Source organism: Porphyromonas crevioricanis, assembly GCF_900476255.1.
Classification (GTDB): domain Bacteria; phylum Bacteroidota; class Bacteroidia; order Bacteroidales; family Porphyromonadaceae; genus Porphyromonas; species Porphyromonas crevioricanis.
Genome location: NZ_LS483447.1, coordinates 1,557,672 through 1,615,342 on the forward strand (window position 1 = coordinate 1,557,672; position 57,671 = coordinate 1,615,342).

48 protein-coding genes, 1 tRNA gene and 1 pseudogene (2 of these 50 cut by a window edge) are annotated in these 57,671 nt (G+C 45.5%); 23 read left to right on the forward strand and 27 right to left on the reverse strand.

Annotation, left to right across the window (positions count from 1 at the left end):
* The 3 genes in view from DQN70_RS06790 to DQN70_RS06800 are tightly spaced (at most 4 nt apart) and all read left to right on the forward strand, a layout consistent with a single transcriptional unit that may run on beyond the window.
* Positions 1-583, forward strand: partial view of a lipopolysaccharide biosynthesis protein gene (locus DQN70_RS06790; protein WP_231968803.1) — the end only. It extends 770 nt beyond the left edge of the window; only the last 583 of its 1,353 coding nucleotides appear in the window; the start codon falls outside the window, past its left edge; it ends in the stop codon at positions 581-583.
* Entirely contained in the window at positions 570-1,883 is a 1,314-nt protein-coding gene (locus DQN70_RS06795; protein WP_023936713.1) for a hypothetical protein, read from the forward strand. The genes DQN70_RS06790 and DQN70_RS06795 overlap by 14 nt, the downstream gene beginning before the upstream one ends.
* A gap of 4 nt (positions 1,884-1,887) precedes the next feature.
* Positions 1,888-3,015 (forward strand): glycosyltransferase family 4 protein, encoded by a 1,128-nt coding sequence (locus DQN70_RS06800; RefSeq protein ID WP_042225639.1) that lies wholly within the window; start codon positions 1,888-1,890, stop codon positions 3,013-3,015.
* Between the two features lie 35 nt (positions 3,016-3,050).
* Here DQN70_RS06800 and DQN70_RS06805 read toward each other — a convergent pair whose 3' ends face one another.
* From DQN70_RS06805 to DQN70_RS09640, 6 genes are all read right to left on the reverse strand, one after another.
* On the reverse strand, positions 3,051-3,758 hold the full coding sequence (locus DQN70_RS06805) for a phosphatase PAP2 family protein (protein ID WP_023936709.1): 708 nt from the start codon (positions 3,756-3,758) through the stop codon (positions 3,051-3,053).
* 344 nt (positions 3,759-4,102) lie between these two features.
* Positions 4,103-7,648, reverse strand: a complete 3,546-nt coding sequence (nifJ, locus tag DQN70_RS06810) for a pyruvate:ferredoxin (flavodoxin) oxidoreductase (protein WP_111759383.1) — start codon at positions 7,646-7,648, stop codon at positions 4,103-4,105.
* 76 nt (positions 7,649-7,724) lie between these two features.
* Complete coding sequence (locus tag DQN70_RS06815; RefSeq protein ID WP_036888784.1) at positions 7,725-8,912, reverse strand: ATP-binding protein; 1,188 nt, start codon at positions 8,910-8,912, stop codon at positions 7,725-7,727.
* Positions 8,913-9,202: 290 nt separating this feature from the next.
* Positions 9,203-9,502 carry an integrase core domain-containing protein gene (locus tag DQN70_RS06820; protein WP_023938428.1) on the reverse strand — a complete coding sequence of 100 codons (300 nt, stop codon included), beginning with the start codon at positions 9,500-9,502 and terminating at the stop codon, positions 9,203-9,205.
* 753 nt (positions 9,503-10,255) lie between these two features.
* Positions 10,256-10,471, reverse strand: a complete 216-nt coding sequence (locus tag DQN70_RS06825; protein ID WP_023938703.1) for a hypothetical protein — start codon at positions 10,469-10,471, stop codon at positions 10,256-10,258.
* Between the two features lie 332 nt (positions 10,472-10,803).
* Positions 10,804-10,923 (reverse strand): DUF4372 domain-containing protein, encoded by a 120-nt coding sequence (locus tag DQN70_RS09640; protein ID WP_317047085.1) that lies wholly within the window; start codon positions 10,921-10,923, stop codon positions 10,804-10,806.
* A 302-nt stretch (positions 10,924-11,225) separates the two neighbouring features.
* Between DQN70_RS09640 and DQN70_RS06835 the strand changes: the two genes are divergently transcribed.
* The 9 genes from DQN70_RS06835 (at position 11,226) to DQN70_RS06875 (ending at position 18,971) form a co-directional block, all read left to right on the forward strand.
* A tRNA-Pro gene (locus DQN70_RS06835) sits at positions 11,226-11,300 on the forward strand.
* Positions 11,301-11,422: 122 nt separating this feature from the next.
* A complete protein-coding gene (aroC, locus tag DQN70_RS06840) occupies positions 11,423-12,532 on the forward strand; it encodes a chorismate synthase (RefSeq protein ID WP_023939483.1) in 1,110 nt (369 codons plus the stop codon).
* A 22-nt stretch (positions 12,533-12,554) separates the two neighbouring features.
* Entirely contained in the window at positions 12,555-13,265 is a 711-nt protein-coding gene (locus DQN70_RS09715; protein WP_023938701.1) for a DUF4271 domain-containing protein, read from the forward strand.
* On the forward strand, positions 13,250-14,011 hold the full coding sequence (locus DQN70_RS06850; RefSeq protein ID WP_023938699.1) for a uroporphyrinogen-III synthase: 762 nt from the start codon (positions 13,250-13,252) through the stop codon (positions 14,009-14,011). The genes DQN70_RS09715 and DQN70_RS06850 overlap by 16 nt, the downstream gene beginning before the upstream one ends.
* Positions 14,012-14,096: 85 nt before the next feature.
* Positions 14,097-14,489: a ribonuclease P protein component gene (locus DQN70_RS06855; RefSeq protein ID WP_036888783.1), complete on the forward strand. Its 393-nt coding sequence runs from the start codon at positions 14,097-14,099 to the stop codon at positions 14,487-14,489.
* A 3-nt stretch (positions 14,490-14,492) separates the two neighbouring features.
* Complete coding sequence (yidD, locus tag DQN70_RS06860; RefSeq protein ID WP_023938696.1) at positions 14,493-14,753, forward strand: membrane protein insertion efficiency factor YidD; 261 nt, start codon at positions 14,493-14,495, stop codon at positions 14,751-14,753.
* 18 nt (positions 14,754-14,771) lie between these two features.
* Positions 14,772-15,431, forward strand: coding sequence for a TatD family hydrolase (locus DQN70_RS06865; protein ID WP_023938694.1), 660 nt, complete (start codon positions 14,772-14,774; stop codon positions 15,429-15,431).
* Positions 15,432-15,546: 115 nt separating this feature from the next.
* Positions 15,547-17,601 carry an acetate--CoA ligase family protein gene (locus tag DQN70_RS06870; RefSeq protein WP_023939484.1) on the forward strand — a complete coding sequence of 685 codons (2,055 nt, stop codon included), beginning with the start codon at positions 15,547-15,549 and terminating at the stop codon, positions 17,599-17,601.
* A gap of 56 nt (positions 17,602-17,657) precedes the next feature.
* Complete coding sequence (locus DQN70_RS06875) at positions 17,658-18,971, forward strand: pyridoxal phosphate-dependent aminotransferase (protein WP_023939485.1); 1,314 nt, start codon at positions 17,658-17,660, stop codon at positions 18,969-18,971.
* Positions 18,972-19,095: 124 nt separating this feature from the next.
* On the opposite strand, the gene DQN70_RS06880 is transcribed toward DQN70_RS06875, so the two are convergent.
* From DQN70_RS06880 to DQN70_RS06950, 17 genes and pseudogenes are all read right to left on the reverse strand, one after another.
* Positions 19,096-20,325, reverse strand: a complete 1,230-nt coding sequence (locus DQN70_RS06880; protein ID WP_052521760.1) for a THUMP-like domain-containing protein — start codon at positions 20,323-20,325, stop codon at positions 19,096-19,098.
* Positions 20,318-20,845 carry a gamma carbonic anhydrase family protein gene (locus DQN70_RS06885; protein ID WP_023938690.1) on the reverse strand — a complete coding sequence of 176 codons (528 nt, stop codon included), beginning with the start codon at positions 20,843-20,845 and terminating at the stop codon, positions 20,318-20,320. The genes DQN70_RS06880 and DQN70_RS06885 overlap by 8 nt, the downstream gene beginning before the upstream one ends.
* An 11-nt stretch (positions 20,846-20,856) precedes the next feature.
* A complete protein-coding gene (locus DQN70_RS06890) occupies positions 20,857-22,644 on the reverse strand; it encodes an aminopeptidase P family protein (RefSeq protein ID WP_023939487.1) in 1,788 nt (595 codons plus the stop codon).
* A gap of 48 nt (positions 22,645-22,692) precedes the next feature.
* Positions 22,693-24,246, reverse strand: a complete 1,554-nt coding sequence (locus DQN70_RS06895) for a DUF4301 family protein (RefSeq protein WP_023938688.1) — start codon at positions 24,244-24,246, stop codon at positions 22,693-22,695.
* A 65-nt stretch (positions 24,247-24,311) separates the two neighbouring features.
* Complete coding sequence (locus DQN70_RS06900) at positions 24,312-24,761, reverse strand: GatB/YqeY domain-containing protein (RefSeq protein WP_036888775.1); 450 nt, start codon at positions 24,759-24,761, stop codon at positions 24,312-24,314.
* A gap of 254 nt (positions 24,762-25,015) precedes the next feature.
* Positions 25,016-25,798, reverse strand: a complete 783-nt coding sequence (locus DQN70_RS06905; protein WP_023939489.1) for an alpha/beta fold hydrolase — start codon at positions 25,796-25,798, stop codon at positions 25,016-25,018.
* 30 nt (positions 25,799-25,828) lie between these two features.
* A complete protein-coding gene (locus DQN70_RS06910; protein WP_023939490.1) occupies positions 25,829-26,542 on the reverse strand; it encodes an MgtC/SapB family protein in 714 nt (237 codons plus the stop codon).
* A gap of 20 nt (positions 26,543-26,562) precedes the next feature.
* The gene (locus DQN70_RS06915) at positions 26,563-27,474 is read right to left on the reverse strand and encodes a dihydroorotate dehydrogenase (protein ID WP_036888773.1); all 912 of its coding nucleotides are present in this window, start codon (positions 27,472-27,474) and stop codon (positions 26,563-26,565) included.
* Entirely contained in the window at positions 27,456-28,247 is a 792-nt protein-coding gene (locus DQN70_RS06920) for a dihydroorotate dehydrogenase electron transfer subunit (RefSeq protein WP_231968806.1), read from the reverse strand. Before DQN70_RS06920 ends, DQN70_RS06915 begins: the two co-directional genes overlap by 19 nt.
* A gap of 175 nt (positions 28,248-28,422) precedes the next feature.
* A complete protein-coding gene (locus DQN70_RS06925; RefSeq protein WP_036888772.1) occupies positions 28,423-28,950 on the reverse strand; it encodes a helix-turn-helix domain-containing protein in 528 nt (175 codons plus the stop codon).
* A gap of 1,006 nt (positions 28,951-29,956) precedes the next feature.
* Positions 29,957-31,090, reverse strand: a complete 1,134-nt coding sequence (locus DQN70_RS06930) for a universal stress protein (RefSeq protein WP_023939493.1) — start codon at positions 31,088-31,090, stop codon at positions 29,957-29,959.
* Between the two features lie 200 nt (positions 31,091-31,290).
* On the reverse strand, positions 31,291-31,569 hold the full coding sequence (locus tag DQN70_RS06935; protein WP_023938407.1) for a hypothetical protein: 279 nt from the start codon (positions 31,567-31,569) through the stop codon (positions 31,291-31,293).
* Between the two features lie 663 nt (positions 31,570-32,232).
* Positions 32,233-33,692 (reverse strand): annotated as a pseudogene (locus tag DQN70_RS06940) (DNA topoisomerase); the annotation flags it as partial.
* 66 nt (positions 33,693-33,758) lie between these two features.
* Positions 33,759-33,899 (reverse strand): hypothetical protein, encoded by a 141-nt coding sequence (locus DQN70_RS09520; protein WP_023938410.1) that lies wholly within the window; start codon positions 33,897-33,899, stop codon positions 33,759-33,761.
* Between the two features lie 201 nt (positions 33,900-34,100).
* Positions 34,101-34,850, reverse strand: coding sequence for a response regulator (locus tag DQN70_RS09615; protein WP_231968809.1), 750 nt, complete (start codon positions 34,848-34,850; stop codon positions 34,101-34,103).
* Between the two features lie 59 nt (positions 34,851-34,909).
* Complete coding sequence (locus DQN70_RS06945; protein WP_231968810.1) at positions 34,910-37,006, reverse strand: tetratricopeptide repeat-containing sensor histidine kinase; 2,097 nt, start codon at positions 37,004-37,006, stop codon at positions 34,910-34,912.
* 8 nt (positions 37,007-37,014) lie between these two features.
* Positions 37,015-38,283: an ATP-binding protein gene (locus DQN70_RS06950; protein ID WP_023939499.1), complete on the reverse strand. Its 1,269-nt coding sequence runs from the start codon at positions 38,281-38,283 to the stop codon at positions 37,015-37,017.
* A gap of 391 nt (positions 38,284-38,674) precedes the next feature.
* Between DQN70_RS06950 and DQN70_RS06960 the strand changes: the two genes are divergently transcribed.
* The 4 genes from DQN70_RS06960 (at position 38,675) to DQN70_RS06975 (ending at position 42,710) form a co-directional block, all read left to right on the forward strand.
* Entirely contained in the window at positions 38,675-38,887 is a 213-nt protein-coding gene (locus DQN70_RS06960) for a hypothetical protein (RefSeq protein ID WP_023938416.1), read from the forward strand.
* A 35-nt stretch (positions 38,888-38,922) separates the two neighbouring features.
* Complete coding sequence (locus DQN70_RS06965; protein WP_023939502.1) at positions 38,923-40,257, forward strand: OmpA family protein; 1,335 nt, start codon at positions 38,923-38,925, stop codon at positions 40,255-40,257.
* 158 nt (positions 40,258-40,415) lie between these two features.
* Complete coding sequence (locus DQN70_RS06970) at positions 40,416-40,874, forward strand: HU family DNA-binding protein (protein WP_023938418.1); 459 nt, start codon at positions 40,416-40,418, stop codon at positions 40,872-40,874.
* 54 nt (positions 40,875-40,928) lie between these two features.
* On the forward strand, positions 40,929-42,710 hold the full coding sequence (locus DQN70_RS06975; RefSeq protein WP_023939503.1) for a coiled-coil domain-containing protein: 1,782 nt from the start codon (positions 40,929-40,931) through the stop codon (positions 42,708-42,710).
* 500 nt (positions 42,711-43,210) lie between these two features.
* Here the strand turns inward: DQN70_RS06975 and scpA are convergent, their stop codons facing one another.
* From scpA to gyrB, 4 genes are read right to left on the reverse strand one after another with little or no spacing between them, the layout of a single operon-like run.
* The gene (scpA, locus tag DQN70_RS06980) at positions 43,211-45,358 is read right to left on the reverse strand and encodes a methylmalonyl-CoA mutase (protein WP_023939504.1); all 2,148 of its coding nucleotides are present in this window, start codon (positions 45,356-45,358) and stop codon (positions 43,211-43,213) included.
* A gap of 12 nt (positions 45,359-45,370) precedes the next feature.
* Positions 45,371-47,248: a methylmalonyl-CoA mutase small subunit gene (gene mutA, locus DQN70_RS06985; RefSeq protein WP_023938626.1), complete on the reverse strand. Its 1,878-nt coding sequence runs from the start codon at positions 47,246-47,248 to the stop codon at positions 45,371-45,373.
* A 48-nt stretch (positions 47,249-47,296) separates the two neighbouring features.
* A complete protein-coding gene (locus DQN70_RS06990; RefSeq protein WP_023938628.1) occupies positions 47,297-49,123 on the reverse strand; it encodes a gamma-glutamyl-gamma-aminobutyrate hydrolase family protein in 1,827 nt (608 codons plus the stop codon).
* The gene (gene gyrB / locus DQN70_RS06995) at positions 49,104-51,065 is read right to left on the reverse strand and encodes a DNA topoisomerase (ATP-hydrolyzing) subunit B (protein WP_023939505.1); all 1,962 of its coding nucleotides are present in this window, start codon (positions 51,063-51,065) and stop codon (positions 49,104-49,106) included. Before gyrB ends, DQN70_RS06990 begins: the two co-directional genes overlap by 20 nt.
* Before the next feature lie 682 nt (positions 51,066-51,747).
* Between gyrB and DQN70_RS07005 the strand changes: the two genes are divergently transcribed.
* The 7 genes from DQN70_RS07005 to DQN70_RS07035 form a co-directional block, all read left to right on the forward strand.
* Positions 51,748-51,975, forward strand: coding sequence for a 4Fe-4S dicluster domain-containing protein (locus DQN70_RS07005; RefSeq protein ID WP_023939507.1), 228 nt, complete (start codon positions 51,748-51,750; stop codon positions 51,973-51,975).
* A gap of 28 nt (positions 51,976-52,003) precedes the next feature.
* Complete coding sequence (locus DQN70_RS07010) at positions 52,004-53,086, forward strand: 3-methyl-2-oxobutanoate dehydrogenase subunit VorB (protein WP_023938636.1); 1,083 nt, start codon at positions 52,004-52,006, stop codon at positions 53,084-53,086.
* A 47-nt stretch (positions 53,087-53,133) separates the two neighbouring features.
* Positions 53,134-53,316, forward strand: a complete 183-nt coding sequence (locus DQN70_RS07015) for a hypothetical protein (protein ID WP_023938638.1) — start codon at positions 53,134-53,136, stop codon at positions 53,314-53,316.
* Positions 53,317-53,337: 21 nt separating this feature from the next.
* Complete coding sequence (locus tag DQN70_RS07020) at positions 53,338-54,102, forward strand: thiamine pyrophosphate-dependent enzyme (protein ID WP_023938640.1); 765 nt, start codon at positions 53,338-53,340, stop codon at positions 54,100-54,102.
* A gap of 22 nt (positions 54,103-54,124) precedes the next feature.
* Positions 54,125-54,670 (forward strand): 2-oxoacid:acceptor oxidoreductase family protein, encoded by a 546-nt coding sequence (locus DQN70_RS07025; RefSeq protein ID WP_023938641.1) that lies wholly within the window; start codon positions 54,125-54,127, stop codon positions 54,668-54,670.
* Between the two features lie 556 nt (positions 54,671-55,226).
* Complete coding sequence (locus tag DQN70_RS07030) at positions 55,227-55,787, forward strand: hypothetical protein (RefSeq protein ID WP_036888769.1); 561 nt, start codon at positions 55,227-55,229, stop codon at positions 55,785-55,787.
* A 217-nt stretch (positions 55,788-56,004) separates the two neighbouring features.
* On the forward strand, positions 56,005-57,671 hold the 5' portion of the coding sequence (locus tag DQN70_RS07035; RefSeq protein ID WP_023940463.1) for a DNA translocase FtsK. 823 nt of this gene lie beyond the right edge of the window; only the first 1,667 of its 2,490 coding nucleotides appear in the window; its start codon is at positions 56,005-56,007; the stop codon falls past the right edge of the window.

The window sequence follows — 57,671 nt, forward strand, 5'->3', positions numbered from 1 at the left end:
TTTGCATCAGGTACTAGCCGGTGGTTTTATTTTTCTCTTAGTCCTATTCAATATTGATAGTATCTACGCGATTCTGCCCAATGGAGCAAAATATATTTCTGGTAAATCGGTCTTTCTGTTTTTGGGTCTGGCCAAAATGCTGGAGATTACATTTAACTATGGCAATTCGTTATTGAGTTGTTCGAAATATTACCACTGGAACCTATACTATACACTCGGGGTTACCCTTCTGGGTGTCCTCTGGCAAGTGTTACTAATCCCAATATTGGGGATATCAGGTGCCGCAATTGCCACTCTTATCACCACGGCCCTGAGCTACTTTGTACAACAATTGATGATTTCTCTGAAGATGAAATGCAGTCCTTTTTCTAAGGACTTATTTGTTTCTCTTTGCATCTTTACGGCAATGTGTGCAATCAACTATGTTGTTCCCTGCATGTCTAATCCTTGGATTGACATACTGGTACGCTCTTTGCCAATAGGATTTTTCGGTTTGTGTGCGATCTATTTTAGTGGGATTAGTCCGGAAGCTAAGTCTGTAGTAGATCGTCTCCTTAAATGTAAAAATCATGGCAGGACTTAGCCATTTTACCTCTTTCCTCTATAAGATCTCCCCTCCAAGGGTACAGTATGTGATAACTCAGACGAAAGCCTGGCTTAGGGAGCGATTAGTCGATCCCAGACATTTTAGACAAGTTCGGCGGGATGTTGATCTTTTATACAGACAATTAAAAGGAAAGAGCCACTACCGGGTCCTATTTATTGTTTCCGTAGCAGCTCAGTGGAAGCAAGGGATATTGTTTCGCTTGTTAGAGCAAAATGCTCATTTTGAACCTGCTATTTTGCTCACTCCATATTCTGAAGAGCTAACCCCGGCAGTAATAGACAACTATCAAACCTCTTTGGCCAAGCTAAAAGAGAAGGGCTATACTCCTATCGAAGCTCTATCTCCTGATGGGCAGTTACTCAATATAGCCAAGCAATGTCCGCCTGATTTGATCTACTACATCACTCCCTACGATGTGTTACTGCCCAAGCAGTACCGCATGTCATCCACCTATAAGCACAGCTTGATTTGTTATTCCCGTTATGGCTATGTGCTTGATACAAGGGCAGAGTGGCACAAAATTCGCAATTTTGGTTACTGCTGGCAATTATTTCTCAGCTCCAAGATAGACTCCGATCTCTATCAAAGGCACTCTCTTTTCGGAGTGGAAAATGGATATGCTTCCGGTCCTCTGATTTATGACGAAATAAGAGAAGCTCTCCCTAAAAAAGAAAACCACGAAGATTTACCTCTGGTAATTCTAGCTCCTCACCATTCTATTGAATCATGGGGCTTTGCCTTGTCAAACTTCTTACGTCTGTCTGATTACTACTTATCGCTACCGCATCGCTTTGCTGGCCGTTTGCGATTTGCATTTAAGCCACATCCTCACCTGAAAGCAAAGTTGTATCGCCATTCTCAATGGGGTAGAGAACGCACGGATGAATACTACAAATTTTGGGATGAATCTGAAGGATGCTATCTGGAATTAGGACCCTATGCCGATTTGTTTGCTCATTCGGCTGCTATGGTGCACGATTGCGCAGCCTTTTCTGTGGAATACCTCCTAACCCAACATCCCGTGCTGTTCATTCGTCGTAACCATCGCCTTCCTCCAAAGCTCAATGAGATAGGTAAGCTCGCATACCAACTACACCAATTGGCAGATTCAGAAGAACAGATCGATCGCTTTTTGGAATCCGTGGCCGAAAAGAGAGAAGTAGAAAGCTCCGAATTATGGGACTCGTTTCGTCACTTAGTATTGCCTCATACAGAAATATCCATAGCTCAATCAATTATGTCTCGTCTAAATGAGCTATTAAATCCGGCTTCGTAAATCCATGAAACCACGACTATTGATCATACATCGAGCCTTGGCTCCCTACCGAATAGAGCTTTTCAACGAACTATACAACCGCTTTGATGCACATATTTATTTTGAATATCCATCTCCTTTTGAACAGCAATTTAATGATGCTGAGCTGCAAAAACGAATACATTTCTCTTACAGAATTCTCTCTTGTCCACGCCATGCTCCGGCAAATTTCAGATCTCAACTTTTTTCTTTAATAAAAGACCTTCGTCCACAATTGATCTTGTGTAGCGAGATCAACCTGATCACAGCTATTCTGTTTGTCTGTAAGAGTTTATATACCAAAGCACCGCTGATTAGTTTGGTGGATGACAATCTGACTCTATCCGATAAACGAAAGCAAAATATTCTCAAGAATTTTTCTATCCACCTCGCTGACGGTTTGATCTGTTGTGACCCACGTGTAACGAATGTCTATACTCAGCAGTATCGGTTACCTTGTCACTATCTGCCTATTGTTCAGGATGAACAATTTATTCATACCCAATTGCTCCAAGCATTGCCTCAAGCCAAGCAAATACGAGCACAGTACACCTTGTCCGAGAAAGATCGAATACTGCTCTTTGTAGGTCGCCTGGCTGAAGAAAAAAACTTACCGGCATTGATCTCTGCGTTTTCTCAATTAGCACAAAGCTATCCTCGTTGGCATTTGCTTTTGGTCGGGGATGGGCCACAAGTCAAGGATTTGTCGACTTTGGTAGAAAAAGAGAAATTATCGAAAAGGATACATATCGTTGGGAAGAAAGAAGGCACAGACCTATATGCTCATTATGCAGCGGCAGACTGCTTTGTATTGCCAAGCAGTAGAGAGCTATTCGGAGCAGTCACCTGTGAGGCTCTCATGTCTGGTCTCCCTTCGTTGGTGTCTACTGTTGCAGGAAGCGTGGGGCTAATCAATCAGAATAATGGAGAAGTTTTTTCTCCATTTGAGACAAATGATCTCACCCGATCCTTGAGCCGGATGTTGAGTTGGATAGAGGCCACTTCTCTCTGGCAGGCTGAAATAAAACCATCGCTTATGCCCAAAACATTCTCTCGTTATATGGAAGAGCTGGAGGAATATCTGTTGAGCTTCTTACAGAAGGAAGAAGGGTAGATACAAGAGGAACAAAGTTAGTTGATCTCGAGATTTTATGAAGCAATACGCATAGCCATCTTCATTACTGCATACGATGCAGATGCTGTAAAGAGTAGAAAAAAAAGCAGCACAAAAACCCATGAACGAAGGATTGGAGCAAAGACCCGGCTCGGAGGGGTTGTTCGTGCTCCTGGGATCCACCTAAATCGTAGTTTGGAATAAAGCCAATAGGTAAACCAACCGATTAGAAGTCCAATGGCAGCACCGGGTAGTACATCTGTGATAAAGTGAACTCCTATGTATATGCGACTGTAAGCTATGAGAGTAGCCAAGAAGAAAATAAGTACACTATACCTTTTGTCTCTGAAGAGTAGAGACGTGAACATGGCTAGAGAAAAATAATTCGCTGAATGTCCCGAAACAAAGCCATATAAAGCACCACGATATTCATAAACGATCTTGACCAATTCTTTGATTTCCGGAAAATGCGTCGGCCTCGGACGCATAAAGTATGGCTTGATGATATGAGAGGTAAGTTGATCGCAAACAAGGAGAGAAAAAAGCAAGGCAATAAGTACTAACACAGCCTCTTTTGCCGGTTGCTTGTAGAACAAAAGCATCACCAACAATACCCAAACCCCTATCCATGTATGTGTCGAAGTAAATAGATAGAAGAATGCATCGGTGTAGGGAGTATGCATACTATTTAGCCAAAGAAAAACCTCTCGCTCCATTTCTACAAGCTGATTCAGTACAGACATTTTATTTCAGAGTAGAGTAGTTATTGAAAAAAGTCCCCATCATAGCTACCCGGTGAAAGAGGGTGGGGATTTTCCCTCTGTACGGTGGTCTGCAATGACAAGACAAAGGTAAAAAAGCCTCCTGAATCTTCCGATTGTAAGAGTTATATTTTGAAATACTAAATTCTGCTACCAAACACTCCAGAATCTGACTACCATAAAAAAACTGATAACTGTGGAGAGAGAAGGGATCTTCTCTTAGGTAGATAAAAAAAGCAGAAGGCTACTCCTTTTCGGAGTAGCCTTCTGCTTTTTTGAAGAGAAAGAGGGGAGAGCCTCCTTCTCTCTGGAGGTATTTACATAGATCAGTTTTCTTCCTTCTGCCAATTGGAGGCTTCCAAGCGTTTGTAGTTACGATATCTCCATTGTGCATTCTCAAGTGCTGCTTGGAATAGCTCATCGGCCTCTTGTGGATACACCTTGGCAACAGAAGCGTAGCGAACCTCTCCTTTGAGATAATCCTTAAACAGTTCCCACTTAGGTTCTGCACTATCCAGCTGGAAGGGGTTCTTACCTTCGGATTCCAGTTGAGGATTGTATCTCCACAGATGCCAGTAGCCACATTCGACGGCATTCTTTCCTTCTGCCTGAGTCTTACCCATGCCGGCTTTTATACCATGTGATATACAAGGCGAATAGGCGATAACGAGTGACGGTCCATCATAAGCCTCTGCTTCTCTGATTGCTTTGAGAGTCTGAGCCTGATTCGCCCCAATTGCAATCTGAGCTACATAGACATAACCATAGGTAGCAGCAATCATACCAAGGTCTTTCTTTCTCACACGTTTACCACCGGAGGCAAACTTGGCAATGGCTCCGATAGGAGTACTCTTTGAGCTTTGTCCTCCAGTATTAGAATACACTTCAGTATCGAGTACTAATACATTGACATTCTTACCCGAAGCCAATACATGATCCAGACCGCCGAAACCGATGTCGTAAGCCCAACCATCACCACCAATAATCCATTGAGAATGCTTGATGAAGTGGTCTTTGAGAGACAATAATTTCTCCACAAGATCATTATCCTTGGCTGCTTCCAATTCGGGTACGATAGCATCGTACAAAGCTTTGCAGCGAGATGCATCGGAGATGTTTTCAATCCACTCGGAGAGCAAACATTTGATGTTTTGTCCTATCATCTCATCTTGCAAAGCCTCATTGGCTACGTTTAGCAGACGGCTACGGAGGGTTTCTTTTGCCATATGCATACCGAGACCAAACTCAGCATTGTCTTCAAACAGAGAGTTAGCCCAAGCCGGTCCTTCCCCTTTCTCATTTGTGGTGTATGGAGTAGAAGGAGCACTAGCAGAGTATATAGAAGAACAACCGGTTGCATTGGCAATCATCTGGCGACTTCCGAAGAGCTGAGAGAGCAACTTAACATAAGGAGTTTCGCCACAGCCGGCGCAGGCTCCACTATATTCGAAAAGAGGTTGTGAGAACTGAGAGTTTTTGACATTGGCAGCGATATCTACCAAATGAGCTTTGCTACTTACCTGAAGGAAAGCCTTATCCCAATTCTTTTGTTCCTCAAGTTGGGTCTGGATAGGCACCATCTCTAATGCCTTTTCTCCCTTACGGCCCGGACAAACGTCTACACAGTTGCCACAGCCCATACAGTCAAGTACATTGACCTGAATGCGGAAGTCCAAGCCATCAAATTGCTTACCGATAGCTTTGATTGTAGGTATGCCGGTCTTCTGTCGCTCTTCGTCATTGAGCAAGAATGGACGAATCGTAGCGTGAGGGCAAACGTAAGCACACTGGTTACATTGGATACAGTTGTCACTGTTCCACACTGGAACGAAAGGAGCTACTCCTCGTTTTTCAGAGGCTGCCGTACCGCTGTCCCAAGTACCGTCTTCACGACCACAGAAAGCCGATACGGGGAGCTCATCTCCTGCTTGAGCATTGACTACACGTACTACATTGTGCACAAAGTCAGTGTCATGCTCGTGACGTATTTCGAGTTCATCCGGAAGGTTGATCCATTCGGGATCAACTTTGACCTCCACCACTTCTGCACCGCGATCTATAGCTGCATAGTTTTTATTGACCACTTCTTCTCCCTTACGTCCATAACTCTTGACGATGAATTTCTTCATTTGTTCTACAGCCAAGTCATATGGGATTACTCCGGAGATTTTAAAGAAGGCAGATTGCAGAATAGTGTTGGTACGATTGCCCAAACCGATTTCCATGGCGATTTTTGTTGCATCAATGATGAAGAAGCGTATCTTATGCTTAGCCATGTATTTCTTCACTTTCACTGGAATGTTGTCAGCCACATGTTCTGCATCCCAAGGTGAGTTTAGCAAGAACGTACCATTGTCTCTTAAGCCTTTGAGTACTTTATACATTCTCAAATAAGCCGGTACATGGCAAGCTACGAAGTTAGGGGTCACCACAAGGTAGGTCGACCGGATTGGTTTATCTCCAAAGCGCAGGTGAGAGCAGGTGAATCCTCCGGATTTTTTGGAGTCGTAAGCGAAGTATGCTTGGCAATACTTATCCGTATTGTCCCCAATAATCTTTACAGAGTTCTTGTTGGCTCCTACTGTACCATCCGCTCCAAGACCAAAGAATTTAGCTTCGAAATAGTCACTCCCTAATTGAATATCTTCTCCCATTGGTAGAGAGGTGAAAGTCACATCATCTACAATCCCTATGGTGAAGCGATTTTTTGGTTCGTTAAGTTTCAGGTTGTCAAATACGGACATAATCTGAACCGGAGTCGTGTCTTTGGATGACAAACCATAGCGTCCACCTACGATCAGAGGAGCATTTGGTTGGTTGTAGTAGCAGTCTTTAACATCAAGGTAGAGGGGCTCTCCATTGGCTCCCGGCTCTTTCGTACGATCAAGTACAGCAATGCGCTTCACGGTCTCGGGCATAGCAGCAAGGAAGTGCTTAGCACTGAAAGGACGATAGAGATGTACAGACAGCAGCCCCACTTTCTCCCCCTGAGACATTCTCAAGTCTACCACTTCACGGATAGCCTCGGTTACAGATCCCATGGCGATGATCACGTGTTCGGCATCTTTATCTCCATAGTAGTCAAAGAGGTGGTACTTACGCCCCGTTACTTTAGCTACCTCATCCATATAATGCTGTACAATCTCTGGAACAGCATCGTAGAAACGATTGGAAGCTTCGCGTGACTGGAAATAAATATCAGGATTTTGGGCTGTACCTCGAACTACTGGATGCAAAGGAGAGAGGCCACGATTACGGAACTCGTTTAAAGCATCCCAGTCTATGAATTGAGCTAAATCCTCATTGTCGAGGGCTTCAATTTTCTGTATCTCATGCGAGGTGCGGAAGCCATCGAAGAAATGGATGAAAGGAATTCTTGAACGAATCGTAGACAGGTGAGCTACTCCAGCCAAGTCCATAACTTCCTGCACGGACCCTGTACACAATTGAGCAAAACCTGTAGATCTGGCAGACATCACGTCTTGGTGGTCTCCGAAAATAGATAGAGCTTGTGCTGCCAATGCACGTGCAGATACGTGGAATACACAAGGCAATAACTCCCCGGCTATCTTATACATATTGGGGAGCATCAATAGCAACCCTTGAGATGCGGTGAAAGTAGTGGTAAGGGCTCCAGCCTGGAGAGATCCATGCACAGCTCCGGCCGCTCCGGCTTCACTCTGCATCTCTTCAACTACTACTCTTTCTCCGAAGATATTTTTCCTGCCCTGTGCAGACCACTCATCTACATATTCAGCCATGGTAGAAGATGGCGTAATGGGGTAGATAGCGGCTACTTCACTAAACATATAAGCCACGTGAGCAGCAGCTTGGTTGCCGTCACAGGTTAGATATTTCTTTTCGCGTGCCATTTGATAGTGATTAATTTGGATTATTAAATTCTTGATCTTTTCTTTTTTATTGTGCGTAAAATCTCCACAGGATCTCTTAATAGAGGAAGCCAAAGAGCCATAATGGGATTACTTTTTCTTTCCCCACTTCGATGTTTGCCACAGCTGTATATTGACGAGGTTTAGATTTGCGAATACCCTCCTGATCTGTCTGGACAGAGTAGGAGTATTCATTGTCGAGCAAAAAGTCTATTCCGTTTTGTTTGGGAACAGACACATCGTGTCGCACCTTAACTTGATTGAGGAAAAATGTGGCATAAGTTTGGGCATCGAAAGCTGTTTGCGGATTCAATACAAAACAAAGATTAGGGTTATGGAGATAGTATTTCGATGGTTTTTTTTGAGAGTTGTCTCCTGATTTGTAGAGTAAGTTTACCAGACGAGCGTCCGCCAGATACTGCATGTAATTGCCGACCGTAGCACGAGACAACTCAAGAGTTTGGGAAAGTTTTGAAACATTTGGCCAAGCAGGGGCTTCCATTGACATCAGGTAGAGCATTCGGCGCAGTTTATGCAAAAAACGCTGATCTATCTGACGAATAAGTAGGACATCGACCTCCAGCATCATATTGATTGCTTTGAGCAAATTTTCTGAGTAGTTGTGTTTCTCCAAAAAGAAAGGATAGTGGCCATGATGGATGAAATCATTGAGCCATAGGGCTGGGTGAGCTTTGCTCACTATTTCTCTAGCAATTTCCTCGTGTTGCTGTTGAATTTCCGAAAGTTTCAGTACAGGAAATTTATGTCCTGTCATTTGATATAGAAATTCGCGGAAAGAAAAACCATTTAAGGTATAAGGTTGACAGATACCCCTAAGTTGTTCATTTTCTTCTTTCAGGCGCATTACAGTTGAACCTGTAAAAACAATCTTAAGAGAGGGGAAATGCTCATAGCAATAACGAAGTTCTTCCGACCAATTGGGGTATTTGAATACTTGATCCAAGAGTAAAACCTCGCCTCCGTCCTTTACAAACTGCTCAGCGAAGCCTATGATACTCATTTCGGAGAAACAAAACTGATTGAGGTTAGCATACAGGCAACGTCTGTCATCTATTTGATAATGTTCGGCTGCATAATCCAGCAAGAAGGTCGTCTTACCAACACCTCTGGCTCCTTTGATGCCGATAAGACGCTTGCTCCAGTCTATTTCATCCATCAGTCCCCGGCGAAGAGAGGAGTGACTGTTACTAAGCAAGTAACGGTGTGTTCTATGCATGTGGTCCATTGCCGACTACCTAATTGTTGCTACAAAGGTAGAACTAAATTTTATCGAAATGCAAACTGCTGTTTGCAAAATCAGTAATAAAAAAAGATAATCTCTGGTGATTTTTTCTCCCCCTCTCCAAAAAAGTTGTGCTGTCTTTGTAACAAATAGATAGGAGTATAGGAATAATTGTATGACGTGTACTGAAAAAAGTTGACAGTTGGCGTGCTTGTTTTTTATTAGCTGTTTACACACACCTTTCTTACTTCTGTTTTGGGTTTACACCTGCCGACTCAGACTCCTCAAATGGTTTACACTGGCAAATTTAGCCCTTTGCCTGGGATTCTCATCTTAGCGTACAATTTAGGAGCGATTTCCAATTTCTCTTCCACACTCGGGACGAGCAGGTTGTGTGCTCTGTTTTGATGAATCTGCATCGGTGTCAAGCCTCCATGGGCTTGGTGTCGATGCGCCTCATTATACATCAGCACCACCCGTGCCATGGCCTGCTCCAGTGTTTGCATTTCCTCGGAAATGAACCACGAGTTCTTGAGCGTATTGTTCATCCGCTCGGCTAAAGCATTATGCAGTGGATCACCAGTCTGAGTCATACTGACACGGTACTATTGCGCCTTAAGAAGATTTGTGTACTCCCAAGAAGCATATTGCACTCCTCGGTCGCTGTGATGAATCATACCCCTCGGGTTTACATTCTGTTCTCGATAAAAACTAAACACCTGTTTTAGAAGTATTAAGAGTTCTGAGCTTGCATTTATAGTAAGCCTGACGGCTGAAGCTAAGCAGTCCGCAGAGGGGAGCCACCGGCTGAGGTTGCTCCGACTCTGAGAAACGCTGAACTACTTGTCTGCGGAGTTTTTTCTTATCTCAATACTGTAGGTCTCTTCTGCCAGGTCGACAAGTATCTTATTATTGGTATCCGATAAAACTTTTCGAAAGCATAAAAAGGTATAGTTAAGCCCATAAATCAGCTCCTTTGGAGTCTTTTTTGTTTCTGTAAGCCCCTTTTTTCTTGCACTTCAGAACGAGAACCTGTTTTGGTATTCTCTTACCTCTTGTGGTGGCAAGAGCATGAGATTGTTTCCAAAAAGCTCTCCTAAGAGATTGACTATTCGGCTGTCCGATTAAATAGAACGACAATATACTTTGATGAAAAGGAGAAATTCTCTTAGAAAGAGAATAGTTGGTTATTTCTTAAGAATAGCAACCGGTAAAAAGAGAATGATAAGTCTCGAAAAACTTTTATCGGACACCAATAGTATCTTATAGGCCTTATGCCCCAGTTCTTCTCTTTTGAGTTTCACCTTGAGGGAGCGATTCTCTTGACGGAGTTGCGCTAACTCTTCCTATTCGCTCATGCTGAGCCTGCTCTCTTCTTTACGTTTCGGTTTCATACAATCTTGGGCTTGAGGTTTGTCCGATAAACTAAATTTACGAAGCCAAGAGGGAATAGGCCCTCTGGACAAGCCATATCTGTTCTGTATGGCATACTTACTGAAGGAGGTACTGAGGTACCCTTCCAAGATCCGAAGACGTTCGGAATTGCTGAGATGTTTGGACATAATGTTTTTGATTGATAGCACGCCAAACTGTCAACTTTTTTCAGTACACGGCAGGGGCAGGAAGATGATGAAAAACATTCGACAGATTCTGATCGACTCGAGATCCAGGAAGAATACTTCAGTGGTGTGATCAAAGCAAGTATGCGATAAACAAGAAATAAGGTCTCTCGCATGGTAATGTTAATCAACAGCTACATAAATTTACCCTTTGATGTAAACATCAAGAGACAATAAAAGAAAAAAAGATTCCTGCACGGGTCATTCAAGAAGAGAAAAGAAAAAAGAAGAACTTCAACGACTTCGAAAAGAGGATCGTAGTCCTAAAGCCCAATTTAAGCGAGAAAACTTGAGTCATGCAATATTCCTGAGTGGTTGAGATTGCCGTTGGCAGAATTGAGACCATTGGAAATATCTCTTACAGAGTCGCAGCTTGAGAATTGGCTGAACATCATACTAATAAACTGATTTCAAGCATTGTAGCCTTTGCAATGTTTATCTGTGCTAGACTCTCGAATAATCCTTTTCTCTTGGCAGTTTACTGATGGCTTGCGCGAAGAGTATTACATTCGTCATAAGAGTGAGGGGAGTTGGACTCTCTTTACGGAGGTGCCATTTTGTTCCTTAGCTCTACTTCCTTTTTTTTGATGGGGGTATCAAAACGTTTAGGACAACATTGGTAGGGAACTGCAAATGGAAAAACATAACGTACCGTATTTGGATGTATGAGAAATATGTCTACCTTTGCATCCGTATTCGGGGTGTAGCTCAGCCCGGTTAGAGTACACGTCTGGGGGGCGTGTGGTCGAAGGTTCGAATCCTTTCACCCCGACGAATACAAGCACCGAGTGTACGGTTTTGCCCTGCTTCGGTGCTTTTTTGCATCTATGAATTTCCCGATATGGAGTGTCTGGATTTGGCTACTTTTGTGCAAACTATAGAGATATATCTCTGATGAACACTTTCGGTAATATCTTTCGTTTGACCAGTTTTGGGGAAAGTCATGGTAAGATAATTGGAGGGGCAATAGATGGTTGTCCGGCCGGTTTACGTATAGATGGAGACTTTGTCTCCGAACTAATGAGTAGACGTAGTCCTGGGCAATCCAATCTGACCACACCTCGGAAGGAGCCTGACAGCGTTGAGTTTGTGTCTGGTTTGAAGAGAGGGTATACAACCGGAGCCCCTTTGGCCTTCTTAATACCCAATATTGATGTTAGGAGTGGGGATTATGAAGATATAGCAGAGGTATTCCGTCCGGGACATGCCGATTACACATATCACAGCAAATATGGTGGATATCAGGAGATTCTAGGAGGAGGACGAGCTTCGGCAAGAGAGACTGCTGTGCGCTGTGTGGGAGGGGCAGTTGCATCTATTCTATTGCATGAAATAGGGGTAGACCTCGCAGCCTTTATATCCCGAATAGGAAGCATAAGCATTTCCAATCAGGATCGAGAAAAGTTATTGTGTATGGATATTGCACAACTAAAGATCCTTACTACAGCTTCAGCCACATACTGTCCACTTCCTGAATTGGACTTGGCCATGGGAAAGGTGTTGCTTTCTGCTAAAGCAGATGGAGATAGTCTAGGTGGGGTCGTAGAATGTATTGCAAAAGGAGTCCCGGTCGGTTGGGGAGAACCCATATACTCCAAATTGGAATCTATGTTGGCAGCAGGAATGATGAGTATCAACGCTGCACGAGGTTTTGAGATTGGAGATGGCTTTTCGCTTGCTTCTATGAGAGGCTCTCAAGCAAATGATGTTTATGGCATAGGTAGTCATGGTCGGGTTTCTTTTCTGAGTAACCATTGTGGAGGAGTACTGGGAGGGATCAGCAGTGGTAGCCCTATTTTTTGTCGTGTGGCTTTCAAACCAACTCCCACGATTGCTCTACGACAGTCTACCGTAAGCCGCAACGGTCAGGTACGTGTTTTACAGGCAAAAGGTCGACATGATCCCTGTGTTGCCATACGAGCAGTAGCTGTGGTGGAGGCTATGGCTGCTTTGGTTTTGGCTGATGCTTATCTCATGAGTAGGGCTTCGGCTCTGTTGGGCTGAAAGAATAAAGTAGGAACGAATCATGTGGAATTTATTTTGGGTTGGACAACCGATTGTAGACATTGTTTACGTGACTATCGCCATTCAGCTTCTGTTGATCGGTATAATGGTGTGGCATATACCTGAGATCTTCCGATTGAGTCTTTCCTCTTTATGGGCAGGCAAAGAGAAAGACCTTCATACCTATCTCCTCCGGCATATGCCATTTGCTTCATTTTCTATTTTGACTTTTGTTCAGACGAGTATAAGTGGAGCTTTTGTAACATGGCTCATATTGCGTAAATATGGTATTTGTACGATTTGGGAGGTAGGAGAATTTTATTTCCCTTTGTTAATTTTGGGAGTAGTGATATTGACTCTATCAATTCGCTTGCTCTCGTATCGGCTGTGGAAATGGTTGTTTCTGCCTTTGCATAGGTTGGATTATTCTTCTCTCAGGTATATCTTGTGTTCCTGGTTTTGGTCGGTTTCTTTATCTTTTTGTTCTTTGTTGTTCTTATTGCCTTGCCCTGTACATATTTGTGGCATAACAGTTTTGAGTTTATTCCTCTTGTGGAGAATTGCTGTTATAATCTTTTCAGCCCGGGATTTAAGAGTGGCTGGCTTATGTCAGGCACATGTTTTTTTGTACCTTTGCGCCCACGAAATTCTGCCATATGCCTACTTGTCAGTGGCTATTATGGGAGGGATGTTGAATAGCGAAATGCAAGAATTTTTATGGCAACAGGTATAAAGAAAATCTTGGTCTCTCAACCGAAACCTCTTACGGGAAAATCTTCTTATTACGATGTAGCAGAGAAGTATGGTGTTGAAATTGTATTTCGTCCTTTCATTCAGGTAGAATGTGTTTCAGCCAGGGAGTTTCGAGATCAGAAAGTAAATATACTGGAACACACGGCTATCGTTTTTACAGCTCGGACAGCTATAGACAAATTTTTCAGTCTACTGGAAGAACTCAGGCTCACGATGCCAGAGACTATGAAGTATTTCTGTGTGAGCGAGTCTGTAGCTGTCTACTTGCAGAAATACATTGTATACCGCAAGCGTAAGGTTTTCTTTGGGGCTTCTAATGAGATTGCGGATTTGGTGACAGTTATCAAAAAGCACAACAAGGAAAAGTATTTTATTCCTGTGGCAGAGGAGCATAAGGAAGATTTATTAGATATGCTCAGAGCAGCAAAAATCCAGTTCGACAAGGCAATTATGTACCGAACTGTAAGCAACGATTTTGCTGAGGATGAGCGTCTGGATCATGATGTGCTTCTTTTCTTCAGTCCTTCAGGTGTTTCTGCGTTGAGGAAGAACTTCCCGAATTTTGACCAAGGAAGTATTCGTATTGGAGCCTTCGGTCCCTCTACGTGCAAGGCCGTAGAGGAGGCTGGGTTGAGATTGGATATTTCAGCTCCCACTCCAGAGGCCAAATCGATGCCCATGGCTTTGGAGTTGTACCTATCTCAATTTATTAAAAAGGCTAAATAAAATTGTTTAAAGGAACCCGAACGAAGAGAGAAAGGCAAAGCTTTGCTCTTTGTGGCATAAAGATTTACTCTCAATCGCACCCTCCATGTCTAACTCCTCGTATTCGCTATCTAAGGCAGAGCGGCTGTATTTACGAGAGCAAATAGCCGATCTCCACCGGAAAGGGAAATCTTTTGTAGCCTATCCTTTGAGAGTGGTGTGGTTGGTCTGTCCGATACAAGAAGAAGTTCCTCCTCTGCGGATGTTGGTCTCTGTTGCTAAAAGACGTTTTCGCAGAGCTAACAAAAGAAATAGAATAAAACGCTTAGTACGAGAGAATCATCGTTTGAGGAAGCTCGAAATATCAGAATTCCTTAGTGACCATGGCCTGCAATTGGATTTGGCCTATATGATGGTAGGAGAACAGTTACCCTCTTTCGATGAAATAGGCAAAGCTGTAACTAGAGCATTGAACCGAATACAAAAAGAGTTAGTGTAGACGATGCGACTGATTCCTTTTTTATTGAAACTTTTTGAGATAGCCAAGATATTCCTTACGCATGTATTGAGTCTTCCAATCTATTTCTATAGAGGAGCTATTTCCCCTCTTTTGCCTCCTTCTTGTCGTTTTACTCCCACTTGTTCGACCTATGCATTAGAGGCCCTTCGCAAATACGGTCCATTTAAGGGCTTGTATCTGTCTATACGTCGTATCTTCCGTTGTCACCCCTGGGGAGGAAGTGGGTACGATCCTGTGCCCTGATTCTTACTTTTTCCCAATATGTATTTTGATATACACACCCATCTATCAAAGAGAAAAACTCCTTTTTCGATAAGCTCCTATGATGTTGGAGAGATATCCTTTTCCACACTGCCTGTTTTCCCTTTCAGCTTAGGGTTTCATCCTTATTACTTGGAACGAGAGCCAACCATAGACCAAAAGAAATTATTCGTTCGTATGGCGACATCAAGATCTTGTGTGGCCATCGGAGAGTGTGGTCTGGATAAGTGTGTAAAGAGTGATTGGGATCTTCAGATAGCAGTCCTGCGATTTCAACATAAAGTATCAGAGGATTTGGCCAAGCCTATTATTCTTCATCTTGTAAGAGCTTGGTCAGATCTGTTTTTTCTTCACAAAGAACTTAGGCCGAAACAACCATGGATTGTACATGGTTTTAGGAAGAATATTACTCTGGCAAAGCAGCTGATCGACAGGGGTATATATCTGAGTTTTGGGGTTAATTTCTCCGTTGAAAGTTTACGATTGGCATATTATTCCAACCGACTGCTGGTGGAGTCGGATAACTCTGGGCTACCCATAGAACAGATATATCTCAGTCAGAGTGAAGCTCTGAACATTCCTATCGACATCTATTGTAAGCGGGTACGCTTGTCCATTTCAGAGCTTTGGCCTTCTTTGCTTTCTCCTACCTTCTTCTGAGGAATTAGACATTTCTTCTTCTCATCCATCCTTTGAGATTATTTTACTAATATTACGAGGCTGAAAAGGAGATTTTCAGCCTGAAAGAAAGCGAACGAAAATATTATGTTGCATTATGATAGCCAAACAGTTGATCCACCCGCAATCCATCGCTATTGTCGGAGCTTCTGACGATTATTCAAAACCAGGAGGACGAGTACTTAAAAACCTTATAGAAAGTCATTTCCCCGGACGGCTGGTCCCAGTCAATCCAAAATCAGAAGAGATTCAAGGACTGAAAACCGTTTCTTCGATTACTGATTTGCCACCAATAGATCTTGGAATATTAGCCATACCGGCACGTTTTTGTCCGGACACTGTGAGGGAACTTGTTGTAGAAAAAGGAGCTAAAGGAATTATTATTTTCTCGGCTGGATTCTCTGAATTGGGCATTGAAGGAAAGACCATGGAGAGAGAGATTGCCGAAATTGCAAATGCTCATGGAGCTACAATTATAGGCCCCAACTGCATTGGTATGATGAATACATTCCACAGCTCGGTTTTTACAGAACCAGTACCCATTCTCAACTCTCACGGCTGTGAACTGGTTTCAGGATCTGGGGCTACTTGTGTGTTTATCATGGAGTCTGCTTTATGTAGAGGGCTAAGTTTTTCTTCTGTCTATTCGGTTGGTAACGCGGCACAGACGGGTATCGAGGATGTACTTGCTTACCTTGATGAAGCCTATATCTCAGGACAATCTTCTTCTACTTTACTGCTCTATATCGAGAGTATTTCCAAACCCGCCATGTTTTTGGAACATGCCCGATCTCTTGTGGAGAAAGGCTGTCATATAGCAGCTATAAAGGCAGGCTCTTCTGAAGCTGGCAGTAGAGCTGCAGCATCCCATACAGGAGCTATGCTCAGCTCAGATATGGCTGTAGAAGCTTTGTTAAACAAGGCTGGAGTCATTCGTTGCTATGGCAGGGAAGAGTTGTGCTCAGTAGGAGCTGTCCTACAACACAAACCTCTTCGGGGGAACAGGCTTGCTATTATCACTAATGCCGGGGGGCCAGGGGTAATGCTTACGGATGCTTTGTCTAAGATAGGGATGTCGGTACCTTCTCTCTCCGATACTGGAGCAGAGCGTTTACTCTCTGATTTGTTTGATGGCTCTTCCGTTGCCAATCCCATAGATATTTTGGCCACAGGTACCCCTCAACAGTTGGAAATCTGCATAGACTATTGTGATAAAGAGGCCCAGGAGGTAGACGGCATTATCATTATATTTGGTAGCCCGGGCTTGCGTTCTCTGACAGATGTCTATGAATTACTCCTGAAAAAGCAAAAGAGCTGCAGAAAACCTTTGTATGTAGTGATGCCTTCGGTGCTCAATACAAAGTCTGATATGGAAGAGTATGTACGGAGAGGTGGATTGTTTTTCCAAGACGAAGTGGGCTTGGCCCAAGCTTTGTCCAAAGTTTACCACAGCCATGCTCCCAACAAGACTCAACTGGCTTCTTTACCTCAACTTGATGAAATACGAGCTTTAGTAAATAGAAATGCATCGGGTCTGCTCCCAACCTCGGAAGCTCTTCATTTGCTCGATTTGTCCGGTATAAACCGTCCTCAGGAGGCTATCGTGACATCTGCAAAGGCTGCCGTGGAAAAGGCCAAAAGTATTGGCTATCCTCTGGCAATAAAAGTAGTCGGTCCGGCTCATAAATCGGAGCTTGGCGGTGTAGCTCTAGGTATAGCTGATCCTGTCACCGTTGAAACAACTTATGAACGTATGATGAGGATAGAAGGAGCCGAAGGTGTGCAAGTTTCGGAGATGATCGATGGTGTAGAGGTCATGATCGGAGTAAAAAAAGAAGGAGCTTATGGCCACCTCATCACTTGTGGTTTGGGAGGGATATTTGTAGAGGTCATGAACGATATACAAGTAGCTCTGTCCCCCTTAAGTTTTGAGGAAGCTCTTGGCATGGTAGGGCGACTCAAGTCTTATCCTATCATCAAGGGGATAAGGGGGAAGCAGGGGATAGACGAAGATTTGATTGCTCGTACTTTATGCCAAGTCTCTGCTTTAGTTGCAGCAGCCCCGGAAATTGAAGAAATGGATATCAATCCTTTAATAGGTAGAGGGGAAAGGCTTGTTGCTGTCGATGTAGTGGTAAAACTGCAGAAATAACTTCTCTCTGAGAACTAAAGATGAAACAATAAACACAACAAACAATACAATACCCAATGAACTTACCAATTTCAGAAGAGCTCATCAAGGAGCAGATGGCCAAGTTGCATATTGAGAATGTAGCTATAGCTTCTATCCGTGATCTTGTAGCTTTGGTTAATGCCTTAGAAGAAGCTACTCAGACAAAATTCGTGCGCATGGAGATGGGAGTGCCAGGTCTACCTGCACCTAAAGTTGGCATTGAGAAGGAAATAGAAAAGTTGAGAGAAGGAGTAGCTGCTGTCTATCCCAATTTGAACGGACTACCCGAACTCAAACAAGAGGGAAGCCGATTTGCTAAACTATTTCTTGACATTGAAGTCGATGCTCGTTGCTGTGTACCTACTGTAGGTTCCATGATGGGAGGATTTTCCTCTTTTTTAGTTGCAAATAATACTTTCAAGAACAGAGAAAAGGGAACTCTCTTTATTGATCCCGGCTTTAATCTGAATAAACTGCAGTGTCGTATCTTGCAGCAGAAATTTGATAGCTTCGACCTATATGAATATCGAGGAGAGAAACTTAGAGGCAAGCTTCGCTCTTATCTGGAGACCGGCCAGTATTGCACGATATTTTATTCCAATCCCAACAATCCTACTTGGCAATGTCTCACAGAGGAAGAGTTACGTATTATAGGTGAATTGGCCACGGAGTTTGATTGTATTGTGGTTGAAGATTTGGCCTATTTTGGCATGGATTTTCGACAAGATTACTCTCGCCCTGGACAGCCTCCTTATCAACCTACAGTAGCGCATTACACGGATCACTATATCCTTACAGTATCCGGTTCTAAAGCATTCAGTTATGCGGGGCAGCGTATTGGATTGATGATCATGAGCAATAAACTTTTTGACAGACAATATCCCGATTTGCAACCCATATTCGGTCGTTTGCACTTTGGGGATGCAATGATTTCTTCTGCTCTTTATGCTATCTCTGCCGGTGTGACACACTCTGCACAGTGGGCTTTGGCTGCTATCTTGAAAGCGACCAACGATGGTACGTACAACTACCGAGATGCTACGATTGAATATGGTCTGAAAGCCAAAGAGATGAAGCAAATGTTTCTGAACAATGGCTTCCATATTGTATACGACAAGGATGGAGAAAGAGATATTGCCGATGGTTTCTATTTCACCGTCGCTTACGGCAATATGGATAGTGAAAAGCTCCTGTTTAAGATGATCCAATATGGGATTTGTGCTATTACGTTGCGAACTACCGGTAGTGATCGCATGGAAGCAATACGCATTTGTACTTCTTTAATACCGAAGGCGCAATTCCCCGATCTCGAAACACGACTTCAATTGTTACATCGTAGTGAATCATAAGCTGAGACAGCCTTGTGTCTTAATCCATGGGATAGCAAAGAGCCTCGGCAATGGAGAAACTCCATTGTCGAGGCTCTTTTTTGTCGATTAACCCCGCAGAAGAGCTGTTGTTAAGGAGGGGACACTATCCAATCGCTTCAATGAGTACGAGTGAACCATCAGAAAGGGTTGTTGCCACTAAATAAGGAGACTCTGCTTCCCGAATCTTCAGTTTTTTTCGGAGTTCGAGAGGAGAAAGAGGAAAATTTCGAGAAACCAAATTAGCCGCCGGTAGACTTTGAGTAAGGGCTTTGACTTCTTTGTGATGATAGGGAATAATGCGTGCTATTCGGAAACTCTTACCCGGAAAATCAGATACTGCCTTCTCCGAAGAATAGAGGTGGCTATTGGGATGCAGTTTGTAAACCTCATATTTCTGACAAAGAAACCTATGACAACCAGCCTTCATGATACCAGAGTGGGGGAGATATAGGTAAGAAAGCGGTTGATCTGCTATCAAAGCCCGACTTGTCTTTTCTTGCGCCAAACAAAAGGTAAAATGGAGTCCCGAAGAGACGTCCGACACTATGATAGGGATTTCTTCTGTTGGTAGAGAGACTCCCGGTTCAATGAGAGCAAGGAGTTCCTTTACTTCCCCTTTTTGAGCCACGATGTGCAACTGGCTGATGAAAGTCAATTTGTTTAACGTGTCAGACAAGTCGAGCATAGGGGAGAGCTTGGCTAACAATCGTATAGAGCCATCTTGAGGGAGATGCTGCAATAGCTCGGATACATTGGGCTTACAGTCTTCAATACTATACTGACGATGATATTGCTTACCCTTGTCTATTCCTTCTCGTCTGGCTGGATCTATATAGAAAAAAGTTACACCACTCTCTATCAGTTGGGGTATTATCTTTTCAGCATTTGCCTGTAGAAAGCGTCGTGGAGAGGATGAAAGTCGAGATAGATTATATCGAGCAGCTTGGATAAGCTCAGGTTGCAACTCCACGTAGTATGACGGTTGCTCAGAAACAGATTCAAGAGCCCAAAAATCAACACCCATCCCTCCCGTAAGGTCAGCTAATGTATCATCTAGGTTAATGAAACGTTTTTTATAATTCGCTACTTCTTCAGAGCTGCACTGCTCCAGGGCTAAGCGAGAAGGGATGTAGCATGACAGAGAGGCCCAAGATGGCAATTTGTGGGAGAACTTGCCTTGTAAGGCTAGTTGCAAGGCTACTCGTGCTCTCAACTTTGCCGGTACGTTGTTAGATCCAAGCAGAAGCCTCTCGGGGCTAATCTCTCGAGAGGCTTTTGTATATTCCATTATAAGGTTTATATGTTCGATATCTTCATCCATTCGATTAGTCATTTTGGGGTGAAGAGTACCAAGAGGCGTAGGTCGTGTAGTTGTGTGCAATACGAAGGTTGATCTCTGCTGCCTGTTCAGGATCTATATTTTTGACAAATTTGGCGGGTACTCCTGCGTATATGCTCCCTGGCTCTACATGAGTACCAGATAACACCACGGAACCGGCCGCAATGATAGCACCTTTTCCGATTACCGCATGATCTAAGACTACTGATCCCATACCGATAAGTGCATAATCCTCCACTGTGGCACCATGTACAACTACATTGTGTCCCAGAGAGACGTAATTCCCCAACACTGTTTGAGACTTCTCATAGAGCGTGTGTATTACTGCGCCGTCTTGTATATTCACATTGTTCCCAATGCGTATACTATTAACATCGCCACGTACCACTGCTCCAAACCAAACACTGCAATTGTCCCCCATGACCACATCCCCGATCACGGTGGCGTTTTCTGCCAAAAAGCAGTTATCCCCAAACTGAGGTTGAAAACCTCTGACTTCCTTTATTAAGGCCATTCTGTACGAATTTAGATTGCTTGAGTTTTTCCTTTTAACCAAAGGGCTTCCTCTGCACTTAGTAGGGGAGACAGAGTCTTATATACTCTTTCTTGATAAGCATTGTACCACTCAATCTCCTGTTCTGTGAGCATGCTCTTGTCGATCATATTATTGTCGAAATAACAAAGAGTGAGTGTCTCAAATCCGAAGAAACGACCAAAATCCGTTTCACAATTCAGCTTTGTCACAACAAGGTTTTCGATACGTATCCCCCATTGATCAGCCCTATAAATCCCCGGCTCATTACTGGTGATCATACCGACTTTGAGAGGGGTAGGGTTCACTTCCATACGGATGTTCTGTGGCCCTTCGTGTACATTCAGAAAGCAGCCAACTCCATGCCCTGTGCCATGACCATAGTGCAATCCTCTATCCCATAGTGGTTTGCGAGCTAATACATCTATCTGATTCCCTCTTGTGCCTTCGAGGTACTGTGCTGTAGCAATGGCGATATGCCCCTTCATGACAAGAGTATAGTCCTCCTGTAGCTGCTTAGACGGTTTGCCGTCAAGAGAGATGGTACGAGTAATGTCTGTTGTACCATCGAAATACTGACCTCCGCTGTCAAGTAGTAGTACTCCTTCCTTTTTCACTCTGTAGGCTGTTGGTTCTTCGGCTCGATAATGCACAATTGCTCCATGTCCTTGATATCCAGCAATTGTATCGAAGCTGTCACCGAAATATAGATCTTGTAAAGCCCGGAAAGCTGTGAGTTTCTCTCCAATCTCAACCTCGCTAGGAGTTAGCCCCTTGTCGAGAGTTTTTTCCAACCAGATAAAAAAGCGTGTCAAAGCCACTCCATCTCGCTTCATGGCATTGCGTACACCCTGCAATTCTATCTCATTCTTTACAGCTTTCATAAGTGTGATAGGGGAGACTGCTTCTATGATCCGGCAATGAGCAGGAATAGCCTTATAGAGGGCTTCGTTGATGCGACGACCGTCTACCAGTACTTTATGAGAATCGGACAGGGATGATACATAGTTGTAGATCTCTCCATAAGGTTTGAGAGTGATACCTTGTACCTCAAGTTCATTACGCAGATCTGAATCTATTTTTTCAGGAAGCACGAAAAGAATTGCAGTTTGCTCCGAAACAAATCCATATGCTACACCTACGGGGTTGCATTCTACATCTTTCCCTCTGATGTTGAAGATCCAAGCCAACTCGTCAAGCATATTGATTATGTAGCAATTGGCCCCATGTTCAGACAAAGCTTTGCGACAGCGAGCAATCTTGCCTTTTGCCGTCTCTCCACTGTATTGGGTGAGCTGACCAAATAGTTTTCCTGTAGGAATGGCCGGGCGATCGGGCCACACTGTTTGGTCAAATAAATCTGTGGAACAATCGAAACGAATCCCGAATGCTTCCAACTTACTTTCCAAAGCTTGAGCTTCGGCATGAGGGTAGCAACGTCCGTCACAAGCAACCACATCTCCCGGCTGCAGCTCTGATGTTAAGAAGCTGTCTATCCCCGGTGTCTCGGGCAGACCCTCTTTGTAAAGTTTGATACCAGAGCCTCGCAATTGTTCTTCTGCCTGAAGAAAATAGCGCGAGTCTGTCCAAAGACCGGCCTTGTCTGGTGTGATGAGTACTGTTCCTGCCGAGCCCGAAAAGCCGGAAATCCAAAGACGAGCTTTCCAATGCTCAGGTGTATATTCGCTCAGGTGAGCATCGGAAGATGGGATAATATAAGCCTTGAAACCATTCTTATGCATGGCAGCTCTAAGCCTTTCTACGTGTTCCTTGATCTGCATATTTTCAGTATCTGTTTTGTTGTTTGTGTATTTAGCTGTTGATTGATCCTACTGATGGACAGGATCTAGTAGGTCATTTACTTCCTTGACAGGAGAGAAAGTAGTAAGAGGCACCTCTACAAAAAGAGTCAGCCAATGGTGCATACCTCCATTCCATAATCCCGGCAATTCTAATCCTAATAGAGGCTTGCCATTGTAGGTTTTCTCGGATACAAAGGCCGTTTTCGCATTTACAAACTCATTGAGGTCATAATGTCCACCCTCCGGACGCAGTTTGGAACAAACCAAGTCTACAGGGTTGAAGAAACTGCCCTCACGGAATAGGGCCAGCTGATCTTCTCGAGAAGTATCTATCTGCGAACTTTCCAGTATTTGCAAAGATGAAGATCCATCCGGCTCTCGAATAATGAAAGGCCCTCCGCCCGGTTCTCCCTCATTCTTGACCATACCACAGACCCTGAGAGGTCTATCCAGTTTACTCAAGAGGGCTGCCTGAAGTCTATTGTCATCTATCTTGTCTACATCTGGAAGGCAAATAGCAAAGTTCTCTCGTAGGAAAGAATATATCTCATTCAACTCGTTGCGACTCGTTTTTGCCTGCTTTAGTTTACCTACATAAGCAAATACCTGTCTACGAAGAGCTACCAATATCCCCCCAAGCAGCTTTTTGTATACGATAGTATCACAAAGCTGCTCTTCGGGAACTACATTGTCAATGTTCTTTATGAAAACGATGTCTGCATCGAGGTCATTGAGATTCTGTATCAAAGCTCCATGTCCACCAGGGCGAAATAGCATTTCACCCTCAGGCAAACGGAATATCTCCCCTTGTGGAGTAAGAGCTATAGTATCTGTAGATGATTTTTGTTCGCTGAGGCTAATGTCGTATCGAACACAGTAGTAATCTTCGTATTCGATTTTCTTTTTCTCTATCAATGCCATGAAAGCCTCGCGATGCTCAGTCGAGACGGTGAAGTGCAACTTTACCAGTCCATCGTTTGGCCTTGTGTAGATGGCAGCTTCCACCATATGCTCCTCCACTGCAGTGCGCGGATGTTTAAGTCCTTTGTGAAAAAGCAGCAGCCCTTTGGGGAGATTGCCATAGTTGATACCGTCTTTTTGTAGCAAATTTTTTACTACAAGTTTGAAATCCTCTTGAGAAACGAGCTTCTGTATAGGCCTCCAATTGTTTCGTAGACAAGCCTCATTAAGCAAACCATAGAAAGCAAAGTCTTGTATCCGTTCGAAAAAGAGTTGTTCCGATTCCGTTTGAGGGATATCATATGGAGCTTCAAGGAAAGCATACAGATCTTTGAACATACGTGTGGCTGCTCCCGAAGCAGGCACCATTTTAGTCACATTGGCTTCGAGACTTTGCATATAGTCTTCCCATAAATCCAGATAAGCGGACTTCTCCGATAGATCTATACGTACAATGCCTCTATCCAGAGATGCTGAGGTGATGATTTCAGGATAGGGGGTTCCCTCGCTGATCATACGCACCTGCTCCAGAGCTTTATCCGGAGTAATGCCTCGTGCCTCCATTTGCATAAGGTCTTGAGGGCTAAAAAGATCGGCTTGTAATTCTTCCTTATATTCCATACATACTATACCGGACGAAGAACAGTTGTCGTTCCACTTAATTTATGGGGGATGGGCACTGATATTTACGACAGTAATCGCTTTACAATGCCTGCAATGACGGCTCCTTCGGCTTTCCCTTCAAGTTTTTTTTGAGCGGCTCCGATTACCTTGCCCATCATTTTTATATCAGAAACCCCTAATTCAGCAATAAGTTCTCTAATAATTGGCTCAACCTGTTCTTCACTAAGCATTGCCGGTAAGAAAGAGGCGATTACTTCGGCCTCTGCTAATTCGACTTCCGCCAATTCGGGACGATTGTTCTGCTTGTATATCTCGGCCGATTCCATCCGTTGTTTATGCAATTTTCGCAAGATTTTCAGGGCTTGTTCATCGTGTAGTGTGCCATCCGAACCTTTGGCTGTGACAGCTTCCATGAATTCCTTCTTTATGCTTCGCAATGCTTCCAAACGCACCTTCTCGCGTGCCAGCATAGCTGTTTTGATCTCACCATTGATGTCCTCAAATAAGCTCATATTATACTGTACTTTTTTACGTGTGTTCTGTTTGTATTTATCCACTACCAAAGTTAATAATTACCAGACAATCCGATTTAGAATATACTATTTATTATGTAATCATTGTTATGTTTAATAATGAAGCTTGAATAAAGCCTCTCCGCTATTGTGTAAGCTAACTCTTCTCTTCTCTTCTCTTCTCTTCTGAACTCTTAATTAGATATTTTATTCATTCGGGTCACATGGGATTTATGCTAAAACAAGGAAGTTGCCTATGCGGGTTTGTATATCAGAAAATCACTTGCTATCTCACAGAACTGCTCGGGATGCATCATCACCAGTTCTCCGTGTTCCATATCAGGAATTTCTCTCGTATGTATGCCATTCACATATTTCGAAACCCATTGAAGATCTCTCTTTCGAGAGTCTTTTTCTCGAGAACCGTACCAAAATAGAATCTCTGTTGCCAATGCTGGCATAGTTATGGGCATCTTGTAGTTGTTAGCCGAGTCAAAAATATTCCAAATGGTCCTTCGAGATAATCCCCTGAGAAAAGAAAACATATCTTGGTATCTCTCTTTACCATTATCCCCAGCCGGAGTCCAGCGATTGGGGCTGACAAATCGTTTGAAAATAAATATGTTACTTCTGATAAGTTGGATCATTAGATAATCCCTGAGAAGGATAAGACGTGTAATCCAACGTGGGAAATTATAAGGAGTAATTCCCCCATCAATGATAGCCTTGTGGATCGTGATGCGATGTTCTGCCAGCATACGCAAAGCCATTGCTCCACCTATACTCAATCCATACACTCCCCAAAGTTCTCCATAGCCATGTTTTAGCAAATAGTCCGTTGTATCACTCACTGTCTTCTCTACAGAAACGAAATCTTTCTTTTCCGTCGGATCATGCCCCTCAATAGCCGGAACAATGATATGCAGGTGTTTTGCCAACAATTTGATGGAGGGCATATAATCCGTCCAACAAGTACAAGATCCCTGAAAGAACAGTAGCCTCTTGGAGTTCTCTCTTCCAAATTCATAGACTTTCATAGCCTGCTAATACCCAAGATTTGTCTTCGCTTAAGAGTAAATCTTCATGCTGATCAGATTGGGGAGTTGGCACAGCTCATTGGAGAGCTCTGTTTCGTTGTTTATAGAGGAAATACGGACACTCAAAGAAATAGCAAAACTCATGTTTTGTAAATCGTGTTCTGTGCTGAAGTTTATGATTTTCACATTGTGTTTGGCCATAATTTGGGTCACTGTTTCCATCCCCCCCGATTGGCTACAAAACTGCAACTCAATCAACTTGTTGTATCCTCCGATGCGTCTGGATATTTCCAAACGATCCATCATGGACAATACGGCAATAACAAGAGCGGTGACAACTACCGATGGGACATACAACCCAGCCCCAATAGCCAACCCAATCACTGCGGAGACCCAGATGCCAGCAGCTGTAGTAAGCCCTTGTATACTCGCCTTCGTGCGCATAATGGCTCCAGCTCCCAGAAAACCGACACCGGTAAGTACCTGTGCCGCAATGCGTGCCGGGTCTCCTGGATTGCTACTACTCAGATGTGTGGACAAAGGAGTCCAGATAGAAATAAGCATTGCCAACGTGGAGCCCAGACATATCAACGTAAACGTTCGGAAACCAGCTGAGTGATATTTTGCTTCGCGCTCCAAACCAATTGCCCCTCCCAAAAGAAGGCTGAGCAATATACGGACCCCAGCTTCAAACAAAGACGGATGAGAGTATTCAAACAAGGAGGAAAGAGAAAAGTCCGGCATATATCAAAGTCTCCGTTTTATTAGCAAATCAAGCCTCCGATCAGCTCATTTACATCACTTATACCCTCGGATTCGAGGTAATTGTTCAATTCCTGTACGAGACGTCCTGACACGGTTGGATCCACAAAGTTGTAATATCCGACTTGTATGGCAGTGGCTCCAGCTAAAAGAAAAGCTACGACATCCTCGATACAGGATATTCCTCCCATCCCTATCACGGGGACCGACACAGCTTGTGCAACCTGCCATACCATACGCAGGGCCACGGGTTTGATGGCCGGGCCGGATAATCCTCCAGTAATGGTACTGAGGATAGGCTTTCTACTTCGCACGTCAATAGCCATTCCAAGCAAGGTATTGATCAGAGATACAGCATCGGCTCCAGCAGCTTCCACGGCTCGGGCTATAGCACATATATCTGAGACATTTGGGGAGAGTTTCACAATCAAAGTTTTAGGATAAGAAGCCCTCACCGCAGCCACTACCTCTGCTGCAGAGGGGGGACAAACTCCAAAGGCCATCCCTCCTTCCTTGACATTAGGGCAGGATATATTTAACTCTATTGCATGTATCCTGTCGAGTTGAGCCACCTTTCTGGCTGTCTCTGCATAATCTTCTATGCGAGATCCACTTACATTTACTATAAACTCTGTATTGTAAGCCTCAAGAGTTGGATATATGTGCTCGGCAAAGTAGTCTACCCCTTTATTTTGCAATCCGACAGCATTCAACATTCCAGAAGCTGTCTCAGCCATGCGAGGATAAGGGTTTCCTTCTCTATGGTGAAGGGTTGTCCCTTTCACAACTATTCCTCCCAAAGAAGAAATATCCATCAGGTCTGAAAATTCCGTCCCATAGCCAAAAGTACCGGAAGCGGTCATTATAGGGTTTTTTAGCTTTAGACCACCTATGTTTACTGCTGTTTGAGCCATGTTAGTTCCTCCAATTTGAATACGGGTCCTTCTGTACACACACATCGATTGCCGGTAACGGTCTGTTCCACACAACAGAGGCAGGCACCTAAGCCACAAGCCATCATATTTTCCAGAGAGAATTCCACACAAGCATCTCCTCCAGCCACTTTATGAGCTACGGACTTCATCATCGGTTTAGGGCCACATACATATACATAAGAGTGCTTTTGCTGCCAAATCTCGTGGTCTGTGACAAAGCCTTTTTTTCCAAGAGTGCCATCATCCGTACACAAATAGAGTTGGGAAAACTCGGAAAAGCGATCTGCAATACCCTTCAGATACGCAGCATTTTTTGCACCTAAAAGGACTTTCGGTTTTTCACCGGAATGGCGGTAAATACTTCTGGCTAAGTATAACATGGGAGCTATACCGACCCCTCCTCCCACCAGAAGAGGAGAAGCCTTAGAAGAAGATGGGAGTGAGAAGCCTTTCCCCAATGGGAAAAGAATATCAAGGCTGTCTCCACTCTTCACTTGAGTGATAAGTCGTGTTCCTTCTCCTACTGCATCTACAAGTAACAGCAGGTGGTTTTTCTGCTCGTCTATATCACAAATGGATATTGGACGACGCAGCATGAACTTGCGGCCGGGTACGGATATTTCCACGAATTGTCCCGGATCAACATCTCTTAGTGGTATCTCTGCCGGGCAAGCCAACTCAATCAGATGGTAAGTGCCTCCGGGTTGGCTTATGCCTACAACCGGCATGAGTTGTTGGTATTTCTGAAGCATTGTAATATAATATGGGCTATGTTGTCCGATACAAAGATAAAGGTATCCTTGCAAGCACCATGGATAAGTCTATGCTGTTTATGGCGGAGCATTTGTAACAATTGTCCTCATTAGATTTCAGACTTGGTTATATACAGCAGGCAATACTCCCCGTGTCTTCAGTTTCTCCCTTCGCTTATTGGCCTGTTTCACCCATATCAGAAGGCATAAAGGTTTGATAACTGCTATCTGTATAGAATACGATGATCTTTTCTATGGCCTTGGTTGGCTGTTGTATCACGATAGTCGGAGGGGAAGTTGTTTCCGATTGAGTGGCTACTGCATCTTTTTCTCGTTTTTTCTCAACCCCTGATGGCTGCGATTTTTGAAACAAGTCAGTAGAATGGTCAGGATTTCTCGATTCTTGACGCATTCCCTGATCTAGCTCCTCTGTTGAAAAGAGAGACTGTTCTTCGTGAGCCAAATGTTGCATGGGGCCTGTACCGAATAATAGCCAAGCATGAGACCAATCAGGAAATGTCCGGATAATCTTATTCAAGACTTCCAACGTCACATTGGACTTCCCATTGAGAATATTCGACACAGTAGCTCTCGGAAGTTCGCAACTGTCAGCGAAAGCAGAAGACTTCATTTCCAATACATTTAGCATGTACTGGATACGATCTCTTATTTGAACGGCATCCAAGCCTATTTCTTCTGACATTATGTCTACAATTTTGAGTTTGTTCTTATGAATACAAATATATAAAGACAAATCACATCCCAAAGAGTATATTTATAAATCCACCCCTGTTATAATTTAGATATATGCATTCCCACACTGGTTTACATCTCTATATTGAGGCAACAAACACCTCACATACATGTATATATCAATCATATTGATATATATAATCATCTGATAATAAGACTATTAAGCATTATATTTATATGGTTTTAGGAATATATGTTACTAACAGTACTCTACAAAGCCAATACTTGTGCTGTAAAACTTCTAATCATATAGTATAAGAGTTTGGCTAACAAGTATATATGCAATACTCATAGTGATGAATAAAAGAAGTATATATGCATGGTATATAATCCCGAAAAATGATCGAAAGACTATTTTGTAATTATAAATAAGCATAGAAACTCTCACTGAAATACTTCTCCCCTACCCTCCTCTATTATCTTTTATATATATAAATCGCATGATAAAGGATTACATTTTATACTTGTAGATTTACTTCTCTATATACAGTCAAATTGTCATTCTATTTAGAAGCGTGATTTTAGAAAGAGAGACGATCTCTTTTTGATGGCAATCATCAAAATGCCCTCCTTGCGTTTTTGGCATAAGATGTCACACGAATTGCCTTTTTTCTTAATCATGGAGAGTTTAAGAGACTAAAATAGACGACTATTTATTTGAATATCAAGTAGATATATAGATAAAGTAAACCATATCATAAGTGCTCAAAACAGAGATTTGGGAAATTTCTGAAGAGAACTTTGCGAAATGTGAGATATTTGCGAGAAGTCCGGATATAAAAGGAGGAAACCAAACGAAGCTCACTATCAATAAACATCTCCGATCTGTGTATAAGTAAAAGGGCTGCGCCAAATTTTAATTTGGACACAGCCCTCTTATGGTGGAGCCCGGAATGTGTAGCTCTCTTAGTTGGGTTGTTTAAGCCTCATTTGCAAGGCTTTTCCTATTATGCTTATCAACTGCGCTTGCCGTGCATAACGAGCAAAGGAGTACCAGCATGGAAAAGCATACGTCTGGCCATGCTGGGATTGAAGAATTGTGAGAAGAAATTCCTGCGATAGGTATTAACCACAATCATATCTATATCCTCCATTCGGATAAATTTCTCCAATGCCAGAGAGAAATCTCCCGGATCCAAAGGATTATAACTGATATCGATGTTTGGATAATAATGTTTGTAATATTCCTGTATCGCTTTAAGCTGAACCTCATTCCATTCCGGCGTAGAAGTAGAGATATTAAATAAGCGAATAGACGCGTTGATATGTGATCCCAAAAGCTCCATGAAAGAGTCGAAAAGAACCATATCTCTCTGGTCGAAGCTGGTAGCTACTGCCACACGATCGGCCTTTTTTAGGTCATTAAATGGAACTTCTTCGGGGATAACCAGCACAGGTACCCGGCTTGAGTCTATTACTTCAGCGGCCACACTGCCTATCAGGTCGGAGTCTTTGCGAGATTTCCCTCTTGTCCCCATTATAATGATTACCGGCGGATGACGACGGCTATAACTTAGTATCACATCTTCCGGCGTGCCGTTGCGTATAATAGAGGTGAATTTTACTTCAGGCAACTCCCCCGCTGCAACTCGTTCCCGTAGCTCTTTCTTCAGTTTGCTCATCTGTCTGTTAGCCTTAGCCAGTTCCTTGGAAAGATTGGTTTCGACAGGTACCTGAAACATTGCGGCATCCCCTATTGAGAAGAATGCAGAGCCAATGGGGGTGAAGTGAACATGGAATAGGACCACATTTAGTCCTTTTCTATGTGCAAAATTGAACCCTAACTCACATATCTTCATGCTATATTCGCTGAAGTCTACAGGAATCAATACATAGTCACTGGGATGAGATGGTTTCTCTTCGGGAACATCTTTTTCTTCTTGGTCCCATTTGTTGTCTTCTATGATACGCAGAGCCTTGGGCAAGTCAGTCTCTTTGATACGTACCCGCACTCCGGCCGAAACGACCGGTTGTATCTGGTTTACATTGTGCAACTGAGTCTCAATTCCTTCGCTCTCTAATAGTGTTTTTAGGATCTGTGCCTTTTCATATGTATGAATGGCTATGGTAACTAATTTGCTTTCAGACATAACGTACTGCTTTGTGTTGGTTGTGTTCAATCATAAACGCAGGACTACAAGGGGAAACAGCCCGACAAGTCCGGCAACTCATATAGCTCAAGAGAGACGCTCTCTCGACGTATCAAGAGACGAAAAACAATCAAAAGGGGAGACCTTCTACCCCACTCTTTAACAGATATGCAAGATCTCCCCTCTCTTTCATGGTATCATTAGGACTCAGATGCCATTTCTTCCTCGAGGGGCTTTTCCCCAAGAATAGCCTTAGCCTTATTGAGTATGGTGGGGTCGTCAATCTCAACCAGACCGCCATCGGGGCCGGGTTCTATATGTATACCGCAACTCCGACCTTCTTCGTAGTTGGCACCGCCAAAGTAATTCCTCACTGTATCCGGGCGAAGATCAAGCTCCTCGGCGATGCGTGTCATGGCGCCGTCAGGCAGACTATCTTTTATTCTTCGCAATTCGTTGAAAGAAATGGTGATTGACATAGTGTTGTTGTTATTAGTGGTTGGACATTATTGATTATTCATTTCACCGCTAATTTATATTTTCCCTGACAAAAAAGCAAACCCGAAAGCTTCTGTTTTCGAGATCGTTGCGCAGGCTCCCAAGACGCTTGTTTCAGTAGCCCTTTGTCAAGCTTTATGGAATGCAATAATTACGACATGGCGTTGACACTAATTTATATATAACAAGCGATCACTTTGACTAAGGAGCTAATTCCACTCTTCTGTAATTTAAATTTCATATCGCATTATAACTAAAGCAATACGATTTTAGAAAAGCTGTCTTCCACCTAATGGTGATGCCATTTGACTGGGAAATAGCCAAACAAAAAGAACTTTTAGGTCTCCAAAAGCTCTTCTCAAAAGGCCCTATTCATCGGCATTCTGAGGGGGTCAAAATTCTCTCCTGAGAAAACAAAAATTCTCTCCTGTGTTAGCAAAAATTCTCTCCTGAGAGAATTTTTGCTCTCTCCCCAGTTATTGTACAAGAGTTGGGGAGGCATGGCAAATGAGATCTCTTTTTCCAACATCGTAGGAGTTGTTTTCGGAAAAACTTGGCTCTTCTATTTGTGAAAAAAAGTATATTCGCAAAAGGGTATAGAAAGGATCTACCAAATACTTTCTTTCTATAAATTTGACAATCTGCAGCGGTTTTGGCTTAGTCGTCCCTTGTGCCAACGAACAGGCGCAGAGCGGGAGTTGCTCGCCTTCCTCCCATTCGGGGATGATGATGCCTTCCCCATTTTCTCGACTTTCTCGTTCTTCAGCTTCTAACTGCTCCTTATCTTTTTTCCTGCTGTTTTTGAGGATGGCACGCCAACCCCCTTCCTTGATGATTTCTCCTTTGAGCGTGAACTTTACACCTTCGCACAAGGCGGTTACGGTGGTAACGTCTTTCTCACACCGAGCGGAGAAGGCTTCCAGCATACGCCCTACAATCATATTATAGATGACCGCTTCCTCTCCAAATACATCTATCGGCTTTTTGCCTGTAATGAGCAGGGCATGGTGGTCGGTCACTTTCTTCCCGTTTACCGATCGGGCATTGAGGACGGAAAGGTTACGGGCATGGATACCCCATACGGGATGGTCATGCAGGAATGCGATCAATGCGGGGATTTCCTCCAAGACATCCTCTGAGATATAACGACTTCCGGTACGCGGATAAGTGATGTATCCCTTTTCATAAAGTTTTTGTGCCAGTGTAAGGATTTGCTCTGCCGAATAACGGTGTTGGCTATTGGCTTCCTTCTGCAGGGTGGTCAGGTCGTACAAAAGAGGTGGTTCCTGCTTCGCTTCCTTGCGGACAATCGTCTCTATCGTGATTTGAGAGGCTGCTTTAGTTTCTCATACAAGGCGGTGGCTTCTTCCTTGTTGAAGTAGCGTTCGGGCGATGAGAAACGGAAGCTCTCATCGCCGTCCTTTACAGAAAGGCTCAGTTGCCAAAACGGTTGTGGCGTAAACTTCTTATGTTCCCAGAAGCGTGAGCAGACCATGCAGAGTGTCGGAGTCTGCACCCTGCCTAACGAGTAAGTGCCATAACCTGCCGCTATGGAAACGGCTTGAGTGGCATTGATACCCACGAGCCAGTCGGCTTCGCTGCGTGCTCGAGCGGCATAATAAAGATTGTCGTACTCGGCTCCGCTTTTGAGCTGGACAAGTCCTTCCCGAATGGCTTTGTCTGTGAGCGAACTGATCCAGAGTCGCTCAAAAGGCTTGGCGATGCCGAGATACTCGTAGATGAACCTGAATATTAACTCACCCTCACGTCCTGCGTCGGTGGCTACGATGATGCTCTCTGCCGCTTTGAAGAGTTTTTCAATGACTTTGAGCTGGGCAAGGGCACTCGGGTCTGCCTTGTAGCCTTTACCGCTCTTGACTTGACGGGGAATAAGGGTAAAGACGGGAGGCAGGATGGGAAGATTTTCACGATGGAAACCTTTGAAACCGTAGGCTTCGGGCATGGGCACCGTTATCAGGTGTCCCAATGCCCATGTGACGGTGTAGTTACTGCCTTCTATATAGCCCTCTTTTCTGTTCGTTGCCCGAACGACGCGGGCAATCTCACGGGCTACGCTCGGTTTTTCTGCTATGATGACTTTCATACGATTTTACTTTTGGATGTTAGTGGTGGCGGATTACATTTTCATTCCCTTGGAACGCTTCTGTTCCTACTTCTCTTCTTTCTGCTCTGCGGTGGGTGGTAGAGTCTTCAGTCCGCCTTTCTCGTCCGTCCCTGCGACGGCTTTGAGAGTTTTGTCCTTCTGATCCTCGACTAAAAGGACTTCTTGGTCTTTGATTTTTTCGTCCATATTACAATGTATTTAATGACACCAACAGCGGTGCATGGGAAAAGGTAAATCAAAGAAACCGTGCATGTTAGCAGTTGGGAATAACTGCGTACTTGTGGCATTGATATGGTGGGAAGTGGCTCTTCCATATACAACGAATGGGATATACCGCAAAGATATATCCCATCGTCATGCCCATTAACCCAAAAGGGACTTGTGTATTCAGCTCCCCTCTTGTCTGTACTGTGAGGGAGAGATGTTGTAGAGTTTCTTGAAAGCGTGGTAGAACACCGAGTAGCTCTCGAAGCCGCAAGAGTCTGCCACCACTTCTATCGTCCATTCGGGTTGGGAGACGAGTAGCTGCTTGGCACGCTCCATACGGGTATGCTGTATGAAGGAAGCAGGGGAGTCGCCCGTCAGAGCTGTTAGCTTGCGGCGGAGTTGGCGTTCGCTCAGGCAAAGTTTATCGGCAAGCAATGTGGTGTTCAGCTCACGTTGTTCCATCAGCATATAGATGGCATTCACCGTCTTAGAGAGGAACCTGCGGTCAGTATCGTTCATGACTACCTCAGTTTCCTTGCCCTCTGTCACGGCTTTGGTATATTTCTCTCGCAACAGGCGACGCTGCTCGAGGAGTTTCTCCACACGCACTCGTAGCTCATCGTGGTTGAACGGTTTGGCAAGATAGGCATCCGCCCCCGCTTCAAAGCCTTTCACACGGTCTTCCTCGCTTACCTTTGCCGTTACGATGATTACGGGAATATGGCTCAGTATTTCATTGCCACGCACTGCTCGGCACACTTCCAAGCCGTCCATACCGGGCATCATCAGGTCGGTGATGATCAGGTCGGGCACCAATTCCATGGCTTTTTCCAATCCCTGCGTGCCGTCAGCAGCGTACGCCACGGCGTAGCCATCTGTTAGTTGTGAGCCGATATACGCAGCCACGTCGATATTATCTTCGATGATCAAAATACGGCAGTCGGCATCCGAGTTGGTACTATCATCGGGTATCTGTAAGGCTTCGGGGATCAGGGGGGGTTGCCCATCATACTGGTATCTTCCAAGAGGCGTTTCTTACTTTCGTGGCGTATAGGTACGGCAATGTGGAAAGTTGTTCCCTTGCCCACGGTACTCTCCACGCTTATCGTACCCTCTACGTTGTCGATGATCTGCTTCACGAGCGCCAATCCCACGCCTGTGCCGACGTTGCCTGCATCCTGCTCCGACTGGTAAAACGGCTTGAAGATATGCGGAATAGAACTCTCGGCTATTCCTCTGCCCGTGTCACTCACGTCAATACGCAGTTGCTCGTGATGTTGCCACAACGAAACTCTTATCTTGCCATACTCCGGCGTGAATTTGAGGGCATTGGAAAGCAGGTTATTCAGCACCTTGGTCACATAGTCGGGCACGAAGTCCATCTCCACCTTGTCCTTACCGATGAACTGGAGCTTCACGCCTCGGCTCTCGGCATAGTCTTGATAACTATCTACCAGCATTTCGATGTAGGTCGTGATGTTGCCGGCATACCAATCGGGGGCACCCACAGACGACTTGATTTTGGAAATGTCCAAGAGTTGATTGATAAGCGTCAGCAGACTATTGCCCTGACGCTTGATAACCTCTGCCTTTTCCCGTGTCGTCGGTCGTGCCTTTTCATCGTCGACAAGCTCACGGCTCAGTCCCAAGATGACGGTGAGCGGTGTGCGGAACTCATGGGTGATGTTGGTGAAGAACGTCTCGCGCATCATACTCATTTGCTTTAGTGCATGATGGCTGCGTGCACGGAGACGTTGTATGTAGAACAACGCTGTTATTCCGCCACCCGACAGGAGCAGTAGCAAGACGAAAGCACCAATCCCCCAATGCCGTATCGTTCGTTCACTTTCCAATTTATAATTTACCTCCGCCATTTGTTGTTGCTGCCGTCTTCGCTCTATGGCGAGGCTGGTGCTCTGCATGCGGTTGATTTTTTCCATATCCACCACGCTGTCTTGCAAAGCCGTCGCACGCTCATAGCATACCAAGGCTTGCGAGAGATTGCCCGAATGTTTGTGGTGCTTATAATATAAGGTGTAGATTTCCGCCTGATGCTCCACCGACTTGATGCGCTCCGCCACTGTCTTGGCTCTGTCCAGATAGGCGAGAGTCTGCCTGTCGTTGCCCGAGGCACAGTGTATGCCCGCCAGTGCGATGAGCGAGTTCAGTGCGTGCCACTCGTCTTGGGATGCCTCCATCAGCTTGTAAGCGGCTTCATACTCTGCGATCGACTTGTCGTAGTCCTTCGCTTTCTCATACAGCGAGCCAAAGTAGGTGTGGCAAAGCGATATGCCCAACGTATTGTTTGCCTTTTGGTTGAGTTCCATAGAGCGACGATAATAGACCCATGCCGAGTCTGTCTGCCCCCGATGCTCAAAGATGGAGCCGAGGTTAGCATAGTTGATCGCCATGCCCACGGCACTGTTCAGCTCCTGCTCGCCTGCCAGAGCCATGTGCAGGGCACTGTCGGCACGGTTGTAATTGCCGATGGTCATATAGATGTTGCCCAATCCGTTGAGCGACATCACACGGTTCTTCTTTGCGGTGAAGGTGGTGTCCGAGTATTCTTCGCTCAGTTTCCACGCCCTATAGTGATACTCCTGAGCTACGTCCAGTACGCCCAGTCGGCGGTAGTCCGTACCAATGTTGTTGAGTGCCTGCACCCATTCGAGGGTATCTCGTGCGGCTTCTGCCTGCTTCAATTCCTCGCTGTGGACATAGAGAGCCTCGTCGAAAAGGCTTTTGTTGCGTAGAGCCTTGCCCTGTTCTCGCAGGGCAACGATGCTCATAAGCGTTTTCCCCTCCTTCTCCCACTGCTTCTGAAGCACGGCGAGCGAGTCGCTGTTCTTTATCGACTTTACAATGCTGTCTGCCTCGTGCCGCTCTTCAGCCGTAAAAGAAACTGGCTCTCTCCCGCACGAAACAAGCAGAAAACCAACCGATACAAACGTCGTTATAACGCTTAAAATCAGCCGATAGCGTTTACAATCCCCCATAAATATTAAAAGGCTCGTGGTGAGGCTGTAAAGAGGTTTTAAGACCATGTTTGTGGTGTTGCACAAGTATGATTTTTTGTGATTGTTCATAGGTGTGTTTATTGTCGGGTCAGCCATTCTGCGGCAGGAACCATACGGATGCAATGTCCGTTCTTCTCCACTTCACGGTCTTCGTCGAAGTTGATGAGCAGCAGGTTTTCGCAATGGAATTTCGTGGCGGCTTTCAGCAGAGCGTTGATCTCACGGTTCAAGGTCTTCTCCGCACTGATGTCATAGGACACCTGCACCAACTGTTCCACCTTTCCTCCCTTGGCGATGACAAAATCCACTTCCCATTGGTTGTCGCGGTAATAGAACACGTCAGCATACTCGGGGCGGTAGCGACGGAGCAGTTCCACATAGACCACATTCTCTAATCGCCAACCCATATTCTCGGTGGAGAAAGTGCCGCTGCGTTCCGATACGAAAGCCACATCTACCACATACACTTTCTCGTTGCGTACCCGCTCCCGACTCTTATAAGAGAACTTGGGAACACCCAGCAGCAGGAATGCCTCCTTCAGATGGGAATAGTAGTTCTCTATGGTGTGGTTCGACACACCAAAAAGTTTGGCAAGGTCTGTTGCCACGAACTCCTGGCAGAAATTGTCGGCAAGGTAGGTTGCCATTCGCCGAAGCACCTCCACGTGCCTCAGACGGAACCGCCGTGCGATGTCGTTCTTGATGATCGAATTGAGCAGTGCCTCAATGTACCCCCTTTTGTTCTGCTCGTTCATCAGTTCGGGAAAGCCGCCGTCCATCAGGTATTCATGCAGGGCTTTCTTGCGCAGGGCTTTGGCTTTGGTGGAGAGGGAGCGAAGTTCCACGCCACGCATCGTGGCATATTCGGTAAACGAGAACGGATAGAGTTCCACCTTGTTGTGTCGTCCTGTCAGGTGGGTGGTCAGTTCGCTGCTCAGCAGTTTGGAGTTGGAACCCGTGACAAACAGGTGCACTTTCTGGCGAAGCAGGCGGTTGACAAACAACTGCCAGCCCTTGATGTTCTGCACCTCGTCAAGGAAAAGATACTTGAAATCACCATATATCTGATACAAGGCATCAAGCACACGGTCGAAATCGTCGGTCTCCATTCCTGTCAGTCGGTCGTCATCGAAGTTGGCATAGGCAAATTCCCCCCCCTGCTGCCGTATGAACTTCTCGCACAGGGTGGATTTTCCGCTTCGGCGCACGCCTATCACAATCTGGGCAAGGTTGCTCGACGGCGACAGCTGCCTCTCCTCCATTCTGCTGCACAACAGCGACGGGTCGTGCGACAGCAGTTCTTCCTTTTGGTCGGAAAAGATGGTGGTCAATCTTCTTGCATCCATAAATCCATATTTTAATCTGCTTGCAAAGGTAACAAAAGCTCCATAATCCATAATACAACGCCAAGAAAACTTCCATAAGAAATCAAATATTCATTTCGTAAGTTCTTTTCCGCACTGCATGCAAAGCAATCACAGAAAGAAAAGCGAAAGAAAATACTGACGAAAAACACTCGAAACTCTCCCAAAGTCCTCAAAACTATTTTTCGGACTATCTGCGAGCTTTTTCGGCATTTTTCGCTGATATTCAATGGAATGCGATTTCTCGATGTCCGAAATATGCAGGTGGGGTACTTGAAGAATGTCCGATTTCTGCAGGTTTTTGTCCGAAATCAACATATCCCTTTGGCAGATGCGGGGGTAGCTTTGCAGAAAAGAAAACAGACGTTTTGAAATGGCACGAAAAAAAGATACTTCAAACCGTCGCATCTCCCCCGACGAGATTGCTCGTATTACAAGCGACCGCTTAGAACTCTTGGATGTGATCCGCGATATGGTACGCATCGAAGTGGACAAGCAGCTAAAGGGCAACCTCGCCAGAGAAAAGCTACCCGATACGCTCGGGGGCGACAGCGACCCTCCGAAATCCGATACACGAAAAGACTAATACAATCACCTAGTATTCATTAAACAAAAGTAATTATGAACAGAAGCGAACATCAGTCATCGTCACTGCCTCTCTTAGGCAGGATGACCCGAATGGGGCTGACGGCTCTGCTCTCCTGCACGATTGCCGTCGTTGCCCACGGGCAGACCTCGGAGTCATCGGGAGGCACGCCGACACAGCCCGACTTCAATCGACAAGCCCGCACCCATACTTGGAGCATCTATGCCGAGGGTGGCACGTCGTGGGCATCGGGCGTGTGGTATCAGAACCTTGATGCCAAACGTAGTTACAGTCTGTCGCCTGCCGTGGGCGGCGGCATTGACTACCACATCGTGCCGTGGGTGCGTGTTGGTGCGGAGTATCTCTACTCACGCTACCGTCGCGAGCAGAGGTTCTCTACCATCGACCCGAAGCAGATGCCCGTCAAGACCTATGGCAACTATGTGGTGAACTACCACAAAGTACGCCTCGGTGCTGACTTCAACATCATGGAGCTATGGAGCAGCCGAAAGGCGCAATGGCTCAACATCTATGCCGGCACGGGCGTGGGATACCTCTTTGCCAAAGGCAACGAGTATGGCATCTACTTCAACAACACCATCTCGGAGGGTGGCACTACGTCGCCACTTACTCCCGATGCCACCATCAGCAACGAGTCGAGCCTCACGCTCACGGGCAACGTGCGTACCACCAATACGCACACCGACTTCCGCAATTTCTACATCCCTGCATCGCTCCACATTGAGGCGAACCTCTCGCCACGCATTGCCGTAGGCATAAAGGGAGAAATGGACTGGCTCATCGCCCGCAAGGAGATGGCACCGAAGAACCTCATCTTCGCCCTCGCCACCATGCGATACAGCTTCGCCCCCAGCCATGCCAAGGCATTGGCGGCACGCTATGATGGTGAAATTGCCACCCTCAACGACCAGTTGAACGCCCTGCGACAGCAAGCCGAGAACGACCGACAGCGTGCCGACCGTGCCGAGAGCAAGCAGCAGGAACTCTCCAAGCGTCTCAGCGAGTGCGAGCAGAGCAAGCCCGTCGTGCAGCAGCCTGCCGCCGCAGTGGCTCCCCACTTCGTGCAGTTCGCCCACGACAGTTCCTACTTCGACCGCACCGAGGCAGAGCGTCTCCGCACCTTTGCACAGAGCGTACAGGGTCGCAGACTCAACCTCATCGCCGAGGCAAGCACGCCCGGCGACACCGACTACAACCAGCAGCTCTCGGAGCGTCGCTTGCAACGTGTCATCGACTTCCTCGTCAAGGAGGGCTTCAGCCGCGACAATCTCCGCCCCACCGTTGCCGTGGGCGAGCAGAACGACAAGCCGAGTGCTGAGGGACGCCGAGTAACCATTACCGTAGAATAGAGTTTATTAACCCATCTCAAGATGCTCGAAAGGCAACGGAAGCAACGCACCGACGGAACGTCAATCAATGCTCCAATAGAACGTCCATCGACGTTCCAATAGGATGTCACTCGATGTTTCGACAGCACATTCGGGCAGAGATAAAACAACAAAAGACTATGATTCTATACAGCGTCAAGAAAGTCGTCGTAAACATTGGCAAGCACAAGGGCAAGACCATGTACTATGCCGCCCCTGCGACACAAGACAAGATTACCTCCCGTCAGGTGGAGGATCGCATCATCAATGCCACCGCCCTCTCGCGTGCCGACGTGCGTGCCGCCATCACGGCACTGGCAGAGGTCGTGCGTGAGGAGATGTTTGCCGGTCGTGCCGTCGACCTTGCCGACCTCGGTTCGTTCAAGGTCGTCTCCACGGGAAAGCGTATGGAAACCGAAAAGGAGGTTACCGCCGACACGTTGAAGACACCCCGCATACAGTTCTTCCCCCGACACGAGATGCGCGACCAAGCCAAGGCGGTGCAGCGTATGGTGACACGTCCCGACGGCATCTCTACCCAAAGCGGTACACCCACTCCGACGCCTACGCCCCCGGACGAAAGTTCCATAGGAGCATGACTTTGCTATTTTCCAAACAACTAAGTAACAATAATGATTAAAACAATAGAGATTATGAAACGAATAACATCTATCCTGTTTGCCATCACCATGCTGTTGGCAGCACCCACGTTCCTCACCTCATGTCAGGAAGACGCACCCGAGATCAACTACACGATGAACGTGACAGTGAACAACGACTTCACCAAGGTGGTGGAAGCCATCAACAATGGTACAATGAAGATGGAAGAGGCTATTGCCAAGCTCTCCTCATCCATTGACCAGATGAAAGCCACGCAAGCCGAGAAATTGCAGATGCTCATCGAAGTAATCACCAATCAGAGCAATGCGCTTGCGGCTAAGCTCGCTGCCATAGAGGCAGCTATCAAGGCACAGACGCTCTCACTCGAAAGCAAGTTGCTACTCTTGGGGACAGCGGTGAACAACAACACCATCAAGCTCGACGAGATGACCACCAAATTAGCACAGGCCATCGACAACATGAGCGGAGCCCTCTCCGAGAAGCTCGAAGCTATCCGCGGCATCATCGAGAGCACATCTGCTGCCACCGCCCAGAAGCTCGCTGCCATCGAGGCTGCCATCAAGGCACAGACCCTCTCACTCGAAAGCAAGTTGCAACTCTTGGAGACAGCGGTGAACAACAACACCATCAAGCTCGACGAGATGACCACCAAATTAGCACAGGCCATCGACAACATGAGCGGAGCACTCTCCGAGAAGCTCGAAGCTATCCGCGGCATCATCGAGAGCACATCTGCTACCACCGCCCAGAAGCTCGCTGCCATCGAGGCTGCCATCAAGGCACAGACCCTCTCCATGGAAAGCAAAATGCAGCTGCTCGAAGATGCTATCAAGGCACTGCCCGACTACTCCGCGCAGCTTGAAGCCATCAAGACGGCCATTGCCAACCTGCCCGACTATGGCGACAAACTCTCTGCCATCAAGGCGGCCATCAATGCTATGCCGGACTATAGCGACAAGTTCGACGCCGTAGTCGCCGCCCTCAATGCCATGAAGACGCAGATTGAAGCACTCGGCGACGCACAGGCAGGCATCGCCACACAGATTGCCAACGTAACCACCGCCATCAACAACCTCATCGCCTCTGTGAACTCCGGCAACACCTCGGCAGCCGCAGCCCTCGCACAAATCATCGCCAAGCTCGACGAACTCAAAGCAGCCATCGGAAGTGGCGGCAGCGGCGGTGGAGGAGGCGAAGGTGGAGGAGGCGAAGGTGGAGGAGGCACCACTCCTTCAACGATGGAATATGTCGACCTCGGCCTGCCAAGCAGTTTGAAGTGGGCGAAGTGCAACCTCGGTGCATCGAAGCCGGGCGATAACGGCGACTACTACGCATGGGGCGAGACAAAGCCCAAGACTGACTACGTATGGGCAACCTACAAGTGGGGTACGGAGGATAACTTGAATAAATACAACAAAACCGACCGAAAAACCGTCCTCGACCCCGAGGACGATGCCGCCACCGCCGCGCTCGGCGCACCCTGGCGCATGCCGACCGCAGGTGAAATCCTAGAACTGATAAACCCAGACAACTGCACCTGGACTTGGATCAAGAGGGACGATGTGAACGGCTACGGCGTGAACGGCTACAAGGTGGTATCGAAGAAGAACGGCAACAGCATCTTCCTGCCGGCCGCCGGCAACCGCAATGGTTACGATCTCGACGGTGCCGGCAGGTGGGGCGGCTGTTGGTCGAGTTCGCTCGTCGGGCCCGGCAGCGACTACGCCCGCAGCCTCGGCTTCGGTTCGGGCCAGCACGACTGGAGCTCCAGCCGCCGCTGCTACGGGTGGGCGGTGCGGGCCGTCCGCCCATGAATTTGCCTTGCCCCACGGGCATGACACGATAAAATAAACCTCTCCTCCTGTCCTTGAAAGTGGCGGGAGGAGAGTTACCTAAAAAAATTACTGATGATCTCCGTGTGAGCAAGGCTCTCTGATGAAACCTTCACATCATGATCAACGCGGCAATCGCCGGACCATGACCGAAAATTGCACATTCAATCTCCGCAAATCGCCTTGCTGTTTTGCGGAGATTTTTTAATTCAAACTCGTTGTGAACATGAAAAGATTAGTAAACCTGCCTTGGACAGGCATCATCACTTCCGACCGTGCCACGGCGGAAGAACGAAAGAGGCTTTGGGCAACTTAAACGAGACAAGAGTGTACAAAACGATGATATGAAAACAGGGGTGATCTGATAAGCTCCCCCCTGAATGGTATTGTTCAAAGGAAAAAAGAGGGTTGCGCTGTCATATAAGCAGCACAACCCTCTTTTCATATCGGGGAGGTTAGGGTAAAAGATACCCTACTCTACTTCAATCTTGTAGTAGGATCTCCAACACTTTTACAGCAGAGAAAGCCACCGGAGTACCCGGACCGAAGATTGCTACCACACCGGCTTTGTATAGGAAATCATAGTCCTGCGCGGGGATAACACCACCGGCTGTTACCAAAATATCGGGACGTCCTAATTTCTTCAGCTCTTCTATTACTTGTGGGATCAACGTCTTGTGCCCTGCAGCCAATGAGCTGACACCCATTACATGAACGTCATTCTCTACAGCCTGCCGAGCAGCCTCTTCCGGAGTTTGGAACAAAGGCCCCATGTCTACGTCGAAACCGCAGTCGGCATAGCCTGTGGCAACTACTTTGGCTCCACGGTCGTGTCCGTCTTGCCCCATTTTGGCAATCATGATACGAGGCTGACGCCCTTCTTTCTTAGCGAACTCTTCTGCGAGCTGCTTGGCGCGATCAAATACTTTGTCGCCACCCGATTCTGATGAATACACGCCTGATATAGTTCGGATTACAGCTTTGTATCTACCTACGACTTCTTCGCAAGCGTCAGATATTTCACCCAAAGAAGCACGCAAACCAGCTGCCTTTACAGCCAATTCGAGCAAGTTCCCTTCTTTGGTGCGCACACAATTGGTGATGTCTTCGAGAGCCTTCTTTACAGCCTCTTCGTCTCGATCTTTGCGCAGCTCGTTCAAGCGACCAATTTGTTGTTCTCGTACGGCCGTATTGTCGATCTCCAGAATATCAATAGGATCTTCTTTGTCCAGACGATATTTATTAACTCCCACAATTGTTTGTTGGTTGGAGTCAATGCGGGCTTGAGTGCGTGCTGCCGCCTCTTCGATACGCAATTTCGGCAGTCCGGTCTCGATTGCCTTGGCCATACCACCCATGCCTTCGATCTCTTGGATATGAGCCCAGGCTTTATGCATCAGCTCATTTGTAAGACTTTCCACATAGTAAGAACCTCCCCATGGGTCGATTTGCTTACAAACCATGGTTTCTTCCTGAATGTAGATCTGTGTATTACGTGCGATACGAGCTGAGAAGTCTGTAGGCAAAGCAATAGCCTCATCCAACGCATTGGTGTGCAAGGATTGAGTATGCCCCAAAACGGCAGCCATTGCTTCTATACAAGTACGTCCGACATTGTTGAAGGGGTCTTGCTCCGTAAGCGACCAACCGGAAGTCTGGCTATGGGTACGCAGTGGTAAACTCTTGGGGTTTTCTGCGCCAAAGCTCTTGACTATTTTGGCCCAAAGCATACGAGCTGCACGCATTTTTGCGATCTCCATGAAGTGGTTTACTCCAATAGCCCAGAAGAAAGACAAACGTGGTGCAAACTTGTCTACAGGTATACCAGCATTGATACCGGCACGCAGATACTCCATACCATCGGACAGCGTATAAGCCATTTCGATGTCTGCCGTCGCTCCGGCCTCCTGCATATGGTAGCCAGAGATAGAGATAGAGTTGAACTTAGGCATCTTTTGAGAGGTGTACTCAAAGATGTCTGCAATAATCTTCATTGAGAATTCAGGTGGGTAGATGTAGGTATTACGCACCATAAACTCTTTCAGAATATCATTCTGTATTGTACCGGCCATCTCCTCAAGTTTGGCTCCTTGTTCCAAACCGGCGTTGATATAGAAAGCCAAGACTGGCAATACAGCTCCATTCATGGTCATGGACACCGACATTTTGGACAAGGGGATCCCATCGAAGAGTACCTTCATATCTTCGAGAGAGCAGATAGAAACACCTGCCTTTCCCACATCACCTACAACTCGGCTGTGATCGGCATCATAGCCACGGTGGGTTGCCAAGTCGAAGGCCACCGACAAACCTTTCTGTCCTGACGCAAGGTTACGTCTGTAGAAAGCATTTGATTCCTCTGCCGTAGAGAATCCGGCATATTGTCTAATGGTCCATGGACGAAGAGGGTACATGGCACTGTACGGGCCACGCAAGAAAGGAGGTAAGCCCGAGGCATAATGCAAGTGCTCCATTCCTTCTAGATCGTCTTGTGTATAGACCGGACGTACATCGATCTGTTCAGGGGTACGCCAGTTGGCTGATATATGGTTGTCCTCAGCCCACTTGGTAGCATTCATTGCCGCAAAGCCGGCGGACTTGATGTCTATATTTCTGAAATTTGGCTTCATACTATTCGGCTGTTAGGCGTTAATACCAAGTCTTTTATTGAAGTCTTGGAGCACTTCCAAGACATTGGACTTCACATTTACGTAATCCTTTATCCCTGCTTCCTGCAACTCCGGCATACAAGCAGGAGCTCCGGCTACTACAAACTCGGCACGACCATTGAGGTAGCGATATGCCGGTATGGCATAAGTTGCATACTCATCATCACTGGAGCATAGACAAACAATGTCTGCTCCTGCTTTCATAGCCGCATCTACCCCCTCTTCAACTGTCTCAAAACCGAGGTTATCTATCAGTTTGTAACCAGCACAAGCAAAGAAGTTTGATGAGAACTGAGATCTTGCCAAGCGCATTGCCAAATTACCGATAGTAAGCATGAAGACAGTAGGAGTTTTTCCACTACGTTCGGTAGAGAGGCGAAGGTCCTCAAAATCCGAAGCCGCACGAGAGAAGGACAGAGCCTCGATAGTACTGTTGCATCCTCCACAGCCACAGCCATGTTTGCCCGCAGATTTTTCCTCTGTTTGGGCAACCTTACCAGCAACCAATTCGGTGAAATTGGGGAACTGGTTCGTTCCTAGCAAGCTTTCTTTGCGGCGAGCTACAGCCTCATGTCGCTTGGCGTTAGAAGCGTTTACAGCTGCCTGCACTTTGCCTTCATTAGCTTGCTTGCAGAAACCACCATCTTCAATAACAGAGAGGAAGAGTTTCCAGCCTTCAGTGGCTATACTGTTAGTAAGATGTTCGATATAATACGATCCGGCAGAAGGGTCTATCACCTTGTCGAAATTACATTCCTCTTTGAGCAGAAGTTGCTGATTTCGAGCAATACGTTCGGAGAATTCGTCCGGTTGCTGATATATGCCATCAAAAGGGAGTACTGTAATGGAATTTACACCACCCAAGGAGGCGGACATTGTTTCTGTTTGCGTACGAAGGAGGTTGACATAGGAGTCGTATAGAGTCTTATTCCAAGTTGTGCTTATGGCGTGCATATAAATCTTAGCCGCATCCCCCTTGTATTGATCACCATAGGCCCCTACTATTTCAGCCCATAGCCATCGAGCAGCTCTGAACTTGGCTATCTCCATGAAATAGTTGGTCCCCACACCAAAATTAAACTGTATACGTCTACCAAGTGTGTCTATCGAATACCCCTCATCTGAGAGGGTATCAAGCAATTGTTGTCCCCAAGCTAAAGCAAACCCCAATTGTTGAGTAATATAGGCACCGGCATCAGCCAGTAGATAGGCATCTATATGCAGCACACGGAAACCGGGTATCGGCTCTACTGCAAGTAGAATTTCCTTGGCTGTGGTAGCCCAGTCTTCCTTGACTACACCTCGTACAAGTTGTTTTTTGAAGGGATTGTAATTGATTGATCCACGGCATGCAGCAGGATCTTGAGATTTAGCGGAGAGATACTCAGCCAAAGCCTTAGCCAGCTTTACAACAACTGACTGGCAACAACTGAAATGTAGTTCAACAGCTTCGGGGACAATGTCTTTGAGCAATTTTTCTAAAGCCTCTACGGTTGTCTGGTCTCTTTTAAGCTTGAATCCCAAAGCCGTAACACCTCTCTGTAACAAATCCAAAGCTTTGATATTGGCTTCGGATAGGTCTTCTACTACCAGGTCTTGGCGAACTGTCCACTCATTGTCCATACGTGTTGAGCGCACGTAAGGGAATTGAGCCGGCAGGTTTTTCGCTGTGTTCAACCCCTCTATATCCTCCATTCTGTAGAAGGGGTAAAGATCGAAGCCTTCGGGAGTGCGCCACACCAACTTTTTGTCGAATGGGGCACCCTTGAGGTCGGCCGTGATTTTGGCCACCCATTCATCAGTTGTAATAGGCGGGAAGTCACTGAGGAGCTTCTCTTTTTTGTTTGCCATAATTGATAACTATTTAGTGGATTATTTAGGTTGTTTGTTTCAGTTGAACTACAAATCATTGGGCATGAGCTTGTACCCTATGCTTTGTACTTCAGAAATAAGGCGAAGTAAGTTGCCTCCCAAGATAGCCTTGAGCTCCGCTGTGCTATGACCTCGTCTGAGCAGTTCGATCGTGATCCGTATTAAGTCTGCCTCGTTGCGACATCCGGGAAGATCTGTCCCTCCATCGAAATCACTTCCGATGCCAACGGCTTCTATCCCTACCAATTCAATGATATATTCAATATGATCTACAGCATCGAACAATGTGGCTTTGTCAGCTTCTTTATTGAGAAAACCTGGGTAGAGACAAACTTGTATCACTCCTCCTTTTTGCGCAATTGCCCGAATCAATTCATCAGGCAAATTTCGAGGATGATCAGCTAAAGCTCTCACAGAAGAATGCGATGCTAAGATGGGAGCTTTGCTACATTCCAGCACTTGGCTTATAGTACTGTCGGCAGCATGAGAAACATCAATGGCAATACCCAGCCTATTCATTTCGGCTATGGCATAACGCCCCAAAGAACTCAGCCCCTTGTGAGTCTGGCAAGACCGTGAAGATGAGTCACATAACTGATTATCTCCATTGTGACACAGGGTGATATAAGCCACTCCCAGTTCTTTATACTTGCGCAGCAAGCTAAGATCATTTCCTATTGCGTAGCCATTCTCAATAACAGGCATAATTGCTTTCCGACCTCTGCGCTTAGCTCGTAAAATATCTATAGGAGCCCTAGCTATGCACAATTTGTCGGGAGCTAAGCGAGAGAGAGCATGAATTCCCTCTAATAGACGAGTTGCATTCTGTTCGACTTTTGAAAAATCGCTATCAGACAAGTCTCCTTGTGGCAGATAAGCAGCCATCAATACGGCATCAACATGCCCAGCCTGCATCTTAGGTAGATCTACCAGACAGTCTGTATCCAAGTCAAAGCGAGGAGATTTTTCGAAATGCATTGGCGTATCCACATGTGAGTCGACAACGGCTACATGACGATGAATCGTACGAGCACGCCGATACAAGTCAGCTTCCTCTATCAAATGAGTAAAGAGCGACGACTGCCGCTCTTTGTCCACGCCTCCATAGATCATCTGTTCGGGATGCCATTGTACGGAGAAGATTGCCTTTTCTGGATAGGCTTCCATTGCCTCATTTATCCCGTCTAGGGCAACAGCTGTCTCTGTAAATTTGGGCGGCACACTCTTTACAGCTTGATGATGCAAACTGTTTACCCAAAGTTCCCCTTGTGGATATAGTAAACGAGATAGCAAACTGTCGGGTCGCTTATCCAACAGTATGCGATGAGCATACTGCTGTTTAGGGAGTTTGGGATTGTGTCCCAAGACAGAAGAGGAGGTTTGATATTGGGAATAGATATCCTGATAAATTGTACCGCCGAATGCGGCTGCAAGAAGTTGATGCCCTCGACAAATACCGAATATGGGGATATTGCGACGGGCTGCCAGGCGAATTAATTCTAAGTCATAGCGATCTCGTTCCGGACAAACCTCTCCAAGGTGTTGCTTAGCATCCTCACTCAAATAATACGGGTATATGTCACCTCCTCCACTTACTAAAAGGCCGTCGATAGAGTCGAGATAAGTTTCGATTACCGCCTCATCGTCAGTAAGTGGTAAAATAAAAGGGGTTCCTCCGGCTTGGATGACAGCATCACTATAAGCTCGGCTTAGGCATGACCCCAAAATATCGTTGTAATTGGCAGATATACCAATACGAGGAGAGCCCCCCGTGGGGGATGCTGTTCGCAAACATTTTGAGCGTGTTTGCTCGATTTTGCGATAAAGTCCTTCGTCAGGCATCAATCCGGGCATAAGTGGCATTCTCTTCGATAAAGGTACGCCTTGGGGCTACTTCATCTCCCATGAGCATGGAGAAGACCTCGTCAGCATCTTGTGCGTTCTCTATCGTTATCCTGCGAAGAGTCCGATTGTCTGGATTCATGGTTGTTTCCCACAGCTGGTCATCGTTCATTTCCCCAAGACCCTTGTATCGTTGTATATGTACTTTGCTTTCATCTCCATCTGCAAACCGAGACACAAAGTCGTGTCGCTGCTTGTCGTCCCAACAATACTGTTGTTCCTTCCCTTTTTTACAGAGATAGAGAGGCGGAGTAGCTATATACACGTATCCTTTTTCAATGAGAGGCCTCATGTTGCGGAAAAGGAATGTGAGGATAAGGGTCGCAATGTGACTACCATCGACATCGGCATCAGTCATGATGATAATCTTATGATACCGCAGCTTGGACAAATTCAACTCTTTACTGTCTTCTTCTGTCCCGATTGTTACCCCCAAGGCCGTGTAGATATTGCGTATTTCTTCACTCTCTAATACACGGTGTGGCATTGCTTTTTCCACATTCAAGATTTTACCTCTCAGAGGCAAAATGGCCTGAAACTCTCTGTTGCGACCCTGCTTAGCTGTTCCACCTGCTGAATCTCCCTCAACGAGGAATAGCTCGCATAGTGCTGGATCTTTAGAAGAACAGTCACTCAACTTGCCCGGCAATCCTCCTCCGGCCAAGGGAGATTTCCGCTGTACCATTTCCCGTGCCTTACGGGCAGCGTGTCTGGCTGTAGCTGCAATAATTACTTTGTCAATAATCAGCTTGGCCTCTTTGGGGTGTTCTTCCAGATAATTTTCTAGCGCCTCACCAACGGCCATATCCACAGCTCCAATTACTTCGGTGTTCCCCAGTTTTGTTTTGGTTTGCCCTTCAAACTGGGGCTCTGCAACTTTGATACTGACCACGGCTGTGAGCCCTTCTCGGAAGTCATCTCCCGATATCTCTACTTTCACCTTGTCCAGCATTTTGGAGTCGGTTGCATATTTTTTGAGCGTACGTGTCAAACCTCGGCGGAAACCTGCAAGATGCGTACCCCCTTCTATAGTGTTAATATTATTGACATAGCTGTACACATTCTCCTGATAAGTCGTATTGTAGGTCATGGCCACCTCTACGGGGATGCCCTGCTTCTCCGTTACCAGATGGATAATATCGTTTACAAGAGATTCTTTGGAGCGATCTAGATAGGTTACAAACTCTTTCAACCCCTCTCTAGAGAAGAACTCTTCTCTGCGTGGATTTCCTGATTCATCTCTGTCTCGTTCATCAATGAGGGTGAGAGAGAGACCTGCATTGAGGAATGCCAACTCTCGGAGACGGTTCGATAAAATACGCCACTCATAGACAGTGGTAGAGAAAATTGTCGGATCTGGTTTAAAGGAGACAATAGTACCGGTGTCATGAGCTTCCCCTTCTGTACGAATTGGAGCCATTGGTTTCCCACGCTCAAATTCTTGGATGTAGATATGTCCCTGTCGATGTACTTCAGCCTTGAGATAGGTGGACAAAGCGTTTACACAAGAAACCCCTACACCATGTAAACCTCCAGAAACTTTATAACTGTCTTTGTTGAATTTTCCTCCAGCATGAAGCACCGTAAGCACTACTTCCAAGGCACTTCGCTGCTCTTTTTCGTGCAAATCTACTGGGATCCCTCGGCCATTGTCCTTTACACGAATGGAATTGTCCTGACAAATGGAAACCTCTATATGCGTACAATGCCCGGCCAAGGCTTCATCAATAGAATTATCCACCACCTCGTACACTAGATGATGCAAACCTTTCTCCCCCGTGTCTCCAATATACATCGCCGGACGTTTACGCACGGCTTCAAGTCCTTCCAGTACTTGGATGCTACCGGCCGAATATTCTTCTTCGGGCGGAGTCAGGTTGTTTTCCTCGATCATATTATTGATTTGGCTGATTTTATACTTCTGTTACAACAGCACAAAGGTAACAAAACGAAGATAAATTACCCAGTCTATACTTACTCCTACACATTTACAGAATACTGTTTGAGAAATCTCTTTTCGCATCATCAAAAAGTCTCTTTCCTCTGCATTCATTACGATTTTATTCTTAGACCCATATTTACATATCTACAACTTGCGAATTACCACAATGCTGACAAGCTCAGATATCACCGAAAACAGTAAAAATTCTCTTCTGAAGAAACAAACACTTTCTCCCGTGTTGGCAAAAATTCTCTCAGGAGATAAATTCGAATCCTCTCAGAATACCCTATTCATCGGCTCCTTTGAAGTGTCCTCAAAATTGATTTTTCGTTCTTTTACAAGGACTATTACTGCATTTTGGCTATTAAATCCTACCCGGAAAATATGAAGAATGGCCTCTCTCCACAGAAAGAGAGACTTCAACCTCCATATATCTTTCCTTAATGAGATGTTTCTAGATGGCTTCCCAATACAGATATGGAAATGTCTTCAAATTCATTTTGTTGTAATACAAAGAATAGGTACCTTTGGTCGCATAAAACCACAAGATGGGCTCTTTCGGTACCTACCTATAGGTAAATCCGGGCGATTCGTTGAGTGGTGGCAGAATATCAATTACAACACAAATGTTATAATGGCTAAAATCAGAGGAGCTGTGGTGGTAAATACCCAGCGTTGTAAAGGCTGTAATCTCTGCGTTGTGTCTTGCCCGGTCAAGGTACTCGAGCTGCACCCGCAGGAAGTGAACGACAAGGGCTATCATTATGCCTATATGAAAAATCCAGAAGATTGTATCGGTTGCGCAAGCTGTGGTACTGTTTGCCCCGACGGTTGTATTACTGTCTATAAGGTGAAGTTGTAAATTTCTAAATTGCTAATTGCTGCAAATCATGGCAGGAGAAGTAAAATTGATGAAGGGCAATGAAGCCCTTGCTCATTCAGCTATATTGAATGGTACGGATGGATACTTTGGATATCCCATCACCCCTCAGTCGGAAGTGTTGGAGACGCTTACAGAGCAGGCTCCTTGGAACACCACAGGTATGGTCGTATTACAAGCCGAAAGTGAAGTGGCTGCCATCAACATGGTGTATGGTGGAGCTTCTTGTGGTAAGCGAGTGATGACTTCGTCTTCCAGCCCCGGCGTCAGCCTCAAGCAAGAGGGCATAAGTTATTGTGCAGGAGCTGAATTGCCTTGCCTTATCGTCAATGTGATGCGTGGAGGCCCCGGCCTTGGTACAATTCAACCCAGTCAGGCAGACTATTTCCAGAGTGTGAAAGGCGGTGGTCATGGTGACTACAGACTTATCACTTTGGCTCCCTATTCTGTGCAAGAGATGGTAGATTTTGTTGAGTTGGGATATGACTTGGCTTTCAAATATCGTAACCCATCTCTCATTTTGTCCGATGGCATTATTGGACAGATGATGGAGAAAGTTGTTCTTCCTGAACAAAAGGCTCGTCGTACAGAAGATGAAATACGTACAGAATGTCCTTGGGCAACGCTCGGACGTAAGGGAATGCGTGAGAAGAATTTCATCACGTCTCTTGAGCTTGACTCAGCGGTGATGGAGCAAAACAACAAACGCTTCCAAGCTAAGTATGCTGAAATCGAAGCCAAAGAAGTGCGTTATGCTGAATATCAGACAGAAGATGCTGAATACCTGTTGGTTGCTTTCGGTTCTTCTGCTCGTATTTGTATGAAAGTGCTCCAGCTGGCTCGTGAGCAAGGTATCAAAGTTGGCCTGCTCCGTCCGATCACCCTTTGGCCATTCCCGTCTAAGGTACTGGCTGAGTATGCCAATCGTGTGAAGGGTATGCTTTCTGTGGAGTTGAATGCTGGCCAGATGGTAGAGGATGTTCGTTTGGCTGTGAATGGAAAAGTTCCCGTAGAGCACTACGGGCGCATGGGAGGTATGATATTTACCCCCGATGAAGTATTGGAGGCACTCAAAGCCAAGCTGATAAAATAAATGATAGCTCTATAAGTTGTCCGACTTCTCTACCCCTTTGGTAAAAGATGAACAATCCCAAACTCGGTCGTCTGGTAACATTTCTCACAATATTGTTCCTAACACTTGTGGTCGCCACTTTTGTGTCTTACTTTTTGTGGAGACAAACTCCGGCGATTTTTGTCACTCTGGGGTTTTGTGCTATCGGAGTGAGAGTGGCCACTTATCTGATCAATCATTTCAATCGTTAAATCTCCAAATAATCAAACACAATGGATATCAAGGATATTATCAAGCCTGAGAACTTGGTGTACAAAAAGCCAGAACTTCTCAATGATATAAACATGCACTACTGCCCGGGTTGCAGCCATGGCGTAGTACATAAACTGATTGCCGAAGTGATCGAAGAAATGGGTCTTACCGAAGATGCCATTGGTATAGCACCCGTAGGTTGTGCTGTATTTGCATACAAGTACATCGATATTGATTGGCAAGAAGCTGCTCACGGCCGCGCTCCCGCCTTGGCAACAGCTACTAAGCGTCTGTTACCTAACAAGCTCGTATTTACCTACCAAGGAGATGGAGACTTGGCCGCTATTGGTACAGCAGAGACAATTCATGCTTGTAACCGTGGTGAAAATATTGTGATTGTATTTATCAACAATGGTATCTATGGTATGACAGGAGGTCAAATGGCCCCGACTACCCTCGAAGGTATGCCCACTGCGACTTGTCCGGCAGGGCGCAATGTTGAGCTCAACGGATATCCTCTGAAAATCTCTGATTTGCTCGCCCAATTGGATGGAACTTGCTATGTAACACGTCAATCCGTACACACGGCAGCCGCTGTTCGTAAGGCAAAGAAAGCTCTCATGAAAGCTTTCCAAAACTCTATGGATCGCAAGGGCACCTCTGTAGTAGAAGTTGTTTCTACTTGTAATTCCGGCTGGAAAATGTCCCCTTCGGCTTCCAACGAATGGATGGTAGAACATATGGCCAAGAAATATCCTTTGGGAGATCTCAAAGACATAGAATAATAATCATTACAATCCCAATATTATGACATACGAAATAGTGATTGCCGGCTTTGGAGGACAAGGCGTGCTGTCTATGGGTAAAATACTGGCTTATTCCGGTCTAATGGAGAACAAAGAGGTTTCTTGGATGCCTTCTTATGGTCCAGAACAGCGTGGTGGCACATCCAATGTAACTGTAATCGTAAGCGATGATGCTGTAAGCTCTCCAGTCGTGAATGAATATGATATCGTTATCGTATTGAACCAACCTTCTATGGACAAATTTGAACCTAAAGTGAAGAAGGGAGGAATTCTCATATACGATCCAAATGGTATACATCGCAAACCATCTCGTACAGATGTGAGCATTTATGAAGTAGATGCTACGGATGAGTCTATGGCAATGGGTAACCAGAAAGCTTTCAATATGATTGTACTTGGGGGTATGCTTAAGGTTGCACCCATGGTTACCATAGAAAGTGTTGTTGCCGGTCTGCGCAAGTCTCTCCCTGAGCGTCATCATAAACTCATTCCGATGAATGAAGATGCCATCAAGAGAGGGATGGATATTATTCGCAAGACTAATTAAGACTCTTGAGTCAACAACCTTTTGTAGGTTGTTTTGACAATCAAACAATAGAGATGAGGCCGACCCGTTAGAGGGTCGGCCTCTCTTTTTCTCTGGATCAAAAAAATTATGAAGAAAGCCTATTGTATGAACTACCAAAGGATCCTTTTCGGCAATGTTTTGAGGGCTGAGCCTTGCAGGATGTAGAAATTAAAAGCATTGAGAATGAAAAGAGAAAGGAGAGAGCTTCGAGCATGAGGCCAAGCCCAAACGTTAATGAAAAAGCATCAAGTATTGTATTTGCAGTATCAATTAAGCATAACCTCTTAATCTGCTCCTCCAAAGTCTTTCATTGTCTCAGTATGTTGTGTAGTATCAGTTAAGTGTAATCTTATTTTTGGAGGATGTATTTTACTTGACCAATCTCACATATCTATAGATTCCGATAAATGTCAAAAAGAAAATAAACGTTGTATTATATGAGGGGTATTGGAGATATGATGTAATAGTTTAATTTTGTGCTGAGAGCGGTAGCATTGGGCTATTGCAGGAACGTAAAAAACGAAAGGAAAAGAAGATGAAGAAATTTGCATGGTCATTTGTAGCACTCATGGTGATGTTGGTGGCTTTCTCAGCTTGTAGTAGTGACGACCCTACTCCACGTCCGAACACAATTCCCAAAGAGATAGCTGCTACAGGTACAAAGGCTCTGGATTTGGCAGGTAACAAACAAATCTCTGACTATATCGAGTTCTCTTTAGATGATTTCAAAGAGCTCTCCCAAATAGGCAAGGAGAACTATGGGTGGATAGAGAAAATATCTGTAGATATCAGTAGTGGCGCAATGCGTGAATTCAACTTCCAACTACCAGGTGATGTGGAATTGAGTGATGTGGAGGTTGCTTGTGCAGATCAAACCATATCAGTAGGATCTATTAAGGAGTCTGGCCCTGTGAGGATTGGTAACATGGCATCCGAGGAGATCAGGTTTTATGAGACTATTCTGAATGAAGTTGCCAAAAGAGGAAAAGCCAAGATCTCGTTCAAGATGAATTTGAGTAAGCCTATGATTTCGATCCCGGGCAAAGTTTCTGTTACTATTTCTGCACTCTTTTCCATGAGAGATGAAATGAAATAACGATTAAATCTTTGGAGAAGAAAAGGTGTAGCTTGGCTCATCTCTTTCATTCAAAAAGGAAACCAACGGCAGATTTCTAAGCCCGGAGGTTTCCTTTTTTTTTACTCAACGGATCCAATATCGTACCTTTGCATGGCTCCGCCCCGACAGGGAACAAGACTAATACCAACTTCTCTACAGAAGCCGATGGGTGGGTATGAAATACAAAGAGTGATATATGGCAAATCGGCAAAATACAGGCAGAAAGAAAATAAATAGCAATAAGGGAAAGTCTCGAGATACCCAAAAGTCAAAACGAGGCAAAGGCTTCAAATGGCCGGTATCTGAAGGGTCGATAACTGGATTTATTGTTGGTTGTGTTCTCGTATTCTTAGCCTTGTACGGATTTTTGGCGTGTTGTTCATTCTTCTTCACCGGAGGGATGGATCAGTCATTGGTGATTGACAGAGGGTTGGCACAGCCCACAGAGGTGGAATCCGCACATAATATTTGCAGCACAATGGGAGCTCGTCTATCTCATTGGTTGATCAATGACCAATTTGGCTTGGGGAGCTTTTTTCTTCTTTTTCTTCTTCTGTCAATAGGAGCCAAACTGATTGGATTCGACAAAATCGAAAACTCTCGTTTCAAGATAAATCTCGTTAGTCGAATCATTTTTTCCTCTGTAATGTGCGTATACATATCGCTACTTATGGGCTGGATTACAAATCGCTTTTTAGGTGATGGATTTATCCTGTGGGGAGGAGCACATGGATCGCTATGGGCAGGCAAATTGGACGGCTACATAGGCGTTCCTGGTATGCTCTTGTTACTTAGCTCTTTGGCAATCGTTATAAGTGTATTCTATAGCACAGAAAATATTCGCAGGTATCGGAGTTTAGCCAAATTAGGAAACAAGAAGACTTCTCCAGTAGGTTCGATAGAGGAAACAGAACTCCCAATCGAAGACCTTTCCGGAGCTGGAGAAAATCAGAAAAAAGAGAGTTTGGAAACAGATTTCACGGAACTTGATTCATCTCACTATTCTGGAGAAGTGGACAAGCTTAAAGGTATTTCTACTATAGAGGAGAGTTCTATTCAGTCAGCTTCTCCACAAATGGCTCCCATACCTGAAAAAATGCAGATAGATGGAGTGGAGATTGAGATAGCAAAGGGAGAGGAGCCTTGCGATCTCTCAGATATAGAGGCAGAACAGGAGAAAGCCGGCCGTTGGATGCACCTAAGGTCATACACCATACCTTCAGTGGAATTGCTCAATGAGCCGGAAGATTCAGCTCCACAGTATGACCAAAAGGAAATTGAATACAACAAGGAGCGAATCATATCCACCTTGGATAGTTTTAAGATAAAGGTTTCCATGGCCAAGGTGACAGTTGGCCCCACAATCACCCTATATGAAGTAATCCCTGAGCCAGGCATCAAGATCTCTCGCATACGCTCCATGGAAGATGACATTGCAATGAGTCTAAAAAGTGAGGGAATACGTATTATTGCCCCTATGCCCGGAAAAGGAACTATTGGGATAGAGGTTCCCAATTCTCAACCTCGTACCGTGCCGATGCGCTCGGTATTGGCTTCAAAGAAGTATCAAGAATCAAAGTTTGAACTGCCTATAGCCATCGGTAAGACAATCACCAATGAGGTATTTATGTTTGACCTGACAAAAATGCCTCACCTCTTGATAGCAGGAGCAACAGGTCAAGGCAAGTCAGTCGGGTTAAATGCTATGATAGCTTCCTTGTTGTTCAAAAAAAGGCCTGAAGAGCTCAAGTTCGTGTTGGTAGACCCGAAGATGCTGGAATTTTCTCTCTATGAGGGAATAGAGCGACATTTCCTTGCGAAACTCCCTGATGCCGAACATGCCATTGTAACGGATATGTCTAT

Coding starts and splice junctions, on each gene's coding strand:
- DQN70_RS06795 (WP_023936713.1), top strand. CDS start 570: ATGGCAGGACTTAGCCATTTTACCTCTTTCCTCTATAAGATCTCCCCT.
- DQN70_RS06800 (WP_042225639.1), top strand. CDS start 1,888: ATGAAACCACGACTATTGATCATACATCGAGCCTTGGCTCCCTACCGA.
- DQN70_RS06805 (WP_023936709.1), bottom strand. CDS start 3,758: ATGTCTGTACTGAATCAGCTTGTAGAAATGGAGCGAGAGGTTTTTCTT.
- nifJ (WP_111759383.1), bottom strand. CDS start 7,648: ATGGCACGCGAAAAGAAATATCTAACCTGTGACGGCAACCAAGCTGCT.
- DQN70_RS06815 (WP_036888784.1), bottom strand. CDS start 8,912: ATGGACCACATGCATAGAACACACCGTTACTTGCTTAGTAACAGTCAC.
- DQN70_RS06820 (WP_023938428.1), bottom strand. CDS start 9,502: ATGACTCAGACTGGTGATCCACTGCATAATGCTTTAGCCGAGCGGATG.
- DQN70_RS06825 (WP_023938703.1), bottom strand. CDS start 10,471: ATGTCCAAACATCTCAGCAATTCCGAACGTCTTCGGATCTTGGAAGGG.
- DQN70_RS09640 (WP_317047085.1), bottom strand. CDS start 10,923: ATGATGTTCAGCCAATTCTCAAGCTGCGACTCTGTAAGAGATATTTCC.
- aroC (WP_023939483.1), top strand. CDS start 11,423: ATGAACACTTTCGGTAATATCTTTCGTTTGACCAGTTTTGGGGAAAGT.
- DQN70_RS09715 (WP_023938701.1), top strand. CDS start 12,555: ATGTGGAATTTATTTTGGGTTGGACAACCGATTGTAGACATTGTTTAC.
- DQN70_RS06850 (WP_023938699.1), top strand. CDS start 13,250: ATGGCAACAGGTATAAAGAAAATCTTGGTCTCTCAACCGAAACCTCTT.
- DQN70_RS06855 (WP_036888783.1), top strand. CDS start 14,097: ATGTCTAACTCCTCGTATTCGCTATCTAAGGCAGAGCGGCTGTATTTA.
- yidD (WP_023938696.1), top strand. CDS start 14,493: ATGCGACTGATTCCTTTTTTATTGAAACTTTTTGAGATAGCCAAGATA.
- DQN70_RS06865 (WP_023938694.1), top strand. CDS start 14,772: ATGTATTTTGATATACACACCCATCTATCAAAGAGAAAAACTCCTTTT.
- DQN70_RS06870 (WP_023939484.1), top strand. CDS start 15,547: ATGATAGCCAAACAGTTGATCCACCCGCAATCCATCGCTATTGTCGGA.
- DQN70_RS06875 (WP_023939485.1), top strand. CDS start 17,658: ATGAACTTACCAATTTCAGAAGAGCTCATCAAGGAGCAGATGGCCAAG.
- DQN70_RS06880 (WP_052521760.1), bottom strand. CDS start 20,325: ATGACTAATCGAATGGATGAAGATATCGAACATATAAACCTTATAATG.
- DQN70_RS06885 (WP_023938690.1), bottom strand. CDS start 20,845: ATGGCCTTAATAAAGGAAGTCAGAGGTTTTCAACCTCAGTTTGGGGAT.
- DQN70_RS06890 (WP_023939487.1), bottom strand. CDS start 22,644: ATGCAGATCAAGGAACACGTAGAAAGGCTTAGAGCTGCCATGCATAAG.
- DQN70_RS06895 (WP_023938688.1), bottom strand. CDS start 24,246: ATGGAATATAAGGAAGAATTACAAGCCGATCTTTTTAGCCCTCAAGAC.
- DQN70_RS06900 (WP_036888775.1), bottom strand. CDS start 24,761: ATGAGCTTATTTGAGGACATCAATGGTGAGATCAAAACAGCTATGCTG.
- DQN70_RS06905 (WP_023939489.1), bottom strand. CDS start 25,798: ATGAAAGTCTATGAATTTGGAAGAGAGAACTCCAAGAGGCTACTGTTC.
- DQN70_RS06910 (WP_023939490.1), bottom strand. CDS start 26,542: ATGCCGGACTTTTCTCTTTCCTCCTTGTTTGAATACTCTCATCCGTCT.
- DQN70_RS06915 (WP_036888773.1), bottom strand. CDS start 27,474: ATGGCTCAAACAGCAGTAAACATAGGTGGTCTAAAGCTAAAAAACCCT.
- DQN70_RS06920 (WP_231968806.1), bottom strand. CDS start 28,247: ATGCTTCAGAAATACCAACAACTCATGCCGGTTGTAGGCATAAGCCAA.
- DQN70_RS06925 (WP_036888772.1), bottom strand. CDS start 28,950: ATGTCAGAAGAAATAGGCTTGGATGCCGTTCAAATAAGAGATCGTATC.
- DQN70_RS06930 (WP_023939493.1), bottom strand. CDS start 31,090: ATGTCTGAAAGCAAATTAGTTACCATAGCCATTCATACATATGAAAAG.
- DQN70_RS06935 (WP_023938407.1), bottom strand. CDS start 31,569: ATGTCAATCACCATTTCTTTCAACGAATTGCGAAGAATAAAAGATAGT.
- DQN70_RS09520 (WP_023938410.1), bottom strand. CDS start 33,899: ATGGACGAAAAAATCAAAGACCAAGAAGTCCTTTTAGTCGAGGATCAG.
- DQN70_RS06945 (WP_231968810.1), bottom strand. CDS start 37,006: ATGAACAATCACAAAAAATCATACTTGTGCAACACCACAAACATGGTC.
- DQN70_RS06950 (WP_023939499.1), bottom strand. CDS start 38,283: ATGGATGCAAGAAGATTGACCACCATCTTTTCCGACCAAAAGGAAGAA.
- DQN70_RS06960 (WP_023938416.1), top strand. CDS start 38,675: ATGGCACGAAAAAAAGATACTTCAAACCGTCGCATCTCCCCCGACGAG.
- DQN70_RS06965 (WP_023939502.1), top strand. CDS start 38,923: ATGAACAGAAGCGAACATCAGTCATCGTCACTGCCTCTCTTAGGCAGG.
- DQN70_RS06970 (WP_023938418.1), top strand. CDS start 40,416: ATGATTCTATACAGCGTCAAGAAAGTCGTCGTAAACATTGGCAAGCAC.
- DQN70_RS06975 (WP_023939503.1), top strand. CDS start 40,929: ATGAAACGAATAACATCTATCCTGTTTGCCATCACCATGCTGTTGGCA.
- scpA (WP_023939504.1), bottom strand. CDS start 45,358: ATGAAGCCAAATTTCAGAAATATAGACATCAAGTCCGCCGGCTTTGCG.
- mutA (WP_023938626.1), bottom strand. CDS start 47,248: ATGGCAAACAAAAAAGAGAAGCTCCTCAGTGACTTCCCGCCTATTACA.
- DQN70_RS06990 (WP_023938628.1), bottom strand. CDS start 49,123: ATGCCCGGATTGATGCCTGACGAAGGACTTTATCGCAAAATCGAGCAA.
- gyrB (WP_023939505.1), bottom strand. CDS start 51,065: ATGATCGAGGAAAACAACCTGACTCCGCCCGAAGAAGAATATTCGGCC.
- DQN70_RS07005 (WP_023939507.1), top strand. CDS start 51,748: ATGGCTAAAATCAGAGGAGCTGTGGTGGTAAATACCCAGCGTTGTAAA.
- DQN70_RS07010 (WP_023938636.1), top strand. CDS start 52,004: ATGGCAGGAGAAGTAAAATTGATGAAGGGCAATGAAGCCCTTGCTCAT.
- DQN70_RS07015 (WP_023938638.1), top strand. CDS start 53,134: ATGAACAATCCCAAACTCGGTCGTCTGGTAACATTTCTCACAATATTG.
- DQN70_RS07020 (WP_023938640.1), top strand. CDS start 53,338: ATGGATATCAAGGATATTATCAAGCCTGAGAACTTGGTGTACAAAAAG.
- DQN70_RS07025 (WP_023938641.1), top strand. CDS start 54,125: ATGACATACGAAATAGTGATTGCCGGCTTTGGAGGACAAGGCGTGCTG.
- DQN70_RS07030 (WP_036888769.1), top strand. CDS start 55,227: ATGAAGAAATTTGCATGGTCATTTGTAGCACTCATGGTGATGTTGGTG.